Origin of the sequence: Amycolatopsis decaplanina DSM 44594 (genome assembly GCF_000342005.1) — a bacterium.
Lineage (GTDB): Bacteria > Actinomycetota > Actinomycetes > Mycobacteriales > Pseudonocardiaceae > Amycolatopsis > Amycolatopsis decaplanina.
In genome coordinates this window covers 284,463-338,458 of record NZ_AOHO01000048.1, presented here as the reverse complement: position 1 = coordinate 338,458, position 53,996 = coordinate 284,463, and the positions used below count along the sequence as shown (strand labels likewise).

The following is a 53,996-nucleotide window of genomic DNA, read 5'->3' as shown; positions in this document are numbered from 1 at the left end:
TCGCTGCGGTGGCTGCTGACACGTCACATCGCCGAGTACGCGCGCCACGACGGCCACGCCGACCTGCTGCGCGAGCGCATCGACGGGAGGACAGGCCACTGAAACCTCGGAGTGCGATGCTGGGCCGATGAACGCCGATCCCGATTCCGGCCTCCTGTCCCCGGTCCGCGCCGGCACGCCCGCCGAGGCGGCGACGGGTGATCTCGCCTGGTTGCGGGCCCTGTTGGACACGGAGGCGGCGCTCGCCAGGGCGCAGGCCCGCACCGGGCTGATCCCACGGGCCGCCGCGGAGGCGATCACCGATGCGGCCGCGTCGGCCGAGATCGACGTGGTCGCCTTGGCGCGGGCGGCTCGTGAGACGGCGAACCCGGTCGTGGGATTGATCAAGGAGCTGAGCGAGGCGGCCGGGACGGAGTACGTCCATCGCGGCTCCACCAGCCAGGACATCTTCGACACCGCGATGATGCTGGTCGCCGCGCGGACTCGGGCGCTGGTCACCGCGGACCTCGAGTCGACGGCGGACGCGCTGGCGGATCTCGCCCGCGCGCATCGCGACACGACCATGGCCGGGCGCACCCTCACCGCCCACGCGGTTCCGACCACGTTCGGACTCAAGGCGGCGGGCTGGCGACGGCTCACGCTCGACGCGCTCGACAGGCTGAACCGTGTCGTCCTGCCGGTCTCACTCGGAGGCGCCGCGGGCACGAGGGCCGCGTACGCCGAGCACGCGCGCCTCGCCGAGTTGCCCGACGGTTATCCGCAGCGGCTGCAGATGGCCTTCGCCGAGGAAACCGGTCTAGCCGAGACCACGCTCCCCTGGCACACTCTCCGCACCCCGACGGCCGACCTCGCGGCCGCCCTCTCGTTCACCGCCGCCGCGCTCGGGAAGATCGCGGTCGACGTCCAGTTCCTGACGCGCACCGAGGTCGGGGAGGTCACCGAACCCGCGGGTGAGGGCCGCGGCGGTTCCTCGGCGATGCCGCACAAACGCAATCCGGTGCTCGCGACGCTGATCCGTTCGGCCGCGCTGCAGGTCCCGGTGCTGGCCACCGGCGTCACCCAGGCCATGGTCTCCGAGGACGAACGGTCCGCGGGCGCGTGGCACGCCGAGTGGCAGCTGCTGCGCGAATGCCTGCGCCTGACCGGCGGCGCCGCGCACACGGCGGCCGAACTCGCCCGCGGCCTGGTCGTCAACGACGAACGCATGCGCGAGAACCTCGGCCTCACGCACGGCCAGATCGTCTCCGAGCGGCTTTCGACCGTGCTCGCCCCGCTGCTCGGCAAGGCGCGGGCCAAGGAGGTCCTCGGGCACGCGTCCAAGCTCGCCCTGGAGCAGGACAAGGCCCTCGGCGAGGTGCTTTCCGACATGCCGGAGATAACCGGAGTGCTCCCTGCGGAATCCCTCGCCGACCTGCTGGAGCCCGCGAACTACACCGGCTCGGCCGGAATGCTCACCGACGCCGCGCTGGAGGCCCGCGAAGAAAATCCGAAAACTCCTTGAACCGGTCCCGCACCGGCTCCGTGTAGGGGGTACAAGCTCACCGCGCCAAGCCGCGGAACCCCTACGAACAAGGAGAAATCCCATGCTTCGCAAGCGTTTCGTCGTCGCGGCGGCGTCCGCGGCCGCGGGCCTGGTGGTGCTGTCGGCCTGCTCCGGCGGCACCGAGGCGGTGGCCCCCGCCATCGCTCCCGCCGCCGCGGTGGCCGGGGCGGGCGGGAGCGCCCCCGCGGCCAAGGGCGAGACCAAGGTGGCCGTGGCCGAAGCCGGGAATCTCGGCCAGGTGCTCGTCGACAAGGACGGGTTCACCTTGTACCGCTTCGACAAGGACAGCGCGAAGCCGCCGAAGTCCAATTGCGACGGTGACTGCGCGAAGGCCTGGCCGCCGGTGCTGGCCGAGGGCGACGTCCAGGTCGAAGGCGTGGATCAGGCCCTGGTCGGCGAAGTGACCCGCGCCGACGGCCGCAAGCAGGTCACCGTCGGCGGCTGGGCGCTTTACCGCTACGCCAAGGACACCAAGGCGGGCGAGACGAAGGGGCAGGGCGTCGGCAGCACTTGGTACGCCGCGAACGCCAAGGGCGGCAAGGCGGGCCAGGCGGCGAAGGAGGCTCCGGCTGAGCAGAAGGACGGCGCCACCAAGCTGGTCGCGAGCAATGTCGACGGCATCGGACCGGCCATTGTGGATCAGGACGGTTTCACCCTGTACATGTTCACCAAGGACAAGAAGAACAAGCAGCCGACCTGCAACGGTGACTGCGCGAAAGCCTGGCCGCCGGTGCTCGCCGAGGGCGACGTCCAGCTCGAAGGCATCGACTCGAAGCTGCTCGGCAAGGTGAAGCGCGCGGACGGCACCACGCAGGTCACCGTCGGCGGGTGGGCCGTCTATCGCTACGCCAAGGACACAGCCGGTGAGGCCAACGGTCACGGCGTCGGCGGCACCTGGTTCGTCATCGAGCCCGCCGGCTGCAAGAGCAAAGCGCCGGTGAAGGACAAGGCCGCACAGAGCGGGAACGCCGCCCCCGAGAAGGAGGGCGCTCCCGCCCAGTCCGGTGGTTCGCAATACGGATACTGATCTAGTGGGCGAGGCCCGGCGGTCGCTCTTCCCGAGTGACGGCCGGGCCTTTCTCATGCTTCGGCCGTCGCGAAGCGTCAGGAAGAGGTTCGACGACCGTGGCGCTGTCGGCCCGGTCCGCCACCACGGTCTCCTCTTCGTCCTCCGGCAGCAGCACCTTGTGCCGCGCGGGCAGGAACGCGATCACCAGCCCGAGCGCGGCGAGGCCGAGGTGCAGCCAGTTGTCCGGCCCGTTGAGGTTGAACGGGTTTCCCGCCTGTGAGACCGGATTCGTCGAAACGGTCCCGGCGATCATCAGACCCCAGACGAACAGTGCCCCGAAGGCGACGAACGTCAGGAGACCGAAGACCCGGGACCGGCCCGACCCGAAGGTCAGCAGCAGACCGATCGCGCCCAGCAGGACGAACCCGAGGTTGTAGAGAGGGTTCACCGAGAATCCGAGCACGGTCGCGTCGCTGCGGCCGACGAAATCGGCGAACCCGGTCCTGGTGAAGCCCACGATCCCGAACACCAGGAAAGCCAGGCTCGACAGCCCGACCAGGACCTGCGCGGGCTGGAGACCCGCCGTCCGGATACGAGCGCGTTGTGCACGTGCCATTGCTCCGCCTCCCAGAGTTGGCGACCTGAATTCACGCTTGGGGACCGGATACCCCGGGGTCCTCCCGGGCAAACCGCCGCGTCCGAACGGCGTAACCGTGAACACGAACGGGTGGTCCGGTCAACAAGTCGTGTGGGCAAGGTGAGCGGAGTCGTCCTCCTGGTGGGGCTATGCCTGGGGGCCATCCTCGCGATGGCGCTGATTCCGCCGTCGCGTCCCGGTCCGGCGGCGGTCGCGGACGCGGCGTCGAGGGCCACGGTGATGACCGTCGAATCCCGACCGGAACCGGTCGAATCCCCGGCCCCGCCGTCCTCGAAGGCACCGCCGTCCTCGAAAGCACCGGAGGCACCGGGGCCGCCGAAGTCCGTCGATACCCAGGCCCTCGCGGACCTCGTGCCCGGCGGACAGGTGAGCGTGGTCGTCTACGACCGCACCGCCGAGAAGAACACGGTTTCCCTTAAAGCAGAACGTTCCTACACCTCGGCGTCACTTGTGAAGCTCCTCATCGCGCTCGAAGCGCTTCAGGCGGGCACATCGACGGGCACCGTGCAGCGGATGCTTTCGGTCAGCGATGACGACATCGCCGGCAGGCTGTGGTCGGCCCACGGCGGACCCGCCATCGTCACCCGCTGGGCGGCCAAGATCGGCCTCGGCGGCACGCGTCCGCCCGAGGATCCCGGCCGCTGGGGTGACACCCGGATCACCGCCGCGGACATCGCGAAGATCTACCGCTACCTGCTGGACCAGGCAGGCGCGGGGACACGGACGACGATCATGCGGGCGTTGAGCGGCGCGACGGAGAGCGGTTCCGACGGGATCCGGCAGTACTTCGGCATCCCGGACGCCGTCGGCTCCCTTCCATGGTCGATCAAGCAGGGCTGGGCGTGCTGCCGCGGCTCCCGCATCCTGCACAGCTCCGGCACCGTCGGCGAAGACGATCGCTACATCGTCGTCGTACTGACCTCTCAACCGACGTCGACCACCTACGCGGGCGCCGGCAGACGGATTACCGAGGTGGTGAAGGCACTGCTTCCTATTATTGACGGCCTGTAAACAAGGTGGGACAGTGGCGATACGCCGCTCTCCCGGGAGGTCGTCATGAGCACCGAAGCCCGCTTACCCGCCGTGACCCCGCTCGGCCCTGATTCCGTTGCCTGGCAAGTGGTCGGCGACCGGAGGCTGTTGCTCGGCGCGGGGACGGCGTTGCTGCTGCAGGTCGCGCATCCGGTGATCGGCGCCGGCGTGCACGACCATTCGAACTTCACCGAAGATCCATGGGGCCGCCTCGACCGGACCATCGATTCCTTGCTGTCACAGGTTTTCGGTGGCCGGGAGGCGATCGCGGAGGCCGAGCGGCTCCGCGAGATGCACAAGGCGTTCAAGGGTATCGACCATCACGGCGAGCGCTATCACGCACTGAACCCCGAGGCCTACTGGTGGGTGCACGGCTCGACGTTCTGGACAACCGTCCGCATGCGGGAGATCTTCGTACACCCCTTGTCCCGTGAGGAAAAACGAGCATTTTACGCGGAATGGCGACGTCTCGGCCTGCTACTCGGCCTCCGTGATCACCACATGCCGGAGGACCTCGAAGGGTTCGAGGCCTACTTCGACGACGTTGTCGCGAACAGGCTCGAGGACAACCACACGGTACGAGAACTACTCCGCTCGATCACCATGCGGGACATCCCACCGCCGCCGTGGTGGTTCTTGCCGGAGGTCTTGTGGCGTCCCGTCCGCCCGGCGGGCGGGAACGTACTGACACTGTGCGCGATCGGCCTGCTGCCCCGAGCGCTCCGCGACCACCTTGGTCTCAAGTGGACAAACGCGGACGAGCGGCGTCTCCGGCGGCTGGGAGCGGTCGCGAGAGCGGCCGGGAACCGAGTTCCCGACCGGCTTCGCTTGTACCCCAAGGCTTATCGCGCCAAGCGCGGTTATTGAGAGATAAGGCAAAGGGGCGCGCCCTGGTGGTGGGCCTCGTGAGCGGCCATGGGCGTGAGTCCCGAGCGCCACGTTCGAGACGGTGAGTGTCCCGGGCGAGGCGCTCGAGACCCGCTCATCGTCCGAGGCCGGGAAAGCTCACACCTCGCCCGGCACGACACGTTCGCCCTACCCCTCAGCAACGTCCTTACCACTCACGAGCCCCACCACGGTCCGCCACCTTTGCCTTACCCCTCAATAACTACTCGACGACGTCGACCAGCGCGCCCTTGGCGCCGGTGTTGGGCAAGGACCACGGGGTGACCCCACCGTTGGTGATGATCTTCTTGTCCTGCGGCGCGCACGGCGGCACGGTCCGCGCGCCGATCCACGCCAGCACGTCGGGCACCTGCGCCTTGAAGGTGTTCATGTTGTGCCCGGCATCGGGGATCCGCCACGACGAAAGCGTCGCGGGCGCGCGGACGGCCGCCTGGATCTGGTCGATCGAGAAGCTCTCGAAGTTTTCCTTGTCCCCCGCGATCGCGAGGATGTCGACCGGCGACGGGTGCTTCTGCAGGTTCACCGTGACCGTGTTCGCGTCGGCGATGTCCTGCCTGCCCTTGAACAGGTTCTCCGTCTCCGCGTCCACCGATGCCTTGTAGTAGCCGCTGACGCTCGCCGCCTGGCCGTACCACTGCGGATGCCTGGTCACCAGGTTCATCGCGCAGTAGCCGCCCGAGGACCAGCCCGCCATCGTCCACGCCTTGCGCTGCGGGTTGGCGCCGAGTCTCTCGATCGCCCAGTCGCGGATGTCCGCGCTCAGGTAGGTGTCGTTGGCGGTCCCGTTGACCTCGTCGATGCACTCGGTGTCATGGCCGACCTTCGGTTTCCCAGTCGGATCCGGGATGATCACCAGGGTCGGCGGGAGGACGTGCTTCGCGATGGCCGCGTCCAGTTTGGCGGGCATCTCGTAGGGACCGGTGACCACTTCCGGGCCGGACGGGTAGTTCGGGATCCATTCGATGACCGGGAACTTGAGCGACCGGTACGCGGGATCGTAGTACTGGGGCGGGAAGTACACCGAGACGTCACGCGTGAGCCCGGTGCGCTTGCCGGTCACCGTCATGTGCACGACGGAGCCCTTGCCCTCTTTGGCCCGCATCGCCCCGGCATCGCGCAGTTTGTCGAGGTCCGAGCCGTTCTGACCGGCGACGGCGTCGACGCTCTCCCCCGAGTACACGCCGGTGCCGAACAGGGCGCCGACCGTCGGGAAGAACCCGCCGATCATGTTCCCGCCCATCCCGGTGCTGACCACGACCAGCACCACCGCGACGAGGATCGTGGCGCTGCGGCCGAGGACCTTGCGGCGCCAGCGTTCCCAGAGGAACGGCACGGCGATGATCGCGAGCAGCGTCAGCACCACGACGATGACGAGGTTCAGTGTGGAATCGAGCCGGATGGCACTCAGTCCCAGTCCCATGGCGATCGTGTCCCTCTCCGGCCGCGGCACGCCCCCGCACCGCACTTCCCACATCTGGGTCAAGAGACGTGCGACCACCGGGAAGTGTTGTCCAGGGTGACGCGTGTCACCCTGGACAAACCGTGGCCCAGGCTACTCAGCCTTCGAGAGCGGTGCGCAGCACCCCGATCGCCTGCTTGATCGCGGCTTCCGCGGCGTGCGTCTCGCGCAGCGTGTTGAGCATGACGAAGTCATGGACGATGCCCTGGTACCGCACGGCCGTCACCGGTACTCCGGCCTGACGCAGCTTCGCGGCGTACGCCTCGCCTTCGTCGCGCAAGACGTCGGCCTCGGCGGTGATCACCAGCGCGGGCGGCAAGCCTGCCAGCTCGTCAAGGCTCGCGCGCAGTGGCGACGCGGTGATTTCCGCGCGCTGCGCCGGCTCGGTCGTGTACTGGTCCCAGAACCACTTCATGCCGTCGAGGGCGAGGAAGTAGCCCTCGGCGAACCGCCGGTAGGACTCGGTGTCGAAGTTCGCGTCGGTGACCGGATAGAAGAGCACCTGCTGACGGAAGGCGACGTCGCCGCGCTGCTTCGCGAGCAGCGTGAGCGCGGCGGTCATGTTCCCGCCGACGGAATCGCCGGCGATCGCGATCTTCGTGCTGTCGAGCCCGTTTTCGGCGCCGTGCTCGGCGACCCACTTCGCCACGGCGTAGTTCTGCTCGATGGCGACCGGGTAGCGCGCCTCCGGCGAGCGGTCGTATTCGGGGAAGACGACCGCCGCGCCCGCACCGACGGCGAGCTCGCGGACCAGGCGCTCGTGGGTGCGGAAGTTCCCGAAGACCCAGCCGGCGCCGTGGATGTAGACGATCACGGGCAGCGGACCGGTGACGCCCCGCGGGCGCACGATGCGGACCTCGACGCCGTCGACGTGCGTGGTCTCGACGTCCGCGGCGGGCAGTTCGACGTCGCCGCCTTGGACCTCGTCGACGGCCTTGCGTCCTTCTTCCGGCGGCAGCTGGAAGAGGAACGGCGGGTTGGCGGTGGCCTCGACGAAGGCCTGCGCGGCCGGCTCGAGGGCCAGGTTGTGCGGGTTGGCGGTCATTTCTGCCTCCTGGATCCGAAGTCGATGGACTGAATGTAGCTCGCAATTCAGTTGTGCACAACTAAACTGCACCCAAGGAGACCTTGCCCACTCAAGTGGCGGCCTGCGGCATGATCGACGCACCATGGGACGAGGAGGACCGATGCCGACGGACAACACCGGATCGCTGTGCCTGGACGATCAGCTGTGCTTCGGGCTCTACGCGGCATCGCGGGCCGTGACCGCGCTCTATCGCGTGGTGCTCGACGATCTGGGCCTGACCTATCCGCAGTATCTGGTGATGCTCGCGCTCTGGGAAGAGGACGAGCGGCTGGTCAAGGAACTCGGCACCGTGCTCAACCTCGACTCCGGCACGCTGTCGCCCCTGCTCAAGCGACTGGAGAGGTCCGGACTGGTCCAGCGCGTCCGGCAGGCCGACGACGAGCGGTCCGTTCGCATCAGCCTGACCGAGGACGGCGCCCGGCTCAGGGAGCGCGCGAGCGGGATCCCGAAGATCATCGGCGACGCGATGGGCCTCGACGCCGCCGGTCTCGCCCGCACCCGCGCGGAGCTCGATCGCTTGACAGAATCCGTGAACGCCTACCGCGAGGCCTACGTCCCGGCCGGTTAGCATGGGATTTCCGGCGCGGACAAAGGGATGACGATGATCGATCACGACGCGGCGCTCAGGGCCGTCGAGAACAGCTTGGACCGGCCGTCCGCGGCCCGGGTCTACGACTACTTCATCGGCGGCGACACGCACTACGCCATCGATCGCGATTTCGCCGAGAAGGTGCGCCAGCGCCTGCCGCTCATGGGCGACTACTGCAAGACCAGCAGGCAGTTCCTCGGCCGGGCCGTGCGGCATTGCGCGGAGCTGGGCGTCCGGCAGTTCGTCGACATCGGTTCCGGGCTGCCGACGGCGGGCAACGTGCACGAAGTCGCCGACGAGGCGCGGCCACAGGAGGACACGCACGTCCTCTACATCGACAACGAGCCGATCGCGCTCGCGCATTCGACGCTGCTGCTCGCCGACACCGCCGACCCGGACCGCCATCACGCGATCGCCGCGGACCTGTTCGACCCCGAGGACCTCTGGAACCGGGTGATGGACTCCGGCATCATCGACGTCCAGGAACCGATCGCGCTCGTGGTCAACGCGGTCATGCACTTCATCAAGGACGAGCAGGACCCCGACGGGCTGCTGGACTTCTACCGTGACCGGCTCGCACCGGGTTCACTGCTGGTGCTTTCGCAGATGACCAACGAGAACCCGGCCAACGACGAGGAACGACAGGCGCTGCTCGACATCCTCGAGTACTACGAGACCACGACGAACCCCGGTTTCCTGCGCACCATGGACGAGTTCCGGCGGTTCTTCGGCGGCTGGCCGCTGCTGGAGCCGGGCCTGGTCTACGCGCCGGCGTGGCACCCGGACGAGAAGACGATCTTCGCCGCGTCCCCCTCGGAGTCCCGCGTCATCGGCGGTATCGCCCGCAAGCCGTAACGTTGCCGCGCGCTGCCGAAAACCTTCCGCAGGGCGCCGGAACACAAACCGCGAGCGTGATCTGAAGGGCGCCCTACAAAAGATTTTCGGGGCCTTCGGCCAAAAGAGGCGCGCGGGTGAAGTCTCCGTCGGGCGCTGAGCGCCCTTGGGGAGACCTTTCGGTGCTGTGACCTGCCTCATGCCCTCTTGCAGTGCAACTAGGTGCATATGAAACTAGGTGCATGGCATTGGAGCACGCGATCCTGGTTTCGCTGTCCGAGCGGTCCGGCTCGGGCTACGAGCTGACGCGTCGCTTCGAGAAGTCCATCGGACTGTGGTGGACCGCCACCCACCAGCAGATCTACCGCGTCCTCAAGCGGATGGAGGACGCGGGCTGGATCGCCGTCGACCATGTCGCGCAGTCCGGGAAACCCGACAAGAAGGTCTACACCGTCGGCGACGCGGGGCGGGCCGAACTGGCCCGCTGGCTCTCCGAACCCGATCCGTCGGCCACCGCCAGGGAGCTCGCCGTGAAGATCCGCGGCGCGGCGCTCGGCGATCCGGCCGCCGTCGCCGCCGAGGTCACCCGGCATCGCGACGCGCACGCGGCACAGCTCGACGCGTACCTGCTGATCGAGAAGCGCGACTTTCCCGACCCCAGCGTCCTCAGTGGACAGTCGTTGCATCAGTTCCTCGTGCTGCGCGGAGGAATCCGAACCGAACAGGGCCACGTCGAGTGGCTCGAGGAAGTCCTCCAGGCATTCCACCACGATGCGTAAGGACCAGCGATGAGCCAGTACCCGAACCTGCTGTCCCCCCTCGATCTCGGTTTCACCACCCTGCGCAACAGGGTGATCATGGGTTCGATGCACACCGGTCTCGAGGACAAGGAAGCGCATTTCCCGCAACTGGCCGAGTACTACGCCGAACGCGCCCGCGGTGGCGTCGGGCTGATCGTCACCGGTGGGTTCGCGCCGAACCGGACCGGCTGGCTCCTGCCGCTGGCGTCGAAACTCTCCACGCGCGCGGAAGCCAAGGCGCACAAGCAACTCACCGATCCGGTGCACGAGGCCGGCGGCAAGATCGCGCTGCAGATCCTGCACGCGGGCCGCTATTCCTACCATCCGCTGAGCGTTTCCGCGTCGGCCGTCAAAGCGCCGATCAACCCCTTCAAACCGCGGGCCCTTTCCGGGTACGGCGTGCTGCGCCAGATCCGCGCGTTCGCCGATTGTGCCTTCCTGGCCAAGGAAGCGGGCTACGACGGCGTCGAGATCATGGGATCCGAGGGCTACTTCATCAACCAGTTCCTCGCCGAGCGGACCAACAAGCGCACCGACAAATGGGGCGGCAGCGCGGAGAACCGGCGCCGGATCGCCGTCGAGATCGTGCGCCGCACGCGGGAAGCGGTCGGCGAGGACTTCGTCATCATCTACCGGCTGTCCATGTTGGACCTCGTCGAAGGCGGGCAGCGCTGGGAAGACGTCGTCGCGCTGGCCAAGGAGGTCGAAGAGGCGGGCGCGACGATCATCAACACCGGCATCGGCTGGCACGAGGCGCGGGTGCCGACGATCGTGACGTCCGTGCCGCGCGCGGCCTTCACCTGGGTGACCGGGAAGCTCAAGCCGCACGTCGGGATCCCGGTGGTCACGTCGAACCGGATCAACATGCCCGAGGTCGCCGAGGAGGCGCTGGCCGGCGGCGACGCCGACCTGGTGTCGATGGCGCGGCCGTTCCTCGCCGACCCGGAGTGGATCCGGAAGGCCGAGACCGGTCGCGAGGACGAGATCAACACCTGCATCGCCTGCAACCAGGCCTGCCTCGACCACGCTTTCAAGCGGAAACTGGTGTCTTGCATGGTGAATCCGCGCGCGGGCCACGAAACGACGCTGACGCTGTCGCCCACGCGGAAGACCAAACGCGTCGCCGTCGTCGGCGCGGGCCCGGCCGGGCTCGCGGCCGCGACCGGCCTCGCCGAACGCGGCCACACGGTCGAACTCTTCGAAGCCGACGACGAAATCGGCGGCCAGTTCGGGATCGCTCGCAAGATCCCCGGCAAGGAGGAGTTCGCGGAGACCATCCGGTATTACACGCGGCGACTGGAGGTCACGGGCGTCAAGGTGCACCTCGGCACGCGCGTGACCGCCGCCGATCTCGTCGACGCCGGGTTCGACGAGATCGTGCTGGCCACCGGCGTGACACCGCGGGTGCCGTCGCTCCCCGGCATCGATCACCCCAAGGTTCTTTCCTATGTGGACGTCGTCCGGCACGGGAAACCGGTGGGCGGCAAGGTCGCCGTGATCGGCGCGGGCGGGATCGGCGTGGACGTCAGCGAGTTCCTGACGCACACCACCTCCCCCGCGCTCGATCTGGACGCGTGGATGGCCGAATGGGGCGTCACCGACCCCGAGCGGGCGGCCGGCGGGCTGACCGAGCGGAAGGTCGAGCCGTCACCGCGACAGGTCTTCCTGCTGCAGCGCAAGAAGTCCGGTATCGGCGCGGGACTGGGCAAGACCAGCGGCTGGGTGCACCGGGCCGCGCTGAAGGCCAAACGCGTCGAGCAGCTCACCGGGGTCACCTACGACCGGATCGACGACGACGGCCTGCACATCACCGTCGGTGACAAGCCGCGCGTGCTCGATGTGGACACCGTCGTCGTCTGCGCGGGCCAGGAGCCGGTGCGCGACCTCGTGGACGACCTGCGCTCGGCCGGGCTGCCGGTGCACCTGATCGGCGGCGCCGACGTCGCGGCGGAACTGGACGCCAAACGGGCCATCGATCAGGGAACCCGCCTCGCCGCCGTTCTCTGACGAGTGGCCTCGCAGATGGCAGGATGAACCCTTGTGCGGGACGTATGCGTGATCGGGCTCGGGTTGATCGGTGGTTCGCTGCTGCGCGCGGCGCATTCGATCGGCCGCACCACGTTCGGGGCGACGACCTCCGAAGCTGACGCGGACGCCGCCAGCAGAGCGGGTTTCGACGTGACCACACAGGTCGAAGCGGCGCTGGGCAAGGCGGCGGAGCGGGACGCGATGATCGTGCTCGCGGTGCCGCTGCCCGCGGTCGAAGAGGTGCTTCGGACCGTTTCGCGGGTCGCCGGGCACTGCGTGCTCACCGACGTGACCAGCGTGAAGGGCTCAGTGCTCGACTCCGTCCGGCGCCGCGCGCCGTACGCGAAGTTCGTCGGCGGGCATCCGATGGCCGGGACGGCGAACTCCGGCTGGAAGGCGAGCAACCCGGCGTTGTTCGGCGGCGCGGCGTGGGTGCTGGGCGTCGAGCACGACACCGATCTGACGGCGTGGGCGGAGGTCGCTCAGCTGGTGCTGGACGTCGGCGCGCACGTCGTGCCGCTGCCCGCGGACTCGCACGACGAGACGGTGGCGCGGATCTCGCATCTGCCGCATATCTTCGCGGCCATCCTGGCCACGATCGGCGCGCAGGGCGGCCCGCTGGCGATGTCGCTGGCCGCCGGCTCTTACACGGACGGCACCCGCGTGGCCGGGTCGAACCCGGCGCTGGTGCGGGCGATGACCGAGGGCAACCGGGACGCGCTGCTGCCGATCGTCGACGAGGCGCTCGGGCGGCTGGGTGCCGCGCGGGGTTCGCTGGCGTCCACGGGCGGTCTGGCGGTGACGGTCAACGCGGGCTACGAGGGTGCGCAAGCGTTTGCGGCCAGCAAGGACGCGGAACGCGCGGGGGTTCGGGTCAGCCTCACCGCCCCGGACGCGCGGGACGGCCTGATCGCCCTCGGCGAGCGCGGTGGCCGGATCACGGCGATCGACGGCGACACCGCGATCGGCGAGGTCTCCTGACGCGTTTCGGCACCTGCTTGCGATCCTTGCGCGCGCAACGATCGCAAGCAGGTGCCGAATTGCGAAGGACTACTGGCCCTGCGGGGGCTGCTGCTGGTTCTGCGGGGTGTCCGGGGTGTCGTCGAACTTGTTGATGAACCCCTTCGCCTTCTCGACACCCGAGTCGATCTGGGAGTCGTGACCGGAGAACTTCGACTTCGCGAAGTCGGCCGCCTTGTCCAGGCCGCCCTCGATCTTGTCGTTGTGCTCGCGGAGAGCGTCGGTGGCCTTGTTCTTCAATTCATCGAAGTTGATGCCCATGGCCTCATCGTCACACAGGTACCGGCGAACACGCCTCGCCGATCACCCGTCACGGGGACGCCCGGAACGGCCGGTCTCCCACGATGGCGACACGTTCGGCCACCCGCGCGTACGGGTGGTAGTCGTTGACGGCGTAATGCTGCGTGGCGCGGTTGTCCCAGAAGGCCACCGAACCCGGCCGCCAGCTGAAGCGCACCTGGAACTCCGGGATATGCGCCCGGCTGAACAGGTACCGCAGGAGCCTGTCGCTCTCGTCGCGGTCGATGCCGACGATGTGGGTCGTGAAGGCCTGGTTCACGAAGAGCGTTCGCCTGCCGGTTTCCGGATGTGTGCGGACGACCGGGTGCTCGACCGGCGGGAACTCGTCCTGGTGGCGCAGCAGCAGTTCCGAATCGGAGAAGCGGTCGAAGCCGGGGATGAAGTCGTGCACCGCGGTCAACCCGTCGACTCGATCACGGACGTCTTCCGGCAGGTTGTCGTAGGCGGCGGCCATGTCGGCCCACATGGTGTCGCCGCCGACCGGCGGGACCTCGATCAGCCGCAGGACCGAACCGAGCGCCGGCTCGGGCCGGAACGTGACGTCCACGTGCCAGATGTTCTCGAACGCGGGCATCGTCGCCGATCGGGTGAACCGAGTGGTGTCCTCGGTCTCCCCCTTCGGGATGAACGGGTTCGTCTCCAGTTCACCCCAGTTGGCGGCGAACGCGCGCTGGTGTGCCGAAGTGATGTCCTGGTCGCGGAAGAACAGCACCTTCCACTCCAGCAGCGCGCGATTCAGCTCGGCGTGGAGGGCGGGCGTCAGCGGCCGGGCGAGGTCGACGCCGCCGATCTCGGCACCGATCACCCGGCCCAGCGGGCGCAGCGCGAAAAGCTCGTAAGGGCGCTCTTCGACGCCTTCCGGCAGGCGCCGCAGCAGGCGCGGTCCTTCGAGGATTCCACCGTCGGGGACGGTCGCGGGGCGGAGTTCGATGGACATACGTGCTCCCTGGATCCACCGTCGGACGACTTGGCGAGATGAGGGGCTACGAGGGCGGGGAACCCAGGCGTCCACGGCGCAGGAACAGCGCTACGACACCTTCACCCACCGAGCGGATCGGTGAGGACTGCCGGATGTCGGACACGTCTTCATGGTGGCGGCGGCCGGGAGGAGGGTCAACCTCGTCCACGGGCCGGGACGATCACCGTCTCCGCTCGGAGGGAAAGCTTCCCGACCACGTGTTCCGCTCCTCGCGCGGCCGCAGCGCCTCGGCCAGCACCCACTGCGAGTGCGTCGTGCCGCCCCGGCCGACCGGACCGAGCTGGAAGGTGACCCAGCCGACCCAGTGCCCCGTCGTCGTCGCCCGCCACATCCCCAGCAGTCCGGGGACGGTGGCGGTCAGATCCAGCCCGTCGGGCAGCCGGGTCTTCGCCGCGCCGACCGGGTACACCAGCCTGAGGTCGACCCAAACGGGCTGGTTGGGCCGGACCATGTGCAGGTGACGCGGCCCCGGCGGCAGCGTGTCACCAGTGTCGAGCATGCGTCGATTATGCGTGAAAACTCGAACATTAGTTCGAGACGATGCTCACCCTCCCCCGTACGGGTGGTCACGACGTTAGGGTCGGCGACATGCTCGTCTGGATCAACGGCCCGTTCGGCGGTGGCAAGACGCAGACCGCGCACGAACTGCATCGGCGCCTGCCCGGCAGCTTCCTGTCCGATCCGGAGGTCGCGGGCTTCGGCCTGCATCGGATGATGCCGCCGCGGCTGCGCGGCGACTTCCAGGACCTCGCCGCGTGGCGCCAGGGTGTTTTCGAGGTGCTCGACCTGGTGCTCGGCAAGCAGGACGGTCCGGTGATCGTGCCGATGACGCTGGTGGAGCCCCGGTACTTCGAGGAGATCGTCGGCAAGCTGAGGGAGCGCGGGCACGACGTCCGGCACTTCGCGCTGCTGGCCGGACGCGAAACCGTGCTGCGACGGCTGAGCGAACGGGGCATCGTCCATTCCGTGCGGCGAAAGGGCGTGCCGCCGAAACGCGAAAGTTTCGCGGTGTCGAAGCTCGACCTCTGCCTGGACCGGCTGAGCGGCGCGGAATTCGGCGAACACATCCATACGGACACGCTCACCGTCGCGCGGGTCGCCGACCGGATCGCCGCGTCGGCCGGGCTGTCGCTCCAACCGAACACGGACAGCGCGCTGCGGGGCTTCGTCCGTCGCAAATGGACGAGCGTCAAGCACATCCGGTTCGACTGACGCTCAGGCGCGACGGTGGTACGGGAGGAACCGCCGGACCAGCCGCAGCGGCGCGCGTTCGACGAGGTCGGGGCCGCGCACGGCGTCGAAGGCGGCGCCGATCTGGTCGACGACGCCGGACAGCTGCGCACTGTCTGGCATCGGCATCTCCGCCGGGTCTCGTTCTTCGCGGACGGCGGCCGCGAGTTCGGCGAGGGCGGCCGTCAGCAGGGCGATGTCGGCCTCGCCGGGGGCGGGAGCGCCGCGGCCGAGGGTGACGCCGACCTCGGTGACGGCGTCGGCGACGCGTTCGAGTCCGGCGATCACCGGCCACCAGGCGACGGCCTGCCGTCCGGCGGCGGAGGGTTCGACGACGACCTGCTGGAACGCGGTCCGCAGGTCGGCCAGCGCGCGGTAGGCGCGGCGGCGCGCGCGTGAGCGTTCCAGCCGGGCTTCACCCGACGGCGCGAGCACGAGGCCCTTGTCGACGTATCGCACCAGGCTGTCGAGGCTGTCGGCGAGCCGTCCGCCGACCTGTGGCCGTCGGCTGCCCGGCCAGAGCAGGTAACCGAAGAGCAGGACGATCGCGCAGCCGAGCACGGTGTCGACGAGCCGCGCGAGCACGACGTCCCAGCTTCCGGTGCTGGCGAGGTCCATCTGCAGGATGATCAGCGGCGTCACGAAGGCGCTCAGGATCCCGTAGTTGCGGACCTTGCCGACCGCGACGCCGCCCGCGAACACGGCGATCAGCAGGACCAGCAGCCAGCCCTCGCCGCCCGCGGCGAGGACGGCCGCGCCGATGCCCACGCCGATCACCGTGCCGATGCCGCGCAGCACGGCGCGACCGAAGACCGAGCCGAAGTCCGGTTTGAGGACGATGCCGACGGTGAGCGTGATCCAGTAGGAGCGTTCGAACGGGACGAGCAGCGCGACGACTTCGGCGATCGCGACGCACAGCGTGAGGCGGAGCGCGGCGAACCAGGTGAGCGGGCCGGAGACGAGCGATCCCGCCCAGCCGCGAAGGCGTTTGTGCCACGGCTGGATCTCACGCCGTTTCCGGTTGTCGCCCTTGCCTATCCGGGCGAGTCCGGCGTAGAGCGCGGCGAGAACCGGGTCGGCGTCTTCGGGCGCTTCGGGAGGCTCCGGCAACTCCTGGTTCGCGAGTACGGCGGCCGAAGTCGCGATGAAGTGGTCGATCACGTCGTCCGGGGCACGGCGGCCGGCGTTGACCATCGCGACCGACGCCTCGACGGCGGGGGTGCTGGCCGAGAGCAGGTTGAGCAACTGGCGGTACGTGGCGTCGCGGCCCGACAGCCAGGACCGCGCGGTGAGCAGCCGGTCGTACGCGGTGTTCATCGCGGTGGTGAGCTGGTGCCGCGCGACGCGGGAGGTGGCTTCGTCGGTCGCGGAGAGCATCGCGGCGAGTTCGACGTAGACGTGCGCGACGGCGCCGCGTTCGGGGCTGGTGGCGCGGAAGGTCCAGGTGGCGAGCGCGATCAGCAGACTCCAGGCGGCGCCGGCGCAGAAGTAGCCGAGGAGGACTTCGACGCGCAGGCCGGTGACGTGCTGACCGGTGCCGAGCACGTAGAAGACGAACATCTGGAGTCCGGCGACCGACGCGTTGCTGCCTGCCGCGCTGATCAGCGCGGACACCGCCGCGACCCCGACGACGACCGGGATGGACGCGGCCGGGATCCCGCCGGTGATCAGCCCGGCGAAGTAGCCGAGGCCGGCCGCCGCGGTGGCGCCGCCCAGCCGCCGGGCGCGGTAGCGGTACGGGCCAGCGGATTCGGAGAGGACGGTGGGCAGGGCGCCGGTGGAGACGAGCGCGCCGACGCCGATGTCGCCGAGCGCGTAGCCGACGGCCAGCGGGACCGCGAGGGCGACGACGGCGCGGGCGACCATGTTCCACGGAATGGGAACCGGTGTGCTGCGGAGCAGCTGCACCAGCCAATGCGGTGCGGCGATCTCGCGGCGCGTCGTGCTCACGCCCCTATCTTGACTTATCCGTGGCGTTCGAAGCGGTTATCGTCGCCACATGGGCAAGACGTACTCCTTCGAGGTCAACCGGACGAGCAGCGCCTCGCCCGCTTCCCTGTTCGCGCTGGAGGCCGACGGTTCCCGCTGGTCGGAATGGGCGAAGCCGGTGGTGTTCCACTCGCGCTGGGCGCGGGAACCGGACGCGGACGGGGTGGGCGCCGTACGGGCCGTCGGCCTGTGGCCGGTGTATCTCCACGAAGAGACGCTGGAGTACGAACAGGACCGAAAGCACGTCTATGGCTTCGCGGGCCTCGCGCTGCTGAAGGACTACCGTGCCGAGGTCTCGTTCACGCCGAACGTTTCCGGTGGCACGGATCTGCGCTGGACCGGCCGGTTCACCGAGCCGCTGCCCGGCACCGGCGCCGCCGTCCGCACGGCTTTGCGCACCGTGATCTCGATCCTGGCCACTCGCCTCGTGAAACACGCCGAACGCGCCTCGTGAGTGGCGAGGACGGTTCTAACCGTCCGCACCACTCACGAGGTCAGCCGGCGCCGAGGCAAAGGAAGGGGCGCCGCAGCGGATCGGCGGCGGTCGCCTCGGCGAGCGCCAAGGCGGGCGCGGTCCCCGAGGCGAGCCGCCGGTGCAGGTCGGCCATCGCGTCGGCGGCGGCCTTGTCGCCGACCCGCGCGATCGCGCCGATGAGCGTCCGCGAGCCGCCGGCGAGCAGGGTCCCGGCGAATCCGAGCGCCTCCTCACCGGGCCGGATGTGGCTCATCGCGAGTTCGCACGCGGCCAGCACCACCCGTTCCGGCGGCTTCGCGAGCCGGGCGGTTTCGTGCGCGTACAACGGGCCGTCGACGAGCTCCAGCCGCGAGAACAGCGCGTTCGCCGGTTCGTGCGCGCCGTGCGCGACCAGGTGCGCCATTCCGGAACCGTCCAAAGCGGACAGTACGGTTTCGCTGGTCGCGTCCTTCCCGTCGACGAGCCGGGCCTGCGGATACACGGCCCGCAGGTTCCGCACCTCACCGACCGAACCCGGTACACCGGGTCCGCCGGCGAGCAGGACCGGACCGGAGTTCCGCCGTCCGGACGCGGTCACCCAGGCGGTCGCCGACGGCGCGATCGACACCGGATGTCCGTGCAGCGACGGCAAAGCGCCCCAGGGCAGCGCGTACAACGAGCCGATCGGCACGATGATCAGCTCGCGGTTCTCCAGCGTCTTCGCCAGCGACGCGGAGATCAGCCGGTCCAGCTTGTCCGCCCGGCGCCGCGCGGAACCGGTGACGACCTCGACCAGCGGCGCGGGCAGGTTGTCGGGGGCGAGCGCGTCGAGGTCCGCGTGCAACTGCCGCGCGGTCTCGACGATCTCCGCGAGCGGACCCAGCCTCAGCAGCCGGAACCGGCCGCGGTCGACGACCACCGCGTACAGGGTGTCGCGGTACCCCATCAGGCTGACCAGCACCCGATCGCCGAGCCGCTCGACCACCTCTTCGGGTGCCGAGACGGGCCGCGGACGACCCCATTGGCTGGTGTACCACCCGAGCCGCGTCGCCTCCCGCTGAAGGCGGGCGTAGCGTTCCTCGAGCTTCCCCACCGGTTCACCGGACAACCGCCGCGCCTGGATCGTCCCCTGCACGTGCCGCATTTCGTTGATGTGCCGGGCGAGCGCGGGGTCCTCGATGACCGGGAGCGGTTCGTAGCGGTACACCTGCGCGCGTGTGCGTTCCAGCCACGCGAACAGGCTCTTCGCCCCGGCGCCGCTGCGCCTCGCCTTCTTGAGCACCAGCGTCAGCGCGAGTTTGCCCAGCTCTTCGCCGTGCGCCGCGGTCCCGCAGACGAGGTCGAGCCCGCCCATGCGGTCGCGGATCTGCCCGAGTTCCGCCAGCCCGGCCCGTGCCTGCGCGAGCGCCGAACGCGGCCGGTGGGACGCCACGGCGAGTTCTGCCCGGCACAACCGCAGCTGCATCCGGTGGTCGATCGGCGTGGTCTGCCGCGGTTTCGGTACCTGCGCCAGGAGTTCCTGCGCGGCGACCGTCTCGCCGCGGCGGATCAGCAGCCGCACCGCGAACATCCTGGCCGCGCCGGCTTCGTCGCGCAGACCCAGCCCGGCCAATCGGATGGCGAGATCGGCCAGCCGCTCCGGCAGTTTCGCGGACGGCTTCTTCTCGCGGTCCGCCAGTACCTTCACCGCGTCCACGCGAAGCCTGGTCAACTCGGCGATCTCCGCCCAGCGGCCGTTGCCACGCCGCAGGAAGCTCCGCCGCGCGGACGTCGCGAGCTTCTTCGCGAGAACGTGGTCACCCTCCAGGATGGCGGCCCCGGCCCGCGCGACCTCCGCTTCCGCGACGAGATGGTGCGCGCCGTTGCCGCGGAGTTCGGGGATCGCATCGTCGAGATGTCGCGCCGCCTCCTCGGCGAGCCCGGCGGTGAGCAGGGCCTTCGCCTGGTCGAGCCGGACGAGCGGCAGCGAACCGGGCCCGTCGGTGACGAAGATCGAGGCCGCCTGCTCGTAGTGCCGGAGCGCTTCGGGGATGTCGCCGAGCAACTGGGCGTGATCACCCAGGTTGTGCCGGATCTTCCCTTCGAGGCGGCGATGGCCGTACTTGACCGCGATGTCCAGCGCGCCGCTCAGATCCTTGTAGGCACCGTCGGGATTGGTCATCTGGAGATGCAGCCACGCCCGGTTCATCATGTTCCGGGTCAGCAGCAGGCTGTGGTCCTCGACCTCGTCGACCAGGCTGGGAAGCACCGCGTCGTAGAGCGCGAGCGCCTCCTCCAGTCTCCCGATCCGCATCAGGACGACGGCGCGCTGCAGGACGACGGTGAACCGCAGCAACCGCCGGGTTTCGCTTTCCGGCAGCGAAAGCCGCACTCGCTCCGCCTCGTCCAGCCGAGCGAATCCGTCCTCTTGGGACAGGACCTCGGCCTCTGCCGCGGCGAGGCTGATCAGCACTCTGACCCGGATCTCCAGCCGTTCCGGCCCGGCGGCCTCCACTGGCCCGAGGCAGGACAAAGCGCGTTGCAACAGCCTGATCGCGGCGCCCGGGCCGTGGTCGGCGGCGGCGGCCATCGCCTGACGATGGAGGTCCGCGGCCTCGGCTACGGAATCAACGACAGGAAGCTGCGCGGGCACACGCACTATGGGAGCACACCCGCGCCGCATAACGGAACAGCCGTCCGGTTAGAGCACCACTGTCGGGGTCACGACGGTCCGTCGGCAGGTCACGTCACCGAGGTGGATCACGATCTGGGTGGTTCCTTGGGGAACGTTGTCCAGCACGAACCGGCCTCCCTCGTCGGCGGTGGTGGAACTCGTGCCGTGCTCGGCGACGCGAACCTCCACTCCGTACTCGCCGGCGGGCACGAGCCAGCCGTCGATCCGGTGTTTCTTGCCGATCTTGGTCAGGTTGATCATCACGGTCAGGTCGCTGACGGTGAAGGTGATCGTGCCGGTGTCGCTGCCGCGAACACCTGCCGTGGCGTCCATCCGTTCCCAGCGGGCGACCTCGACGTCGAGGTTTTCGAGTGCGAGCGCGAACTGAACCCGCTGCACCAGGTCTCCCGGTGGCGGGTCCAGTTCGTCCATGAAGCGCCCGATATCGGCGAGCAAGGCCTCATCGCCCGGGGAGGTCATCTCCCCCGGCGTCCCGAGGTCGTTCATCGGCTTCCCCCTTCGTGGGCCAGCAGGTCGCGCATCGATTCGAGGCAACGGCCCCTGGTCGGGCCGACACTTCCGCGCGGCATACGGAGTGCTTCGGCGACCAGTTGGTATTCGGCCCGCCCGGCCAGCACGGTCAGCCGAAGGAGCTGCTGACAGCGGTGCGGCAGGCGGAGAAAGGCGCGCCAGACCCGGCGATCCCGGTCGGCGCGGACGGCTTCCTCCTCGGGGGCCGGGTGCGTGCTCTCCATGCTTTCGGCCAGCTCGTCGGTCAGCGGGACAGGCTGGGCGCGGCGGCCGAAGGGATGCTGTGCTTCACGTCTGGTGGTGGTGATCAACCAGGCGGCGAGCGCCTTGGGGTCACGAAGCTTCTCGAGCTGGCTGAACAGGGCGAGCCACACCGTCTGGACCACGTCCTCGGCGGTCAGGCGATCAAGCCCGTTCGCGCGCGCGACGTGCCACACGAGCGGGGTCAGCTCGTGCACAAGTCTGTCCATCGCCTGGCGGTCACCGGCCCGCGCCGCGCGCATGCAGGCGGCATGCAGGTCGGCACCGGTCAGTCCTTCCCATGGCGGGTCTACCTCGGTCGTTTGCACGTCGGTCACCGTATCTGCCCCACTTCGGACGTGTCTTCGTGTCGGCGCTGGCAGTATCGCGGGCCCTTCGGGGAGAAGGAGCGTGCAAGAGGCTCTGGGATACATCAAGTCACTAACTTTTTTGTCGAGTTTCGGTCGTCCCCCTCGGTCTGGGGCGAAGGACAAAGGCACCGGCCGGCGCGAGTAGGTGTGGACTGCGCACCGGCCGGTCCTTTTTCCCTCCCCCCGGGCCCGCTCCCCAACGGGCCCGCGTCCGGGCGTCCCCCTCCCCCGAAGGAGCACCCGGAGGTGATGCCCGGAGGCCCCCTCGGCCTCCGGACATCACCTGTCTGTGTTAGTTCAGTTCACCGGCGGGTTGGTGCCGTTCGGCTCCCAGTTGCCGTCCGGGCTCGTGCCGGGACGGGGCGGGACCGGCGCCGTGATCGGCTTCGGCTTCGGGGTTGTTTCGAGGTCCTCGGTGGCCGTGGCCTCGTCGTCGACGGGCGCGGTATGGGTCTCGGTCGTCATCGGGTGTCCCTCATTTCCTCGACTGCTCCATAGGACGCAACGAGGCTGCCACCAGATACACGCAGAGCCAGCTTTTTCACAGAAATTTCTTAATCTGTGGCAGTCGGGTGACCTGATCAGCGTTTTTGCCACGAAATGGTGTCGCTGAGTAGCTGACGGCTCACGTCCGCGAGTTGCTCGGCCCAGCGCCGGTAGCCCTCGGGACCGGGGTGGAAGCGGTCCTCGGCGAAGGTGGCGGGGTCCAGCATCGCGGCGGGCATCGGGACGTGGACGACGCCGGACAGCGACGCCAGCCGCGCGGCCGCGGCGTCGAGGACGGCCGACCGCGCGCCGAGGACGTCCCGCAGCGGACGCGGCAGTGAGGGGAACCGGCCCATCGGCGGCACGCCCGCCAGCACCACCGGGACATGTCCCACGCGGCGTCGCAGGGAAACGATCAGGTCGAGCAGGTCACGCCGGTAGCGCGTGGCCGAATGCAGTTCGATCGTGTCGTTGACGCCCAGCGCGATCACCACGAGGTCGGCGGGTTCGAGCAGCGGCAGCAGTTCCTCGCGCACCACGCGCGCGTTGGCCCCGGTCTTGCCGAGTGCCTGCCAGGCGACCGCGCGGCCGTCCCGGGCGAGTTCGTCCGCGAGCCGTCCGGTCAGTGCCTCGGCGTGCGTCGCCGCGCCGACGCCGTCCACAGTGGACTCGCCGAGCACCGCGAGCCGCATCGGGCGGCCGTCGCCCGCCACGAGACCGGTCACCGGGCCAGCGGCACCCGGCAACCTGGGCGTCGTACGGCGTACCCGCACGGCTTGCGCGAGCAGGATCGGGGCGAGCACCACCGCACGGCTGATCACGCCGCGACTCTACTTCCGCGTTCGATCGCGCTGGCCTCGTGAGTGGTAAGGACGGTTAGAACCGTCCTAGCCACTCACGAGACCCTCTGACCTACCTGCCCTTTTCGGCCCGCATCTCGTGCCACTTCGCGTACATGTCGTTGAGCTCTTTGATCATGAAGCTCAGGAAGTCCCGCATCTCGGCGACCCGCTCACCCGCCGGCGTGTCCTCGCCCAGCGCCGAAACGCCCTCGTCGGCCGCGTCGCGCCACATGGTGATCATGCGGTCGCGCTTCATGAAGGTGGCGTACCAGAGGTCGTCGAAGAGCCGGTAGTGGTCGCGGCGTGAGCCGGGTTCGCGCTCCTTGGCGACCAGCCCGATCTGCTCCAGGTACCGCACGGCCCCCGAGATCGCGGCCGGGCTCACCGACAGCTGATCGGCCAGTTCGGCCGCGGTGAGGCGACCGGCGTCGGTGGTCATCAACGCGGCGAACACCCTGGCGGGCATCCGCTGCATCCCGATCTGGGAGAGCGTGAGGCCCAGGTGCTCCACGTAACGGCGGACGGCGTCCTCGTCTCTCTGGGTGCTCGAAGCACTCTCAGGCGTCGTCGTCATGAGCACATCCTCTCTTACCCACCCCAGAGTGATCACACCGTCCATACGTTTTCTTAACTTCACAACTTCGTGAAATCACTGTACCTTCAGCTCCATGGAAAACGCCATCTCCATCTCCGGCCTCCACAAATCTTTCGGCCGGACCAAGGCCTTGGACGGCCTTGACCTGCAGGTACCCGCTGGGGAGGTGCACGGCTTCCTAGGCCCGAACGGCGCGGGGAAGTCGACCACCGTCCGGGTCCTGCTCGGCCTGCTTCACGCGGACTCGGGCGACGTCCGCCTGCTCGGCGGCGACCCCTGGAAGGACGCGGCGAGCCTGCACCGGCGCCTCGCCTACGTCCCCGGCGACGTGAACCTCTGGCCCAACCTCTCCGGCGGCGAGGTGATCGATCTGCTGGGGCGGCTGCGGGGCGGGCTCGATCAGCGCCGACGCAAGGATCTCGTCGAACGCTTCGACCTCGACCCAAAGAAGAAGGGGCGCACCTACTCCAAGGGCAACCGGCAGAAGGTCGCGATCGTGGCCGCGCTGGCCTCGCACGTGGACCTGCTGATCCTCGACGAGCCGACCTCCGGTCTCGACCCGCTGATGGAGGCCACCTTCCAGTACGCGATCCAGGAGGAGCGCGAGCAGGGCCGCACGGTGCTGCTGTCGAGCCACATCCTCGCCGAGGTCGAGGCGCTCTGCGACAAGGTCAGCATCATCCGCAACGGGCACACCGTGGAGACCGGCACGCTGGCCGAGCTCCGGCACCTCACCAGGACGTCGATCTCGGCCGAACTCGCCGGCCCGCCGAACGGGCTGACCAGGCTGGAGAACATCCACGACCTCAAGGTCGAGGGCAACCGGGTCCGCTTCGACGTCGAAACCCGTTCCCTCGACGACGCGCTGCGTCAGCTCACCCAGGTCGGCGTCCGCAGCCTGACCAGCCAGCCGCCGACGCTGGAGGAACTGTTCCTCCGTCACTACACAGCCGAAGCGGGCGCGAAATGACCGCGACGCTGGACCGCCCCGCCCACGCCGCCGTTTCCGGACCGGCGCTCGGGTTCGCCGGCACCTGGCAGCTGACCCGGCTGGCGCTGCGGCGGGACCGGATCGTCCTGCCGATCTGGATCGTCCTGCTGGGGATCATGCCTTCGACGTCCTCGGGGACGTTCGAGACGTTGTATCCGACGGCCGCCGAACGGGCCGGGCTCACCGCGAGCATGGGCGCGAACCCGTCGCTTTCGCTGATCTACGGCCCGGCCTTCGACCTCTCGACCGCGGGCGGGTTCACCGCATGGCGGCTCGGCGGTTTCCTCGCGCTGGTCATCGGGCTGATGGCGGTCTTCACCGTCACCCGGCACACCCGCGCCGAGGAGGACTCGGGCCGCGCGGAACTGCTGGCCTCCGCGGTCGTCGGCCGGTACGCCCTCCTGACCGCGGGCGTGCTGGTGTCCGCCGGCGCGAGTGTCCTCATCGGACTCGTCGAGACCGGGCTGATGATCGGCGCGAAGCTGCCCGCCGGCGGAGCGCTCGCACTCGGCGCCGCCACCGCGGCGACCGGGCTGGTCTTCACCGCGGTCGCGGCGGTCGCCGTCCAGGTGGCCGAGTATTCGAGGACCGCCAACGGTATCGGCGCCACCGCCGTCGGGGTCGCGTTCCTGCTGCGCGCGGTCGGCGACTCGACCTCGGACGCGACCTGGGTCTCCTGGCTCTCCCCCATCGGGTGGGCACAGCAGATCCGGGCGTTCGCCGACGAGCGCTGGTGGGTGATCGTGGCGCCGCTTGCCGCGACCGTGGTCGTCGGCGCCGCCGGTTACGCGCTGCTCCCGCGGCGCGACGTCGGTACCGGCATCATCCCGCCGCGCCCCGGGCCCGCCGAAGCGGCGGCGTCGCTGCGCAGCCCGTTCGCGCTGGCGTGGCGGCTGCACCGGGGTCCGTTGATCGGCTGGCTGATCGGCACGGCGGTCTGCGCCGCGGTGTTCGGCTCGGTCGCGAGCGGGATCGGCGACGTCGTCGGACAGAGCGAGCAGGCGAAGGAGATCTTCCAGCGCCTCGGCGGCACGGACGGGCTGATCGACGCCTTCATGGCGGCGATGACCGGCCTGTTCGCCATGGTCATCGCGCTCTACGGGGTGCAGGCAGCGTTGCGGATCCGCGCCGAGGAGACCGCGATCCGGGTCGAGCCGCTGCTCGCGACGGGTGTGGGCAGGCTGCGGCTGCTGGGGAGCCATCTCGTGTTCGCGTTCGGCGGCACGGCGCTGATGATGATCGTCAGCGGTGTCCTCTTGGGACTGTCGAACGGCATGCGGGCAGGCGGTATCGGCGACTCCGCCGGGGACATGGTGGTCGCTTCGCTGGCGCAGCTTCCGGCGGTGTGGGTGATCACCGGCCTCGCCGTGACACTCTTCGGCCTGGCGCCGAAGTTCTCGACGGCGGCGTGGGCGATCGCCGGGCTTGCGTTGCTGCTCAGCCTGTTCGGCCCGGTGCTGAACCTGCCGCAAGCGGTGGTGGACGCCTCACCGTTCTCGCACGTTCCGAAACTGCCCGCCGTGGAGTTCACCGCGACACCGCTGGTCTGGCTGACCGGGGTCGCCGTGGTCGCGCTCGTGGCCGGGCTCATGGGCTGGCGGCGTCGCGACGTCGGCTAGCCACAGGGGAAACCGTGAAGGCCGCCCGACTCCGACGGCGGCCTTCACGGCTCTCAATCGCTCCGGATTCCCGTGGTCGTGCTGGGCGGCAGCACCGTCGAGGTGGTCGACGGCGTCACGGTCCGGGTCACCGTGCGCGGCGCGGGCGTGCTGGTGCGGGTGATGACGAGTGGTTCCGGGGTGCTCGCCGGCACGGTCACCGTGACCGGACCGACCGAACGGGAGGTCGAGGCCGGGGGCGGGGTCGTGCCGACTTCGTGGACGCGGCGCTGCGGCTCGCGGCCGGCCACCAGGAGGGCGGCGACGAGCAGCCCGGTCGCGAGACCCGCGATGGCCGCGACCGTGACGGAACCGGTGGTGGGACCCTGACCGAACATCCGGCACCCCCTCGCCATGCGAAGCGCAGGTACGAGGACTTCTCGCGTCGATCTTACGTTTTGTTACGCAGCGTGCAAGTTGAGTGGGATGTGCGCAACCCGTCGACCACGATCCGCACGAGATGGCGTTCCTCGAGCGAATACCGTTCGGCGGCGAGGCAACCGGCGATGAGGGCGCGCAGGTCGTCGCCGTCGATGTCCTCGCGTACCGCGCCCGCGGCCTGTGCCCGCGTCAGCAGCGCTTGCGACGCCGCCCGGAAATCGTTGCCCGCGCTCGCTTTGAAGCCCAGTCCGGTGGTCTCGGCGAGCGCGTCGCAGAGGGCCCGGTTGCGGGACGCCTGCCGGACGACGCGTTTGAAGAAGTCGAAGAACGCTTCACCCGGGTCTTCGGCTGTCAGCAGTTCGCGCGCTTCCCGCGCGAACTGCTCGAGACGATCCACGACGACCGCCTGGAACAGCGCTTCCTTGCTGGGGAAATGCCGGTAGACAGTGCCCGCGCCGACACCGGCGATGCGGGCGATCTCGTCGAGGGGGACGGCGAGGCCGTCGACGGCGAAGGCCTCTTCAGCGGCCGCGAGCACCTTCGCTCGGTTTCGTCGCGCGTCCGCGCGCAGCACGGGCTTGTCCACTGTTTCCCCTCCTCAACCGGGTCCGGCGTTCCGATTCAACGCCGCCGGCGACGAGGGCATTCCCCTTCAGTGCACCGCGGTCTGCGTCCCGTCCGGCGTGAGCAGCGCCTGGACCGTGGTGAAGAGGTACTCCCAGACGCCCGGGATCAGTACCACCGCGGCGACCGCGAACACCGGGAAGATCAGCCGGTTCTCCACCTTCTTGCCGGTGCGGAACCGCAGCGGCTTCGGCGGCCGGATCTCGTACCAGGTCTCGCCCGCGATCGGGATCGGGAACAGGAACGGGCAGCCGGACTCGGTCAGCGCGTCGCCGAGGCAGTGCACGAAACACCCGGCCGCGACGGCGATGCCGAGCCAGCCGGAGATCTCCGCGAGTTGCGCCGCCTTGTCCGGCGGGGCGGTCCACACCCACCACCCGACCGCCGCGCCGCTGACCGGGAGGAGCCAGTCACCGAGCGCGCCTTCCGCCAGCAGCAGGCCGAGGACGACGACACCGAACACGGCCCACGGTCCGCCTTCGGCGGTACCCCAGGAGGTCAGGAAGCCGAGGCCGACGGCGAACAGGACGGTGTGCGAGAGGTGCCGATGCTTACCGGTGACCTTCTCGTCCCGCGGTCCCTTGGTCAGCGCGTAGAGAGCCGCCGAAACCCGGCGAAGCAGCCAGGAGATCGCGCCGGTGAACCAGCCGAGCAGCCTTGACGCGCGAGCGCCCGGATGGTCGAGATCGGGCAAGAGAGCGAATCCGGCCGTGGTGGCCGCGAACACGACCGCTTGGTGCACCGTGCCCGCCCCGACCGCGGGTGCGAGCGCGAGGCCCGCGCACCAGCCGGTCAGGGCATGCGTCCGCCCCATCATCGTGCAGCCCCCAGGTGTCGCGGATCACGAGCCCACGACCGTAGCGGGGGATCAGGCGGGAGGCTCTTCCGACACGCTGAGGTGCTCGGCGACGCCGGTGAGCTCGATCACTCGGCTCACCTGCGGGCTGGGCACCAGTTCGAGCTCGACCGACTTTTCGGCGGCCTGGCGCTGTGCCTGGAGCACCACGTTCAGCGCCGAGGAGTCGAAGAACGTCACACCGGTCAGGTCGGCGACCACCCGACCCGACGGTTTGTCCGTGATCAGGGCCCCGAGGGTCTCCTGAAGCTGCGGGCTCGTCAGCAGGTCGAGCTCACCGGTGACCACCACACGCGGTTCAGAGGCTTCGGCGTCCAGCGTGATGCTGAAACCGGGCGGCGTGGTGTTCTGGTCCGCTGCGGGCATGCACATTCTCCTCATCAGGTGAGAACCGACGCTCAGCGCCGGAACGCGCCTGTGGTCTCAAGCGACGGCCGCGCCCAGTCCGGACACGGACGCACGCTCTTCTTCGGCGGGTAGGCGTGGCTGTCCCCGCAACGACAGTCCCAACCCTAACCCAGTACGGACGGGGCACCACGATCGCCGTCGCGCGCGTCGCCGACCGGTGCGCGGGACGCGCTCAATGCGCGGTCAGCGCCTTGCGCTCGGCGCGGCGTTCCCGGAGGAACAGCTCGCGGCGCTCGATCTCACCGAGGCCGCCCCAGATGCCGTACGGCTCCTGCACCGCGAGCGCGTGCTTGCGGCACTGCGCCAGCACGGGGCAGGTCTGGCAGATCGCCTTGGCCCGCGATTCGCGCCGTTCGCGAGCCGACCCGCGCTCGTTGTCCGTGTGGAAGAACAAGCTGCTGTCGGCGCCTCGGCACGACCCACGGAGCTGCCAGTCCCACTCTTCCGCCACCACGTTCGGCAGCCGGCTCACGTCAGCCATGTCGGTCCCAGCCTTCCCAGGAGATCGTTTGTCGCCGGTTACATGCCCGCCCCCTGCGCGAGTCAAACGTGGGTTTGGTTTGCTCACACCCAGGGCAACTGACGACCGGCAGCGCAGCTCGAGAGAGGAACACACGTGGTGGACAACACCCCGCCCAGCGGGGAGGGCGCTCAACTCATCGAGGTACGCACGGCCGCGGTACCGCACGTGGTACCGACTCTCCGGACGATCGTCGCGGATATCGCGATGCGCCAGGACTTCGATCTGGACGCCGTCGAGGATCTCCGGATGGCGGTGGACGAGGCCTGCTCGATGCTGCTCCCCTCGGCCGCCGACGGCCATCTGAACTGCGTTTTTTCGTGGAAGGACGGGCGGATCGAGGTGACCGTCTCGGTGCTTTCGGACTCTCCGGAACCCGACGACGAGACCGGTCTGTCCTGGCAACTGCTCACCGCGCTCGCGACGTCCGCGCGGCGGAGTGTCGTCCCGGCCGACGGCGGCTATCTGTCCAGGGTGGAGCTCATCCGGGAGAGCGAGGCGGCCCGGCCGTGACCGAACCCGTCGAGCAAGACGGCGCGGACGTTCCGGCCCTGTTCGAGCGCATGTGCGCGCTGCCCCAGGACTCCCCAGAACGCGAAGTGCTGCGGGACGAACTGGTGCGCGCGCACCTCGAACTCGCGCGCAATCTGGCGCGCAAGTTCCGCAACCGGGACGAGTCGATGGAGGACCTGGTCCAGATCGCGACGATCGGGCTGATCCACGCCGTCGACCGTTTCGACCCCGGCCAGGGCAGCGACTTCCTGGCCTTCGCGGTCCCGACCATCTCCGGTGAGTTGCGGCACCACTTCCGCGACAACAGCTGGTCGGTCCGGGTGCCGCGGCGGCTCAAGGAACTGAACGCGAACATCTCGGCCGTGCGCGAGGAGTTGACGGTCCGGCTCTCACGCGCGCCGAAACCCAGCGAGATCGCCGCCCACCTCGGCGTCCCGATCGACGAGGTCTACGAGGGTCTCCGCGCCGGCCAGGGCCGGTACGGGGCCTCACTGGACAACCTCCTGGAGAACTCGGCGCACACCCGCTTCGGCGAGGCGGACGCCAATCTGAGCCAGGCGGAGCTGCGCGAGGCGCTGCGACCGATGCTGGAACGGCTGCCCGACCGTGAGCGCAAGATCGTCGCGCTGCGGTTCGGGTCCGGGATGAGCCAGTCGGACATCGCGCGCCGTGTCGGTGTCTCCCAGATGCAGGTGTCACGACTGCTGGCCGCCACGCTCAAGAAACTGCGTGAAGGGCTGACCGAGACGGAACTCACGGACGGAGCCTGATTCGACCTCGGCCCTTGTGGGTATCTCGGAGGCGAACAGCGGATCGATCTGGGAGTCTCTCGTGAGGGGAGGTGCGGAACCATGACGATGTCCGAGACGCGATCGGAGGGCTCGTTGCCGGTGGTGTCCCTCCCCCTGCCGGTCGATGTGACGGCTCCCGCTGTCGCGCGACAGGCGGTGCGGGCGACTCTCGCGAGCCTCGGCCTCGACGGCCCGGCGGTCGACGACGTCCTGCTGGCGACCTCCGAACTGGTCACGAACGCCTTCGAACACGGCGAGAAGCCGGACAGGCTAGAGGTCGAGTACTCCGGTGGCAGGGTCACCCTGCGGGTCTTCGATTCCGGGACGGACAGGCCGAAGCTGAAGGAGCCGTCGCCGATGGCGGCGCGCAGCCGTGGTCTCCAGCTGGTCCACGCGTTGTCCGACGACTGGGGACACGAGCTCTGCTCCGGCGGGAAGTACGTGTGGGCCGTGTTCAGTCTTGACCGGACCGACGCCTCAGCTTGAGCGCGGCGTCCGTTTCGGCGATGCGTTCCCGGAGCGATTTCCGCTCCAAGGCCTCGACGGCGGCGACCAGCACCTCCCTGAGCGGGTACGGCAGTTCGGCTTCCAGCTGGGCGGCCGCGGCGCTGGTCGCCGCCCACTCGGCTTCGAGGGTCGGCATCAGCCGGTGCGTTTTCTCCGTCAGCGAAACGATCCTCTGCCGGGCGTCGGTCCCCGGACGGAGCGAGACGAGGTCCTGACGCGCCATCTGCGCGATGGTCTGGCTGGCCGCGGAATGGGTCACACCGACTTCGACGGCGAGGTCGCGGATGGGCAGCGGCCCGTGCGTGACGATCGCGCGGACGAACGGCGTGAACCGCGGACGGTAGTCCCCCAGCCCGATGTCTTCGAAGAACGCGGAGACGTCCGCCTCGGTCAATTCGAGGACGTGCCTGAGCAAAGTGCCCATCCCTCGTTCGCGCGGCGGCCTCCCCACCAGCGGATCATAACGACATGTCGGCGGAGCTGGGATGGCCCCGGAAAAGTGACCGAAGGGGTGAACCCGCCCGGCCGAAGGCCCCGCTATCGCGGTGGCAGGGCGCCCTGCCCACTCACCGTGGCGTGCTCGACCAGCAAGCGCCCTGCCGACGTCGATCGCGGCGCGGGTTCACGGACGGGCAAATAACGACATAATCGCCGGATGACGCCCGAAGAGCTGCTGACGACCACACGGACCGTCCGCAAACGACTGGACCTGACCCGGCCGGTGCCTCTCGAACTGGTCAAACACGCCCTGCAGGTCGCGCTGCAGGCGCCGAGCGGATCGAACACGCAGCGCTGGCACTGGCTCGTGATCACCGATCCCGGGCAGCGGGCCGAACTCGGGAAGCTGTATCGGCGGGCGTGCCGCGAGTACCTCGATTCCCCACGGGCGGCGGGGAAACTGTTCGCCGACGACCCCGAACGGTCGAAGGTGCAGAAGCGCGTCGGCTCCAGCGTCGAGTACCTGGCCGACAAGATGGGCGAGGTGCCCGTGCACGTCATCCCGTGCCTGGAGACGACCAGCTCGGAGCTGCCCGCCGGCAACCAGGCCGGTCTGTGGGGGAACCTGCTGCCGGCGGTGTGGAGCTACATGCTCGCGGCGCGGGCCGTCACGCTCGGCACGGCGTGGACGACGCTGCACCTCGCGTACGAGAAGGAGGCCGCGGAGATCCTCGGCCTGCCGGAGAACGTGCACCAGGCCGCGCTCATCCCGACGGCGTTCTACACCGGCGACACCTTCAAGCCCGCCGCGCGACAGCCGCTCGAAGACGTCATGCGCCTGGACCGCTGGTGAGATAGGAGTCCAGCCGGTCCGCCAGTTCCTTGGGGTGGCTCAAGGACACGGAGTGGGAGCCGTCGATCTCGTCGGGCGCGAACCCGAGCCTGTCCTGGACGACCCGGCGCTGGAACTCAGGCGTGAAGAAACGGTCTTCGCGCGCGATGAGCACCTTCGTCGGGACGTCCGGCCACTTCTGGAGCGGCCACGGCTGTCCCCATTCGGCACTGACCTGGTTCCGGCCGTGCGAGCCCGCCTCCGCGACGATGTCCGCGGGGACGCCGTTGTAGAACTTCTCCTCGTCGGTGAGGTCCTGGTCGTCCTCGAAACCCGTGTTGCCCCACCAGTCCCCCGGCGTCTCGCCCGGTTTCGGGATCATCGGGGTCAGCATCACGAGGAGCCGCGGCGAAAGCTTCTCGGCGACGATCGGCGCGGTGAAGCCGCCATAGGAATGGCCCAGCACCACCAGATCCCCGCGGTCGCCGATCGCTTTCACGACGGCGTCGACGTGCTCCGGGAAGCCCGCCTTCTCGTCCTCGATCGGCAGGTTCACCGCGACGACGTCGTGCCCGCGCCCGGTCAGCTCCGCCTCGAGGAGGTGGAAGTCCCAGGCGCTGCCGCCACCGCCGTGGATCAGTACGAAGGTCGCCATGACCCCAGCCAACCCGAAGCCGGGGAGATCAGCAACGTCCGAGCATGTCGCCGAGCGCGCTCTTCTCCGCGGTGGTGATCGTGAGGCCGTAGTAGTGCTTCACGGTGATCCAGTCGGTGGCATAGGTGCACCAGAACGAGACGAGCGGCGGCTTCCACTGGTCCGGAGCCTTGTCGCTCTTCTCCTGGTTGACGTTGTCGGTGACGGCGAACAGCTGCGGCCGGGTCAGGTCGTTCGCGAACTGGCGCCGCTTCTCGTCGGTCCACGACTTCGCGCCGGAGACCCAGCTCTGCGCGAGCGGGACCATGTGGTCGATGTCGACGTCGGTCGGCTTGGTCCAGGTCTCGCCGTCGTAGACGCTCGTCCAGCTGCCCGAGATCGGGGCGCAGTCGGAACCGGCCTTGACGTCCTTGCCGTCGCGTTTGAGCACGAACTCGCGGGTGTTGCAGTTGTTCCCCTGGTTGTCCCAGTGCGGGTACTTCTTGCGGTCGTAGCCGTCCATCGAACCGCGCGGCGCGACGGTGAGTTCGTCCAGCTGCTTGCGTGCGTCGGCGGCACTCGCGGTGCCGGCGGGCTTCGGCTGCAACGCGTCGCCCTTGCCGCTCACGAACCAGAACACCGCGAGTACGACGGCGGCGAGGGTGATCAGCAGGAGCAGCCGCTGGGCCGTGGTCATCTGGCTGGTACGCGTGGCCACCGCGCGGTTCCTCTCGACGGGGGATGGGGAGAGCCAAGTATCACCGCGGCGCGCGCGGAAACCGGGTGCGACACGGCGATGACACCCGGTAGTTGTTGTCACATCGGGGCCCTGAGCAGCGACTACCCCAGGGACGCTGCCGGAAGGAGCGGGCTTGTGGGCGACGGAAAACGTAAGTGGAACACCCGGGTCGACGACTATCTGAACCGGAAGGCCGCGGAACGCGGACACGTGATCGCCATGGCACGTATGGGATCCACCGCGCTGGAGCGCGGCGATCTCGACGAGGCCGAGGCGTGGTTCCGGAAGGCCGCCGAGGGCGGGGACAGGGTCGCGATGGGCAACCTGGCGCATCTCCTGAACGAGCGCGGCGTGCCGGAGCAGGCCGAACGCTGGTATCGCGAAGCGGCGACGGCCGGTGATTCGCATGCCATGTCGCATCTGGGGAATCTCTGCGCGCGGCGAGGGGATTCGGACGCCGCCGAGGATTGGTGGCGGCGGGCCGCCGGCGAGGGCCGGGTCGAGGCGATGGTGGAACTGGCGCGGTCACTGCACCGGCGTGGCGAACTCCAGGAAGCCGAGTACTGGGCGGGCGACGCCGCGGACGCCGGCAACGTCGAAGGGATGATCACGCTCGGCGCCGTGCTCTGCGACACCGGCCGGACGTCCGAAGCGGAACCGTGGTGGCGCAAGGCGAGCGAAGAGGCCGACGCGGCATCGCTGATCAAACTCGGCCACCAGGCCCAGCAAGGGGGCGACCTCGCGCGCGCCGAAAGCTGCTATCAGGCGGCCGCGGCCGCCGGTGCCCCCGATGCCGCCGTCCGCCTCGGCCTGGTGCTGCATCGCCGCGGGGATCTCGACGCCGCGGAACACTGGTACCTCAAGGCGGCCAAACGGGGTGACGCCGCCGCGATGACGAACCTGGGTGTGCTGGCCAACGACCGGAACGACCCCGGCGAGGCCACCGCCTGGTACCGGAAGGCCGCGGAACTCGGCAGTGTCCCCGCCTACACCAACCTCGGCAGGCTCGCCGCCGACCACGGGAACTTCCAGGAGGCCGAGCACTGGTTCCGCGCGGCCGCCGACACCGGTGACCAGGCGGGGCAACGGGATCTGGAGGAGCTGTACCGCAACCGGCAGCGGTTCTAGGCCTGCCAGTTCCGCATCGCCGCGAACCCCTCGCGCAGCCGCTGGAGTTTGCGGCTGCGGTACGGGTCCTCGCCGTCGTCGAGCCGCCACCGCTCCTCGACGCCGGCGCGGAACACCGCGAGCCCCTCGAAACCGAGGCCCGCGGTGAAGTCCGCGATGTTCACGTCGAGGCGACCGGATCCATCAAGATCCAGCCGTAGCAACCACTCCGCGAGCTCCTTGGGCTCCGGCGGCGAATCGGCGCAGGCCTCCGCGTACAACGCGAGCGCGCCCCGCACCTCGGAGCCGAGTGCGCCGAAGGAGTCCTCGACGAAGTCCAGCGCCTCCACCACCAGCTCGATGACGCGGCACAGCAGCGGTCCGTCCATGAGTTCCCTGGCGGTGGCGAGCACCTCGCGCACCTTCTCGGTGTACGCGACCGTGCCCTGGAAGCCGACGAAACCGCGCAACCGCAACGTTCTCTCGACGTGACGCCGCAGCGCGTCGAGGTCCCCGCGGCCGGCCTTGAGCGAGAGTTTGCGGAACAGGACCGGGTCCTCGTTCGCGTGCCCGACGAGCAACTCGACCAGCTCGTCGCGGTCCAGCGACTCGACGTAGCCGCGGATGTCGGTCGCGCCGCCGTCTGCCACACCCTCGAGTACCAGCAGTCCGACGGCCACGCAATGCTTGCAGAAGAAGCCGTCCGCCGCGTGCGGGCAGGAGCACTCGCCGACCAGCTCGCCGTCGACGTTGCGCAACCGGACCGTGTACCGGTCGGTGCCGCTGACCACCGCCGCGACCCCGCCCGCGACGTCGTCCAGCGTCTCGACCGACTCCAGGTACTTGGCCCCGCGCGCGAACGAGACGTCGCCGGCCTGCCTGCGGAGTTCGTCCTCGCTGAACCACGTCACCGCCCTATTGAACCCCTTGCGCCGGAGGGCCGAGGAACAACCCACCGCTCGCGTCGAGAACCTGCCCGGTCACCCACCGGGCGTCGTCGGAGGCGAGGAACGCCACCACGTCCGCTATGTCGTCCGCGGTGCCGAGCCTTCGGTGCGCGGTTAGGGTTTTGATGGCGGCCTCCAGCTCCGGTGTGAAGAGGGTTTTGTTCGTCTCGGTCTTCGTGGCGCCCGGCGCGACGACGTTGACCGTGATCCCGCGGGGTCCGAGCTGGTGGGCGAGGGTGCGGCTCATCGTCTCGAGCGCGCCCTTGGTCATCGCGAAGGAAGTTTGTGTCGGGTTGGCCATCCTGGTGGCGGCCGACGAGACGTTGATGATGCGGCCGCCGTCGTTCAGCGGCGCCCGTTGGATGAGGAAGTACGGCGCTTTCACGTTCACCGCCATCAGATGATCGAAGCTTTCGGGCGTGTCCGTCTCGATCGGGCCTCGCGGTGCGGCTGCCGCGTTGTTGACCAAGATGTCCAGGCTGTCGATGCCCTCCAGGGCCTTGTCGACTCCCTCCATGGTCGACAAGTCGGCCTGCTCGCTCGACAGTTTGATCGTTCGTATGCCGTCCTTCTCGAGCCTCCGCGCGATCGCCGCCCCGATCCCCCGCGACGCCCCGGTCACCAATGCCGTCTTCATGCTCACCCCAGATGTTAGTGACTAACACTTTGATAGTGTCTACCACGTGAGCCTCCGAGACCGCCAGCGCGCCGAAACCCGGCTCGCTATCCAGACGCACGCCATCCGCCTCTTCACCGACGTCGGCTACGACGCGACCACCGTCGCCGACGTCGCCGCGGCCGCCGGCGTCTCGGCGATGACGGTCTACCGGCACTTCCCGACGAAGGAGGACCTGGTCCTCTACGACGAATACGACCCTGTGACCGCTTCGGCCGTCGTCGCCGAGCCTGCTTCTTTCTCCCTGCCCGCGAGGATCGGGCGCGCGCTGGAGACGACCGCCGCTTTGGGGTCGTCGCAGGAGAAGGCGTTTCTGTTGGCGCGGCTACGGCTGATGATCTCGGTGCCGGCGCTGCGGGCGCGGCATTTGGACAGCCAGTACGCGACGGCCGATGCGATCGTCTCGGCTCTTTGCGGACCTTCCCCGGCGCCCGAGGAGGAGTTTCGGGTGCGGGCTACGGCCATGGCGTGCCTGGGCGCGGCGCATGTGGCGCTGATCCGATGGGCGGAGACGGACGGGGAGGCGGATCTGGCGGGTTTGATCCGGGAGGCTCTGACCGGCGTCTTTGGGTGCTAGCCACCACGCCGTCACCGCCCGGTTCGGCTTCCGTCACGGCGCTCGCGTGTGTGGCAAGGTGGGCGGATGGCGAGAGTGACCCAGTTCTTCCAGGTTCGAGGCGACGCGAAGCCGCACCCCACCGAGGTTGAATGTGGCTATAGGACTGTCGACACCCCCTTGGGGCCCTTGCTTCAGTTGAGCACGTACGGGTCCGACGAGAGGCAGTCGGAGAAGAAGGTGAGCCAGACGTTGCAACTCGACCGCGAAGGGGCTCGGCGTCTCCTCGCGATTATCCGGGACACCTTTCCCGACCTGTGAGCGCGCCCGGAGAGGCGCCGCATCCTGCGGCGCGTCCAACACTTTGACCTGAAACCTCCGCGGTATGCTTCCGCGGTGCCTGAACTTGAAGAGTCTCACCGAACCTCCGTCGAGCTGTTCGCAGGTGGCGGTGGCCTCGCGATGGGCGTCGAGCGGGCTGGCTTCCGCCCCTTGTTGTTCAACGAGTTCGCGAAGTACGCGTGCGAGACGCTCGACGTGAACGTTTCGAGACGGCACAAGGCGGACAGGGTCCGCGTCCCGGCTTCGGACGACGGCTTCGTGGCCGTGGGCCCCTATGAGGTACCGCCTCCTGGGGCGGTTGTTCCGATCGTCGAGGGCGACGTGCAGGGCATCGGCATGGGCAACCTGAACGGCCGGGTCGATGTCCTGGCGGGCGGCCCGCCCTGTCAGCCGTTCAGCCTTGGGGGCGTCGCCAAGGGCGACGAGGATAAGCGGAACATGTTCCCGCAGATGTTCAGGGCGGTTCGGGAGATCCAGCCGAAGGCCGTGATCTGCGAGAACGTTCGCGGGCTTTTGAGGCCGTCTTTCAAGCCGTACTTCGACTACATCCTGCGAGAGCTCGAGTTTCCGTTCGTCGAGCGGAAGGCGGGTTCGACGTGGCAGGAACACGACGATGTTTTGAGGGCGATGGAGGAACGCCGCGATGTCCGGGCCGACGAGCGCTATGACGTGATTATGACACCTGTCAATGCCGCCGATTATGGTGTCCCTCAGATCCGGAATCGGATAATAATCGTCGCCTTCCGATCGGACTTGAATGTCGACTTGGACACTTTTCGCAAACTTATAACACCGCAGTACTCGGAAGGCGCCCTATATCGCTCGATTCTGAGCGGCGACTATTGGAGGCGCCACAACGACGTTCCGGGTCACGTGATGGACCGCGTGAACGCGGGCGTGCCCAAGAACCTCCCACTTGACGACGGCACTAAACCTTGGCGTACGCTGCGCGACGCTATTGAAGGAATTGAAGACGGTGAGGGTAATAAACTTCCTTCCCTGCCTCGGATTTCCTGGGAAAAGCTTGATCGGGTGGAGTACGAGGTCGGGGGGTTCAAGTATCACGTCGGATGGCCGGGAGCGCGTATCTACGATGGTCATACCCCCAACGAGTACGACCGTCCCGCGAAAACGGTGAAGGCTGGCGTACACGGCGTCCCCGGTGGGGAGTCGGTCATGCTCACGGACGAACGTGAGCGAGACTCCGAGTCTCCCACCGGCTTCCGATACAAGCACCGCTACATGACCGTTCGGGAAACCGCGCGCGTGATGACGTTCCCCGACGAGTGGGAACTCGCGGGCCCTCGCGGCGAACAGATGCGGCAACTCGGAAACGCCGTTCCCGTGCTACTAGGGGAGGTTTTCGCGAAAGCGGTTGGGGCGGCGCTGGACGAGGCCGAGTCTCACGCATGACCTCGACCCGCCGCGCGCAAAGCTCCTGGAAGGACAAGGCTCCGCCAGACAGGGCGTGGAAGGGACGCGCGGGGCGGAGCCGAGACGCCTTGGCGACAGAACAGGATCGCGCGGCCAAAGGGCGTCACCGACGGTTTGTCGATCTGGGCGACGGGCGCTACGCACGCGCCTCGGTCGAGCTTAAAGTTCTCCCGAACACTCGCCGGATTCGCGCTTACCTTCGCTGGTCGGACAAGGGGAAGTCGCCGACCAAGTACCTTGGACAAGTCGATCATGACACTCGGTCCAAGAATTTGGTCGAAGCGTGGGAAATCGCCTGGGAGAAGGGGTACGCGTGCGAACAGGCCCTACCCGACGGATCATGGGCTACGTCACCGAATGTCCGAGCTTCGATGCGAGGAAACCGCGGCAAAGATACGAAGCCGGAAGTGCGCCTGCGTAAACTGCTACACGCGCGTGGGCTTCGCTACCGGGTTTCCACCAACCCCGTCCCAGGACTAAGGAGAACGGCGGACGTGGTCTTTCCGGGTGCCTTAGTCGCGGTCTTCGTCGACGGCTGTTACTGGCATGGTTGCCCGGCGCATTACCGGCCGTCTACAGCTAACTCGGAATTCTGGGAAAATAAGATTCGACGCAATCGTGAGCGGGACGCTGAAACCACGAAGCTCCTCGAAGAAGCCGGCTGGCGAGTCGTACGCGCCTGGGAACACGAGGACCCCAGCCAGGTGGCCACCAAGGTGATCGAATTAGTGAGAGGCTAGCGGACTCAATCTCAGCTATCGCCCGCTTCTTGCCTCAACCTCTAGTCCTCGTCACTATCAGGCTCTTCTTCGACCTCGCCATCGTCAAGCAGGCCTTGCCCCTGCACCTCAATCACATTGTTATTCCGCTTCCTCCAAATCACCTTGGCGCTTTCATATGTCGCCTCTTCGCGATAGATAATGACATATCCCGGTAGCGCTGTCGCCTGCCAACCCTCTGGAAGCGCGTCGATCACGAGATGGACCACGTCGCGCAACGTCATATTACCGACGGGAAGAGCGACCTTTGATTGCGTGAGCTCTTTCGCGTTAGAGCTCTTCGTCTCGAAGCGCAGATTGAAAGGCAGTTCTCGCTTAACCTTACTCAGCAAACTGCTCACAGAACCTGTACCGTGCACTACCGGACCGATTTCGAAGTCGAGGTTCACAGGGAAGACAGCATCGAAATGCCTGCGTTTAACCAACGAGTCATCACGCTTTCGACCCGGATCATTGTTTCCAAAGCCATTTTTATTCCATGGCGCGCCGTCTTCGCCGTACTTTTTTATGAGCATCTTTTCGGGACCCGCGGCGTCCAGGTCTTCTTCGACGTACAAGCAGGCGAACTTTACTTCACCCATGTCGATACCTGATCGACCTGACAACTTTCGGAGGTGCTTTGCCAACCTATTCGGAAGACTGCGACTCGCCTTGCCGACATAGACTCGCCGACCTTGGTAGGAAAGCTCGTATACTCCGGGCTCGTTCTTGAGGTCCGCGAGAGCGGCCGCCGTGAGCGGGGCCGGCTTCAGATCATTGAGGGCTACCGCCAGCTGATCGGCCAGCGCGCGCGTGATGCTTAGTTTGAACTCCGCGCTCGACGCCTCGACCGCAGCGCTTCCCTGCGGGAACAGTTCGTTCTGCATCGCTGGAACATATCGCAATCTGGGTGTTGGTCAACCCACTATGGATAACCGTGTCTATCGCGACTAGGACAGTACTGGACTACATGTCGTCCTGGAATTTTCCAACCACTCCCGAACCGTCCGCCGAGTTACGTATTGCGCGGTTCACCGCGTCCAGACTGATGGATTCGTTGCACGCTAGCGCGTCGGCGCACCGACCCAGGCGTGACGAAAGCCGCGCGTCATGACAATCCGGTTCTCGAACCCGGGGTTCGTGATGGGCGGCAGCCTCGGCGCGGGCCGCCCCGATACCGACTCGACCGGACTTTCCGGCTGACGTCCTACTCGCTCGAACTAGTCGCGTGTAGGAAACCGGGTTGTGCCGCGGCCGTCGCTGGGGCATAGTTCACGTATCAAACTCAGCCATTGGAGCAGCCATGATGAACATGCGTGAGCGAAAGGCGCAGCGTCGGCATTCGGCCGTCGCGCCCATCGCCGTATGTCCGTCGCCCTGTTCCTGGCGACGTTCATACCGGGCTGACCAGCGGGTTCTGGCCATCGAGGACTCCCCATCATGACGCCATAGCGCGTGTGATGCCAGGGAGCCGCCCATCAGGAAACTGATCCGGGCGGCTTCTCTTTTTGCTGCGCAAAGCAATTCTCTATCGGCGAGCTTGGGAAGCGGAACGGCCTCCAAAACCGTGTCCAGGGGGTTCGACTCCTCCCGCCGGTGCTCGACGCTGTCTATTCAGCGCGAACCTTGACAACAGAAGACTTTTCCCAAAGCTCATCCCCGTCGCCGAAAGAGGCAGCCAGGACGAGCGCCGGTGGAGGCGTGCACTCGTCTCCACCTCACCCCTGTAGCTCAGGAGGACAGAGCGCCGCACTACGAATGCGGAGGTCCCAGGTTCGAGTCCTGGTAGGGGTACAGGTCGGCGTATCGGAGGGGGATACGCCGGTCGACGGATGCGAGGGGCACTGGCGACCCCGCCTGATTTGGGATCAGGAGTCACCGCGTTCGACTCGCGGGCGTCCGACCAAGTGGTACGACAAGGAGGATTGGCCGAGTCCGGTAAGGCAACCGTCCCGAAAACGGTGGTCGGCGTGAGAGCGTCGCGCAGGTTCGAATCCTGCATCCTCCGCAAGCCCTCGTGGTCCAACGGATACGACGCCGGCGTCCGAAACCGGGAACGCGGGTTCGACTCCTGCCGAGGGCACGGCGACCTGTACTTGGCCCACTTCACGACGGTCGTGCAGCGGCCCGCAAAGCCGTTGGACTCCGGGTTCGGCTCCCGGGTGGGCCTCTTGTTCTCTACCTAGCCCCTAGGTAGAGTTCTCCTATGAGTGGTCCACGGATGACGCTGCCGACGCAGCTCGTCCTGCACGAGCTGATGTCGGATCCGGCCCGGGAGATGTACGGACTGGAGATCTGCGCCGCGGCTGGGCTGCCGAGCGGCACGATCCATCCCATCCTGGCTCGGCTGGAGAAGGTGGGTTGGCTGCGTTCTCGGTGGGAGGAGGTCGAGCCTTCCGAGGAGGGACGCCCGCGACGCCGTTACTACAGCCTGGATCCGAACAGCATCGCGGCGGTGCGGGCGGCGTTACTCCGCGCCAAGGCATCGACACAAGCCCTATCACGCCTTCGCCCTGGCTTCGCAGGAGAGCGCTGATGCTCTTTTTCGGCGCTGCCGCCAATGAACTCGCAAGAGGGCTTCGCATCGCGAAGGAGCTCGAGCACGACATTCATCATTGGACGCGTCTCAGCGACACTCGCAGCGAGGTGGAGGGCGTGCGCAACGCAGCGACACACGTCGTCCGGCTCTTCGAAAGCGCCCTGACCGCGGCTCGTTCTCGGCAACTCGCCGAAGAAGACACCTCCGATGACGACGTTTTTGCCCTGTTGGAACTACTTCGCACACTTCAGGGTGCGGTCATCGACCTGGACTTGGAACTGGACGTCGGCTGGCACCGCGGCGAACAGGACTCGGACCGGATGCGGGTTCGCAGGCTCGCGGACGCTATCATCTATGCGACAGGTAAGGCCACCAGCGTCGAGGAGCGCCGGCCTCCTGCTCCTGTTCACGCGGTCGAAGCGGAACCCGAGAAGGCCGTACGGTCGGCTACTTCGCGTCGGCTGACCGACTGGGCGGCAAGGATCCTCCCCGCCGCCGACAGACTTGAATACACCGAACTGTTCCACGCGGAGCTGCACGACCTCGCGGAGTCCGGCTGCGGCGGCCGAGCGCAGATCACTTACGCGCTAAGGGTTCTGGTGCGAGCGCCATGGCTGCGGCGTGAACTGAGCGCGCCGGTGCAGGAGCGCTCGTGGTGACCAGGCAACGGAGCGACTGGTTCACGCAGATGATCTCCGACGAGACGCGCACAACCAACGCGCTCAGGCTGGCTCGTTGGGCTTTGCCCGCGCTGGTCCTCATCGTGGGGATCGTCGCCGCGGCCGTGGTGTTGCTCGCGATCACCTCGCCCTTGGCGGCGGCCGGACTGCTCGGTGGCGGATCGGTCGGCGGCGCCATGGCCGCCCGGCGACGACGCTAGAAGTCCACACCGGACAGACAAAAAGGCCCTCCCGCGAACGGGAGGGCCTTAGTGCTGTCTCAACCAGACGTGCGCCCGAAGGGATTCGAACCCCTGACCTTCTGATCCGTAGTCAGATGCTCTATCCAGCTGAGCTACGGGCGCTTGTTCAGTTATCAATCTAGCACCTGCCGGAACAGGTACCAGCGGAGGCTCCGGGATTTGAACCCGGGAGGGGGGGTCACCCCCAACCGCATTAGCAGTGCGGCGCCATAGACCAGACTAGGCGAAGCCTCCCAGGCCCAACGACCACTGCTCAAATAGGTTACACACCCCATGGCCCCCCTCTGAAGGCACCCCCCTTAGACGCGTTGCAGGGCTCTGAGCAGGCCTGATGGGCGCCCGCCGAGGCCTTCGGCTTCGAAGACGGCGATGCCGACCCGGGGGAGGTCACGGGCCGCGGGGTAGACCAGGTAGCGCGGGACCCAGCGGGGCTGGAACTTCGCGTTGAAGCGGTAGAGGGTCTCGATCTGGATCCAACGTGAGAAGAATCGCAGCGTCCGGGCGGACAGGCGGGCGACGGGGCCGGCGCCGATGCGCTGGCCTTGTTCCAGGACGGCGCGGAAGGCGGCGAAGTTCAGGGAGACGTGCTGGGCGGAGGTCGTCAGGAGGAGTTCGGAGATCATCAGCTCGTTGACGCCGTTGTCGGCGGTCCGGTCGCGGCGCATGACGTCCAGGGACAGGCCCTTCTCGCCCCAGGGGACGAACTGGAGGACTCCGCGGACGTGTCCGTCGTGTTCGGCGGTCACCAGGACCGAGCCTGGATCGCCCATGCGGCCGAGGGCCATCGAGAAGCCGCGCTCGGTGTCGGTGCCGCGCCAGGTGGCGGCGAGGGTGCGGAGTTCGTCGAGTTCACCTTCAAGCAGGTCTTCGGCCTTGCGGATGCGCGCGGTGTAGCCGGCTCGCTTCGCGCGCGAGACGGCTTGGCGGACTCCGCGCATGACGCGGCCTTCGAGGGTGAAGGTGTCGGTGTCGACGACGGCCTCGTCACCGATCTCCAGGACCTCCAGCCCGAAGCGTGCCCAGACGGTCGCGCCCAGTTCCGAGCAGCCCATGGCCGCCGGGGTCCAGGCGTACCGCCGGCAGACGTCCAGGTACTCCTCGATCGCCCCGGGCCACGCTTCCGGGTCACCGAGGGGGTCCGCCGAGCACAGCGCGACCCCGGCGATCACCCGATAGGTCACCGCGGCCTTCCCCGACTTCGAGAAGACCACGAACTTGTCCCGGCGCAGAGCGAAGTACCCCAGCGAGTCCCGCTCCCCCAGCAGCCCCCTCAGCCGCTCGACCTCGTCGTCGGTCAGCTCCGGCGCGGGTTCGGCCGAGCGGAGGAGGAAGTACGCCGCCAGCAGCACCGCGCCGATCCCGAACAGCAGGCCGACGGCGGCCGACAGGTCTTCCAGCCACAACGCGGGGAACACCACCGGACCGCTCACGCCGATCAGGGCCAGCGTCGACTGCGCCAGGCGGTCGCCGACGCTCAAGGGGGCGACCGCGACCGACAGCAGCGCGAAGTTGATCGCCACCCCGGCCACCGTCAGCTGCACGAAGACCCGGACCGCGCGCCACCGGCCGGTCACCGGATCGGGGAGCGCGATGAAGTGGCGCCGCGTCGCGATCAGGGCGATCAGCAGCGCGAGCGACACGAGCCCGGCGCCGAGGGCGTGCCGCAGCCCGAGATGCGACACCGTCAGCAGCGCGGCGGCGGCGACCGCCAGTTGCCAGGCCCGTCGTTTCCGCCGTTTGAGGCCGGTGGCGAGCAGCATCAGCAGCGCACCGGTCACCAGCGCGACCGTCGCCGCGCCGACCGTGGCCTCGTTCGGCAGTTCCAGCCATTCGGCGACGCGTCCACGCAGGGTGCGCCGCCCGGCCGGGACCAGCACCGAGACCAGGGCCAGCAGTCCGGCCAGCCGCGTCACCCAGGTGATCACCGCCACCGAGGTGGCACCCGCCACCCGCCAAGCGCCCGCCAAGTTCCGCCCCCGTCAGGTCGTGTCCTGTGAGTCTGTTCGATGGGCTTCGTGATCCAGGTGGTTCCTGACGGTGCGGCGGTTCGGCCTCGTACCGGGTCGTACTCGGCTGGACCGCCCGTGCCGTCAGGGGCCGCCTGGGCGCGGAGACCGCGAACGTGACTCGCAGGACGCGGCCTAGCTCCTTGCCAGCTTCACGAACGGTACAAGGGCGTCGGGGTTCAGCAGGGCATCCCGGCTGACGGCGCGGTCAGGTGAGACCCCCGAAAGGATCTTCTTGACCGGAACCTCGCACTTCTTGCCGTTGAGCGTCCGGGGCACCTCGCTCACCTGGACGAACCGGTCGGGCACGTGCCGCGGCGAAAGGGCCCCGCGCAATTCCTTGCGCAAGGCGGGCTCGATCTCGTCGAGCGACGCACCCTCGGTCAGCACGAGGAAACACAGCAGCTGCCCGTCCTCGTTGCCCGCCGCCGACGTGTCGATCACCAACGAGTCCGCGACCTGGTCGAACGACTCGACGACCCGGTAGAACTCGGCCGTGCCCATCCGGACGCCACCGCGGTTGAGTGTCGAATCGCTGCGTCCGTAGATGACGGCGGAGCCGCGGCCGGTGATCCGGATCCAGTCGCCGTGCCGCCAGATTCCCGGGTACATCTCGAAGTACGCCTCGCGCAACCGCGAGCCGTCCGGGTCGTTCCAGAAGAACACCGGCATCGACGGCATCGGTTCGGTGATCACCAGTTCGCCGACCGTCTCCACCACCGGCTTCCCGTCCTCGTCGAACGCGGCGACGGCGGCGCCGAGAGCGCGGACCGACAGCTCACCCAGCCAGACCGGGACATCCGGGGCCGACGCGACGAACGCCGCGCACAGATCCGTGCCACCGGACACCGAGCAGATCTGGACGCGTTTGCCGACCTCGTCGACGATCCACCGGAAGCCCTCGACGCTCAGCGGCGCGCCGGTCGATCCCAAGGCGCGCAACGCGGTGAGGTCGTAACGCTCCGCTGGTTTGATCCCGGCCTTCAGACAGCTCTGGATGTACGGCGCCGACGTGCCGAAGTAGGTGACACGATGCTGTTCGGCCAAGTGCCACAACACGTTCAGGTCCGGATGCCCCGGGCTACCGTCGAAGAGCACGATCGTGGTGCCGGTCAGCAGGCCGGAGATGAGGAAGTTCCACATCATCCAGCCGGTGGTGGTGAACCAGAAGAACCGATCACCAGGACCGAGATCGCTTTGCAGGGCAAGGGCTTTGAGGTGTTCGAGGGTGATCCCGCCGTGTCCGTGGACGATGCCCTTCGGCAGACCGGTGGTCCCCGAGGAGTACAGGACCCACAGCGGGTGACCGAATTCGACGGGTTCGAAGGCCAGTTCCGCGCCCGCGTTGTCCGCGAGCAGCGTGTCCCAGTCGAGTGTGCCGTCGAGGCGGCCGCCCGCGTAGTCGATGAGCACGGTCGCTTCGAGTGTGGAGATCTCGTCCCGCAACGAGTTCACCGTCGACCGGCTGTCGAACCACCGTCCATTGTAGACGTATCCGTTGACCGCGATCAGCACCTTCGGCTCGATCTGCGCGAAGCGGTCGGTGATCGCGCGGACGCCGAAGTCCGGCGAGCAAGACGACCAGACTGCGCCGAGGCTCGCGGTGGCGAGGAAGGCGATCAGCGTCTGCGGGCAGTTCGGCGCCAGCGCGACGACCCTGTCCCCTTTGGACACTCCCAGCTTGCGCAGTCCTTCCCGCGCGGAGGCGACGGCGGACCGCAGGGCGCCGTACGTCAGCTGCGACGAGAGGCCGTCTTCGCGGTGGAAGATCACGGCGACCTCGTCGTCGGCCTTCGCGGCGCCCGCGACGCCGGACATGAGCGAATGCTCGGCATAGTTCAGCGTTCCGCCCGCGAACCACCGGGCGTCCGGCATTTCGCCGGTGAGCACCTCACCGGGCTGGTCGTGCCAGCGCACGCCGAGGAAGTCGGCGACGGCGGACCAGAACTCCGGCCCCTGCCGCACGGAGAACTCCCACAACGCGTTGTAGTCGTCGACTTCCACGCCGCGTTCGGTGCGCAGCCATTGGCGGAACGCGTCGATCTTGGTGTCGGACAGGCGGCTCGGCTCAGGGCGCCAGAGCACTTCTGGGGCGTCGGCGGTGTGCGTCACCCCGCGATGTTAACCCTCGTTAACCTGCTTGGCGAGCCCCGGTGAACAGCTCGTACGCCATCGTCTTGAGCCGCGACGCGTCGAGCGGGGTGACTGTCAGCCACCCTCGATCGCGACGGAGCCCGTAGCGGCCGTCGGGGGTGTCCACCCAGGTCAACGTACCCTCTCCGCGCACCCAGCGGCCTTCCCACGACTTCCTGGCCGCCCCGAGCCGTCCGCTGCCGATCCGCTGCGTCGCGATCCGGACCAGCACGATGACCTCGGGTTCCCGCAGCCCTGCGTCACGCAGGACATCGGAGAACGCCGGCTGCCCGCCGTGCTCCCCCGCCTCGCACGCGGCCGTGTAGTCGTCGACGCGCAGGTTGACCGATAGTCCCCGCCCCTGCTCGCACGGCGGCAAAGCCTGCAGCAGGGTCGCGGCGACGAGCGGTTCCCGCAGCGCCGTCAGCTCGACGTCGGTGCCCGAAACGCCGATCGCGACCGCGCCGCGATCGGACACGCAGCCGACGGCCCGGTACGCCGGATCGCCGTCGAGCCGCAGGTCGAGCGTGAGTTCGCTGTTCGCGACGGTGTGCAGCAGCCGCACCAGTTCGGGCGCGGGCGCGTCCACGGTGCCGAGGCCGCGTTCCGACAGCGTCGCGCTCGCCGTGGCCACCAGTTCCGCCCGGAATTCCGGCGTCCGCCCGACGTGCGGGACCTCCAGCACCGCGGGCAGTTCGTCGCGTCCGTGCGCCGACCAGAGCAGGAACAGCTCGCCGACGTGCAGCCGGATCCAGTCCATCAGCGACCGCTCCTCGGGTCCTCGCCGATGACGGGCGGGGTCACGTGCCCGGTGAGACCCCAGACGTCGGAATCCTCGACGAGGTAGTCCGGCGCCTTGTGCGCCTCCTCGCCCTGCCGCCCTTGCGGGGGCGCCATCCCCATCGGCATCCCACCGAAGCCGCCCATACCCGCGGCCGCAGCCCGTGTCCCGGCCGGTTGACCGGGCTGCCCCGATGGCCCGAAGCCACCGACGCCGGACCGGCCGCCCTGCCCGAGTTGCTCTTGGGTTCCGCCGGCGGTGCCGGGCGGCGGCGGTACGACGGCGCCGCTGCTCGCGCCCGGCGCGCGCGGCGCCTCGACCGGTTCCCGCACCTGGATCGGGGCGGCGTCGTCGGCGCCACTGCTGCGTGTCGAGTCGTCCGGCGGCGGGACTGGTTCCGGCTTCGGTTCGGGTTTCGGCTTCGGCTCCGGCTCTTCGGGTGTCTTGAGTAGCTTCGGCTCCTTGCCGTACGAAGAGAAGCTGGGGACGTTCTCGTAGACCTCTCCGGAGCTGTGCTGCATCCGCGTCATCACGTCGGCGGCCTGACGGTGCAGATCCTGCGAGCTCTCGTCGGTGGGCTCGGCGACGATCCGGCCGGCCTCGGCGAAGGCGGAGCCCGACGGCGGCGAAGCCGACATGGCCTGCGTCGAATCGGAGACCGGGATCGGACGGCGTTTCGGCGGCTCCGGCAGCTTGGGCCGCGGCGCGTATCCCGGCGGCTCGGGCATCGTGCGCCGCGCGGTGTCGGCGATGTCCGCCTGGCGGCGGACGCAGTTCGCGACGTTCTCCGCGCGCCAGCCCGTCTCGCCCGCCCAGTCGACGAGCTTGATCGCGGCGTCACGGGCCCTGTCCGCGCCCTCACCCGTCCAGCCGTCGGCGGTGGCGGCGAGCGCCGCCCTGAGTTCGGAACCGACCCTGTCCAGGAACGCGCTGATCTTCGTCCACTGCGCGGCGACGGCCTCCGCGCTCGCGAGGTCCAGCTCGTTGTGGACCATCTCGTAGAGCTCTCGATGCGAGTAGCTCATCCAGTCGATGTCGGCCTTGAGGTGCTCGGGGCCCGGGCGGGGTTCGGGCTCCCGCGGCGGCCACGGCATGGGCAGGATGCGCATCAGCGCTCGTCCTTCCGCTCGTGCTCGACGATGTCCTCCATGTCGAACCGGCGGGCCACCCGTTCGAGCTGCTCCTGGCCCTCCTCGTCCGCGGCGACGTACATCTTCCGCGCCGCCATCACGGTGAGCTGGAAGTCCTTGAGCACCTTGGCGAAGTCGTCGAGGACGGGTACGGCGGCTTCGGTCCCTTTGTTCGCGGCGCCCTGGAAGCGTTCGCTCATGGTGTGACCGACGAAGTTGTCGCCCAGCTTCAAGGGCGCGTTGAACTCCGTCGAGTCCTTGATTAGCGCGTTGAGCTCCTGGCGTGCCTTCCGCAGGGCGTCGACGAGCTTCTTGGCGGCGTCCTCGGAGACCTTGACGGCCCCCTTCTTGGCATCGGTCTTGGAATCCCGGATCTGGCCCGCCACCGGCGCCAAGGCCGGAGCCGACGCTCCGAACGCGGCTTGTGGTGTCGCAGGTACCTTGGGTGACTGTGCCATTCGGCCCTCCCCTGTCACATCTCAGGGGAATGCTAGCGCGAACGGAGTCAGCGCAGGTGGGCGTCGAACCAATTCAGCGTGCGCTGCCAGGCCTCCGCGGCCGCGTCCGGGTCGGCGTCGAAACGGTGATTGGCGCCCGGGTAGTGGACGACGTTCGTCGCGACATTCGCCGTCGCCGCCGCGTCCCGTAGCTGCTCGACCTCGGCGCCTCCGGCCTCGTCGCCCGCGTCGCCGTACATGCCGAGCCAGGGGCTGGTGAGCCGTCCCGCGATCTCGGCGAGGACCGGCAGCCCGGTGACGCCCTGCCCGCCGACGCTGACCGCCGCGCCCAGCCTGCGGTTCGACGCCACGACCAGCGCGGCCGTCCCGCCGAGGTCGAAACCGACGACACCGACGAGATCCGCCTGGACTCCACGCTCGCCGAGCCAGGAGAGCGTCGCGTCGGTGGCTTCGAGAAGGTCCTGTTGCGTGAGGTCGTCCCGGTCGAGATGCGGGGTGACGGTGAGCCAGCCTTCGCCCGCGAGACCGGCCAGGAGCAGGCCCAAACCCTCTTCGACCTCTTCGGCCTCCTCGTGCAGCACCACGAGTCCGCCGCGGACGACACCATCCGGTTCGGCGAAGGTCAGGCGCAGCGTGTGGCCGTCGGCGTGCTGGTGTTCCACGGTGGTCGTCAGGGTCATTCCTCCATCAGACCACTCTTAGGTAAATATTCGGAGCTTGCGCTCGCACGGGAGGATACGGTGTCGGAGCCGTCCCCCAGACGTAGGAGCGCCGAAGATGTCACCTGTTTCGCCGCGTGCGGATCTCGAATCGTTGCCGAAGTACGTCCCTGGCCGGACAATCCAGGGCGCGATCAAGCTGGCGAGCAACGAGGTTCCCGGTGGACCGCTGCCGAGTGTGGCGCAGGCCATAGCCGAGACGGCACAGGGCATCAACCGGTACCCGGACATCACGGCTTCCGCGCTCGTCGAGCGGCTGGCCCGCGAGCTGAACGAGCCGGTCGAGCGGATCGCCATCGGCTGCGGCTCGGTTTCCCTTTGCCAGCAAATGATCCAGGCCCTGTGCGGCCCTGGTGACGAGGTCGTCTTCCCGTGGCGTTCGTTCGAGGCGTACCCGATCGTCACGCAGGTGGCGAACGCCGTCAGCGTGAAAGTGCCATTGACAGTTGAGCATGGGTTGGATTTGAAGGCCATGCTGGCCGCGATCACGCCGAAGACGCGGCTGGTCTTCGTGTGCAACCCCAACAACCCGACCGGGACGGTCGTGCGGCGCGCGGAGCTGGAGCGCTTCCTCGACGCCGTGCCCTCGGGCGTGCTCGTCGTGCTCGACGAGGCGTACAAGGAGTTCGTGACCGACGCCGAGGTGCCGGACGGCGTCGAACTCGCGCGCGGCAGGGACAACGTCGCGGTGCTTCGGACGTTCTCGAAGGCGTACGGCCTCGCCGGTCTTCGCGTGGGTTACGCGGTGGCGCCGGAAGCCATCACCGTCGCGCTGAAGCAGGTCTACGTCGCGTTCTCGGTGAACATGATCGCCCAGGCGGCGGCCATCGCCTCCCTCGACGCGGCCGACGAACTGCTGGAACGCTGCAAGGAGATCGTCTCGGAACGCACTCGCGTCCGGGATGCCTTGGTGGCCAAGGGTTACGAGGTGCCGGAGACGCAGGCGAACTTCGTCTGGCTGCCGCTGGGCGAGCGGACGACCGAGTTCGCGGAGCACGCTTTGGAGCGGAAGCTGATCGTGCGTCCCTTCGCGGGCGAAGGCGCGCGAGTGACCATCGGGACGCCTGAGGAGAACGACCTCTTCCTCGAAGCGGCCGGAGACTTCCCGCGCTGACAAGGTCTCGAACCGGCCCGCACTTCGTGGACGGAGTGCGGGCCGTTCCTATTTGAGGAGCAGCTGCACCATCGCGGCGAGGCCGATCACGACGATCACGCCGCGCAGCACCTTCGGCGAGAGTTTGCGGCCGATCTTCGCGCCGATCTGGCCACCGATCGTCGACCCGACCGCGAGCAGCGCGACCACGGGCCAGCTGACCGGCGCGATGAAGGCGTAGATCGCGCCCGCGACGATGTTCACGACGGCTGACAGGGCGTTCTTGACGCCGTTGAGCCGTTGCAGCGACTCCGACATCAGCATCCCCATCACGGCCACCATCATCACGCCCTGCGCGGCCGTGAAGTATCCGCCGTAGATGCCGATCAGGAAGATCAGGAACAGCAAGAGCGGCCCGATCTTGTGGACCTTGCCGTTCTCCTCGCGGCGCTTCGCGACCCAGGCGGCCACTCGCGGCTGGACGATCACGAGCACCACCGCGAGCCCGACCAGCGCGGGCACGACGGCCTCGAAAGCGTCCTTCGGCAGCGAGAGCAGCAGGATCGTCCCGCAGATCGCGCCGAAGAACGACGCGACGGCGAGTTTGGCGACCTCGGGCCAGTAGCCCTTGAGCTCCTGCCGGTAGCCGATCGCCCCGCTGACCGTGCCGGGGGCGAGGCCGATCGCGTTGGACGTCGTCGCGGTCAGCGGCGAGTAGCCGAGCGCGACCAGAACCGGGAAAGTAACCAGCGTGCCCGAGCCGACGACCGTGTTGATGGTGCCCGCCCAGAGCCCCGCGATGAAGATCACTACCGCGTGCCACCACGTCATAAAGCGCTCACGTCCGCACCCTAAGCACCGTTACCTCCTTTCGCGCTCTGGATGTGTCTAGTGTCGCGTGATCTTGCCTGCCTTACGCGTGACTGGACGGACGACACGTCATTCAGTTCTCCTCCGGCAGATGAGCCGCGGTGATCTCCGTGGCGACCGTCCAGCCGAGCGTCAGGTACAGCGCCCGGCCCTCTTCCGTCGCGACCAGGACCGCCCGGTCCGCCCCGGCGGCGACCGCCACTTCGTCGAGCCTGCGCATGACGAACCGGCCCAGCCCTCGCCGCTGGTGCTCGGGCTCCGTCACGACCTGGTCGATCACCGCCGTGCCGCCGGCGATCGCGACCCGGCCGGTGGCCGCGCACGAGCCGTCGGGCGCGCGCACCACCACGTCGGTGACGACGCCGTCGCCGACGAGTTCCGCCCGATACGGCTCGGGTGCGGCCATGACGGGCCGCAGCGCGATCGGAGCGCTCATCAGGTACTCCGGCGGGCCGACCTCCCACTCCGGCGGCACCGTCTTCGCCACCTCGTCCCGCGAACCGCTCACCTTCAGCCATGTTCCGGGCTCTTTCAGCGAACGCGCCCGGCTCTCGACCGCGCGGGCGTCCGCCAGCACATATCTCACGCGATGCCCCGGGCGCCCGACGTCGAGCCGGTAGCCGTCCGGTTCGGCCACCGGGATCCCGACGCCGCGGGAAAGCGCCCAGCCGTGCACCCATGCCTTGATCAGTCCTGCCACCCCAGTCATCGTCAGATGATGACACCCCTCACCGACATTTCCGGGCGTTCCGCCGGACCTGCGAGGATGGAACCGTGGCCGACGACGAGCGCGAGCAGGTGTGGAGTGCGACCGTCGATCATCTGCGCACGATGATCGACTCGGGCAGGCTCCCCGCCGGGTCGAGGCTGCCCGCCGAACGGGCGCTCTGCGAACAGCTCGGGATCAGCCGCGGTTCACTGCGACAGGCGTTGCGGGTGCTGGACTCCATCGGCTACGTGCAGGTGCGGCCGGGTTCTGGCACGTACGTCCGCGAGAACCTCGACGAACAGCCCCTCCGCGGCTGGTTCTCCGAGCACGAGCAACTGGTCGAGAAGCTGTTCGACCTGCGGACCATCGTCGAGCCGACGCTGGCCGAGCGGCTCGCGCTCGATCACACGCCCCGGGTGCTCGCCCGGCTGGAGGGCACCGTCGAGGAGATGGATCAGGCCGCGGCCGACGGTGACATGCTGCGCGTGATCGCGGCCGACGCCGAATTCCACCGGGTGATCGCGGGCAACGCGGGCAACGACGACGTCACCGATCTGTTGCGGTCGGTGCTCTCGCTGGTCGGCGAGGAGCGGCGGGCGGCGCTGCGGCTTCCGGGGCAGATCAGGAAGGCCGTCGACGAGCATCGCGCGATCCTCGAAGCGATCCGCCGTTCGGACGCGGCGGCCGCGCGGGAGATCACCCTGCGGCATCTGCTCGACGCCAAGACCTACGTCCACGACTACACGAGCCGGGATTGACGCTTCCTTGATGGCGTGACCGCCTCCGCGCGAGTATTGTTTTCAGAAGTTTGTGAAACTTCTGACGGGGGCGTGCGGTGGAGAAGGTCCGGTTCACCGAAGAGAAGGCGACGATGCTGGCCACCCTGTACGGCCGGGCGCTCGACGCCCGCAGCGACCGGCCGATCCTCGGCGACAAGGCCGCCGACGAGGCCGTCAAGCAGATCGACTACGACTTCGGCTCGCTCGGCGTGGACGACCAGCTCGGGCTGACCGTCGCGCTGCGGGCCAAGCCGATGGACGACTGGACCACGTCGTTCCTCCGGGAACACCCGGACGCGACCGTCGTCCAGCTCGGCTGCGGGATGGACAGCCGCGTGTACCGCGTCGACCCGCCGCCTTCGGTGCGGTGGTTCGACGTCGACTATCCCGAGGTCGTCGACCTGCGCGCCCGGATCTATCCCGCGCGGGACGGCTACCGGACCATCGGCTCGTCCGTGACGGACTTCGGCTGGATCGACGAGATCCCTTCGGACAAACCCGGTCTGGTGA

General features: G+C 68.4%; 61 protein-coding genes and 6 tRNA genes (2 of these 67 cut by a window edge). 33 read left to right on the top strand and 34 right to left on the bottom strand.

Annotated features, from left to right (window positions below; translation table 11 throughout):
- The 3 genes from H074_RS14220 to H074_RS14210 form a co-directional block, all read left to right on the top strand.
- Positions 1–102, top strand: the 3' end of a protein-coding gene (locus H074_RS14220) for a DinB family protein (RefSeq protein WP_007030745.1). Its footprint begins 438 nt before the window's first position; 102 of the gene's 540 nt are visible here — the last part of the coding sequence; its start codon lies off the left edge, out of view; its stop codon occupies positions 100–102.
- Between the two features lie 25 nt (positions 103–127).
- Positions 128–1,501 carry a nitrosuccinate lyase gene (locus H074_RS14215; RefSeq protein WP_007030744.1) on the top strand — a complete coding sequence of 458 codons (1,374 nt, stop codon included), beginning with the start codon at positions 128–130 and terminating at the stop codon, positions 1,499–1,501.
- 82 nt (positions 1,502–1,583) lie between these two features.
- Positions 1,584–2,570 carry a lipoprotein gene (locus tag H074_RS14210; RefSeq protein WP_007030743.1) on the top strand — a complete coding sequence of 329 codons (987 nt, stop codon included), beginning with the start codon at positions 1,584–1,586 and terminating at the stop codon, positions 2,568–2,570.
- A gap of 1 nt (position 2,571) precedes the next feature.
- Here the strand turns inward: H074_RS14210 and H074_RS14205 are convergent, their stop codons facing one another.
- Entirely contained in the window at positions 2,572–3,168 is a 597-nt protein-coding gene (locus tag H074_RS14205; protein WP_007030742.1) for a DUF4383 domain-containing protein, read from the bottom strand.
- Positions 3,169–3,300: 132 nt separating this feature from the next.
- Here H074_RS14205 and H074_RS14200 point away from each other — a divergent pair, with 132 nt between their 5' ends.
- The gene (locus H074_RS14200; RefSeq protein ID WP_007030741.1) at positions 3,301–4,221 is read left to right on the top strand and encodes a serine hydrolase; all 921 of its coding nucleotides are present in this window, start codon (positions 3,301–3,303) and stop codon (positions 4,219–4,221) included.
- 45 nt (positions 4,222–4,266) lie between these two features.
- Positions 4,267–5,109 (top strand): oxygenase MpaB family protein, encoded by an 843-nt coding sequence (locus tag H074_RS14195; RefSeq protein WP_007030740.1) that lies wholly within the window; start codon positions 4,267–4,269, stop codon positions 5,107–5,109.
- A 241-nt stretch (positions 5,110–5,350) separates the two neighbouring features.
- Here the strand turns inward: H074_RS14195 and H074_RS14190 are convergent, their stop codons facing one another.
- A complete protein-coding gene (locus H074_RS14190; protein ID WP_007030739.1) occupies positions 5,351–6,568 on the bottom strand; it encodes an alpha/beta hydrolase in 1,218 nt (405 codons plus the stop codon).
- A gap of 136 nt (positions 6,569–6,704) precedes the next feature.
- Entirely contained in the window at positions 6,705–7,652 is a 948-nt protein-coding gene (locus tag H074_RS14185) for an alpha/beta hydrolase (protein WP_007030738.1), read from the bottom strand.
- 142 nt (positions 7,653–7,794) lie between these two features.
- On the opposite strand from H074_RS14185, the gene H074_RS14180 reads away from it, so the two are divergent.
- The 5 genes from H074_RS14180 to H074_RS14160 all read left to right on the top strand — a co-directional run bounded on the left by H074_RS14180 (position 7,795) and on the right by H074_RS14160 (position 12,926).
- Positions 7,795–8,262, top strand: coding sequence for a MarR family winged helix-turn-helix transcriptional regulator (locus H074_RS14180; RefSeq protein WP_007030737.1), 468 nt, complete (start codon positions 7,795–7,797; stop codon positions 8,260–8,262).
- Between the two features lie 27 nt (positions 8,263–8,289).
- A complete protein-coding gene (locus H074_RS14175; RefSeq protein WP_007030736.1) occupies positions 8,290–9,138 on the top strand; it encodes an SAM-dependent methyltransferase in 849 nt (282 codons plus the stop codon).
- Between the two features lie 221 nt (positions 9,139–9,359).
- Complete coding sequence (locus tag H074_RS14170; protein ID WP_007030735.1) at positions 9,360–9,896, top strand: PadR family transcriptional regulator; 537 nt, start codon at positions 9,360–9,362, stop codon at positions 9,894–9,896.
- Between the two features lie 9 nt (positions 9,897–9,905).
- A complete protein-coding gene (locus tag H074_RS14165; protein ID WP_007030734.1) occupies positions 9,906–11,924 on the top strand; it encodes an NADPH-dependent 2,4-dienoyl-CoA reductase in 2,019 nt (672 codons plus the stop codon).
- A 48-nt stretch (positions 11,925–11,972) separates the two neighbouring features.
- Positions 11,973–12,926 (top strand): prephenate dehydrogenase, encoded by a 954-nt coding sequence (locus H074_RS14160; RefSeq protein ID WP_039922378.1) that lies wholly within the window; start codon positions 11,973–11,975, stop codon positions 12,924–12,926.
- Between the two features lie 69 nt (positions 12,927–12,995).
- Here H074_RS14160 and H074_RS14155 read toward each other — a convergent pair whose 3' ends face one another.
- From H074_RS14155 to H074_RS14145, 3 genes are all read right to left on the bottom strand, one after another.
- A complete protein-coding gene (locus H074_RS14155; RefSeq protein WP_007030732.1) occupies positions 12,996–13,226 on the bottom strand; it encodes an antitoxin in 231 nt (76 codons plus the stop codon).
- A gap of 49 nt (positions 13,227–13,275) precedes the next feature.
- Positions 13,276–14,202, bottom strand: a complete 927-nt coding sequence (locus tag H074_RS14150; RefSeq protein ID WP_007030731.1) for a TauD/TfdA dioxygenase family protein — start codon at positions 14,200–14,202, stop codon at positions 13,276–13,278.
- A 202-nt stretch (positions 14,203–14,404) separates the two neighbouring features.
- A complete protein-coding gene (locus tag H074_RS14145; RefSeq protein ID WP_007030730.1) occupies positions 14,405–14,743 on the bottom strand; it encodes a hypothetical protein in 339 nt (112 codons plus the stop codon).
- Between the two features lie 89 nt (positions 14,744–14,832).
- Between H074_RS14145 and H074_RS14140 the strand changes: the two genes are divergently transcribed.
- Positions 14,833–15,456, top strand: coding sequence for an AAA family ATPase (locus H074_RS14140; RefSeq protein WP_007030729.1), 624 nt, complete (start codon positions 14,833–14,835; stop codon positions 15,454–15,456).
- Positions 15,457–15,459: 3 nt separating this feature from the next.
- Here the strand turns inward: H074_RS14140 and H074_RS14135 are convergent, their stop codons facing one another.
- Positions 15,460–17,424: an FUSC family protein gene (locus H074_RS14135; RefSeq protein ID WP_007030728.1), complete on the bottom strand. Its 1,965-nt coding sequence runs from the start codon at positions 17,422–17,424 to the stop codon at positions 15,460–15,462.
- Between the two features lie 49 nt (positions 17,425–17,473).
- Between H074_RS14135 and H074_RS14130 the strand changes: the two genes are divergently transcribed.
- A complete protein-coding gene (locus H074_RS14130; RefSeq protein WP_007030727.1) occupies positions 17,474–17,917 on the top strand; it encodes an SRPBCC family protein in 444 nt (147 codons plus the stop codon).
- Positions 17,918–17,957: 40 nt separating this feature from the next.
- On the opposite strand, the gene H074_RS14125 is transcribed toward H074_RS14130, so the two are convergent.
- The 6 genes from H074_RS14125 to H074_RS14105 all read right to left on the bottom strand — a co-directional run bounded on the left by H074_RS14125 (position 17,958) and on the right by H074_RS14105 (position 23,614).
- Positions 17,958–20,486, bottom strand: a complete 2,529-nt coding sequence (locus tag H074_RS14125; RefSeq protein WP_007030726.1) for a CHAT domain-containing protein — start codon at positions 20,484–20,486, stop codon at positions 17,958–17,960.
- 111 nt (positions 20,487–20,597) lie between these two features.
- Positions 20,598–21,077, bottom strand: a complete 480-nt coding sequence (locus H074_RS14120) for a hypothetical protein (RefSeq protein WP_007030725.1) — start codon at positions 21,075–21,077, stop codon at positions 20,598–20,600.
- Positions 21,074–21,679 (bottom strand): RNA polymerase sigma factor, encoded by a 606-nt coding sequence (locus H074_RS14115; protein ID WP_007030724.1) that lies wholly within the window; start codon positions 21,677–21,679, stop codon positions 21,074–21,076. Before H074_RS14115 ends, H074_RS14120 begins: the two co-directional genes overlap by 4 nt.
- Positions 21,680–22,009: 330 nt before the next feature.
- A complete protein-coding gene (locus H074_RS40990; RefSeq protein ID WP_167333168.1) occupies positions 22,010–22,177 on the bottom strand; it encodes a hypothetical protein in 168 nt (55 codons plus the stop codon).
- 116 nt (positions 22,178–22,293) lie between these two features.
- The gene (locus H074_RS14110) at positions 22,294–23,019 is read right to left on the bottom strand and encodes an SGNH/GDSL hydrolase family protein (protein ID WP_007030723.1); all 726 of its coding nucleotides are present in this window, start codon (positions 23,017–23,019) and stop codon (positions 22,294–22,296) included.
- 91 nt (positions 23,020–23,110) lie between these two features.
- Positions 23,111–23,614, bottom strand: a complete 504-nt coding sequence (locus tag H074_RS14105; protein WP_007030722.1) for a GbsR/MarR family transcriptional regulator — start codon at positions 23,612–23,614, stop codon at positions 23,111–23,113.
- A gap of 94 nt (positions 23,615–23,708) precedes the next feature.
- Here H074_RS14105 and H074_RS14100 point away from each other — a divergent pair, with 94 nt between their 5' ends.
- Together H074_RS14100 and H074_RS14095 are read left to right on the top strand one after the other, a co-directional pair.
- Positions 23,709–24,605: an ABC transporter ATP-binding protein gene (locus H074_RS14100; protein ID WP_007030721.1), complete on the top strand. Its 897-nt coding sequence runs from the start codon at positions 23,709–23,711 to the stop codon at positions 24,603–24,605.
- Positions 24,602–26,245: an ABC transporter permease gene (locus H074_RS14095; protein WP_007030720.1), complete on the top strand. Its 1,644-nt coding sequence runs from the start codon at positions 24,602–24,604 to the stop codon at positions 26,243–26,245. Before H074_RS14100 ends, H074_RS14095 begins: the two co-directional genes overlap by 4 nt.
- Positions 26,246–26,298: 53 nt before the next feature.
- On the opposite strand, the gene H074_RS14090 is transcribed toward H074_RS14095, so the two are convergent.
- From H074_RS14090 to H074_RS14070, 5 genes are all read right to left on the bottom strand, one after another.
- Positions 26,299–26,622, bottom strand: coding sequence for a hypothetical protein (locus H074_RS14090; protein WP_039922376.1), 324 nt, complete (start codon positions 26,620–26,622; stop codon positions 26,299–26,301).
- Positions 26,623–26,675: 53 nt separating this feature from the next.
- On the bottom strand, positions 26,676–27,251 hold the full coding sequence (locus H074_RS14085) for a TetR/AcrR family transcriptional regulator (RefSeq protein WP_007030718.1): 576 nt from the start codon (positions 27,249–27,251) through the stop codon (positions 26,676–26,678).
- Positions 27,252–27,317: 66 nt separating this feature from the next.
- The gene (locus tag H074_RS14080; RefSeq protein ID WP_039922548.1) at positions 27,318–28,103 is read right to left on the bottom strand and encodes a metal-dependent hydrolase; all 786 of its coding nucleotides are present in this window, start codon (positions 28,101–28,103) and stop codon (positions 27,318–27,320) included.
- A 54-nt stretch (positions 28,104–28,157) separates the two neighbouring features.
- On the bottom strand, positions 28,158–28,511 hold the full coding sequence (locus H074_RS14075; protein WP_007030716.1) for an STAS domain-containing protein: 354 nt from the start codon (positions 28,509–28,511) through the stop codon (positions 28,158–28,160).
- 214 nt (positions 28,512–28,725) lie between these two features.
- The gene (locus H074_RS14070) at positions 28,726–29,034 is read right to left on the bottom strand and encodes a WhiB family transcriptional regulator (RefSeq protein ID WP_007030715.1); all 309 of its coding nucleotides are present in this window, start codon (positions 29,032–29,034) and stop codon (positions 28,726–28,728) included.
- 135 nt (positions 29,035–29,169) lie between these two features.
- Here H074_RS14070 and H074_RS14065 point away from each other — a divergent pair, with 135 nt between their 5' ends.
- The 3 genes from H074_RS14065 (at position 29,170) to H074_RS14055 (ending at position 30,863) form a co-directional block, all read left to right on the top strand.
- Complete coding sequence (locus H074_RS14065; RefSeq protein WP_039922374.1) at positions 29,170–29,586, top strand: ATP-binding protein; 417 nt, start codon at positions 29,170–29,172, stop codon at positions 29,584–29,586.
- The gene (locus H074_RS14060; RefSeq protein WP_007030713.1) at positions 29,583–30,356 is read left to right on the top strand and encodes a SigB/SigF/SigG family RNA polymerase sigma factor; all 774 of its coding nucleotides are present in this window, start codon (positions 29,583–29,585) and stop codon (positions 30,354–30,356) included. Before H074_RS14065 ends, H074_RS14060 begins: the two co-directional genes overlap by 4 nt.
- An 81-nt stretch (positions 30,357–30,437) precedes the next feature.
- Complete coding sequence (locus H074_RS14055) at positions 30,438–30,863, top strand: ATP-binding protein (protein ID WP_007030712.1); 426 nt, start codon at positions 30,438–30,440, stop codon at positions 30,861–30,863.
- Here H074_RS14055 and H074_RS14050 read toward each other — a convergent pair.
- Positions 30,832–31,308 carry a MarR family transcriptional regulator gene (locus H074_RS14050; RefSeq protein WP_007030711.1) on the bottom strand — a complete coding sequence of 159 codons (477 nt, stop codon included), beginning with the start codon at positions 31,306–31,308 and terminating at the stop codon, positions 30,832–30,834. The two genes, H074_RS14055 and H074_RS14050, sit on opposite strands and share 32 nt — an antisense overlap.
- Before the next feature lie 231 nt (positions 31,309–31,539).
- Here H074_RS14050 and H074_RS14045 point away from each other — a divergent pair, with 231 nt between their 5' ends.
- Positions 31,540–32,175, top strand: a complete 636-nt coding sequence (locus H074_RS14045) for a nitroreductase family protein (RefSeq protein WP_007030710.1) — start codon at positions 31,540–31,542, stop codon at positions 32,173–32,175.
- On the opposite strand, the gene H074_RS14040 is transcribed toward H074_RS14045, so the two are convergent.
- The gene (locus tag H074_RS14040) at positions 32,153–32,809 is read right to left on the bottom strand and encodes an alpha/beta hydrolase (protein ID WP_007030709.1); all 657 of its coding nucleotides are present in this window, start codon (positions 32,807–32,809) and stop codon (positions 32,153–32,155) included. The two genes, H074_RS14045 and H074_RS14040, sit on opposite strands and share 23 nt — an antisense overlap.
- A gap of 28 nt (positions 32,810–32,837) precedes the next feature.
- Positions 32,838–33,506 (bottom strand): HNH endonuclease family protein, encoded by a 669-nt coding sequence (locus tag H074_RS14035; protein ID WP_007030708.1) that lies wholly within the window; start codon positions 33,504–33,506, stop codon positions 32,838–32,840.
- Between the two features lie 156 nt (positions 33,507–33,662).
- On the opposite strand from H074_RS14035, the gene H074_RS14030 reads away from it, so the two are divergent.
- A complete protein-coding gene (locus tag H074_RS14030) occupies positions 33,663–34,655 on the top strand; it encodes a tetratricopeptide repeat protein (RefSeq protein WP_007030707.1) in 993 nt (330 codons plus the stop codon).
- Here the strand turns inward: H074_RS14030 and H074_RS14025 are convergent.
- Both H074_RS14025 and H074_RS14020 read right to left on the bottom strand, forming a co-directional pair.
- A complete protein-coding gene (locus H074_RS14025; protein WP_007030706.1) occupies positions 34,652–35,545 on the bottom strand; it encodes an SWIM zinc finger family protein in 894 nt (297 codons plus the stop codon). The genes H074_RS14030 and H074_RS14025 overlap by 4 nt on opposite strands.
- A 4-nt stretch (positions 35,546–35,549) precedes the next feature.
- On the bottom strand, positions 35,550–36,218 hold the full coding sequence (locus H074_RS14020; RefSeq protein WP_152521417.1) for an SDR family oxidoreductase: 669 nt from the start codon (positions 36,216–36,218) through the stop codon (positions 35,550–35,552).
- Positions 36,219–36,264: 46 nt separating this feature from the next.
- Between H074_RS14020 and H074_RS14015 the strand changes: the two genes are divergently transcribed.
- From H074_RS14015 to H074_RS42255, 4 genes are all read left to right on the top strand, one after another.
- Entirely contained in the window at positions 36,265–36,834 is a 570-nt protein-coding gene (locus H074_RS14015) for a TetR/AcrR family transcriptional regulator (protein ID WP_007030704.1), read from the top strand.
- Positions 36,835–36,900: 66 nt separating this feature from the next.
- Entirely contained in the window at positions 36,901–37,134 is a 234-nt protein-coding gene (locus H074_RS14010) for a hypothetical protein (RefSeq protein ID WP_039922370.1), read from the top strand.
- A gap of 75 nt (positions 37,135–37,209) precedes the next feature.
- Positions 37,210–38,568: a DNA cytosine methyltransferase gene (locus H074_RS14005; RefSeq protein WP_152521416.1), complete on the top strand. Its 1,359-nt coding sequence runs from the start codon at positions 37,210–37,212 to the stop codon at positions 38,566–38,568.
- 89 nt (positions 38,569–38,657) lie between these two features.
- Positions 38,658–39,329 carry a very short patch repair endonuclease gene (locus H074_RS42255; RefSeq protein ID WP_338022456.1) on the top strand — a complete coding sequence of 224 codons (672 nt, stop codon included), beginning with the start codon at positions 38,658–38,660 and terminating at the stop codon, positions 39,327–39,329.
- A gap of 41 nt (positions 39,330–39,370) precedes the next feature.
- Here H074_RS42255 and H074_RS40245 read toward each other — a convergent pair whose 3' ends face one another.
- Positions 39,371–40,234: a GIY-YIG nuclease family protein gene (locus tag H074_RS40245; protein WP_152521415.1), complete on the bottom strand. Its 864-nt coding sequence runs from the start codon at positions 40,232–40,234 to the stop codon at positions 39,371–39,373.
- Positions 40,235–41,067: 833 nt separating this feature from the next.
- Between H074_RS40245 and H074_RS13995 the strand changes: the two genes are divergently transcribed.
- The 7 genes from H074_RS13995 (at position 41,068) to H074_RS13970 (ending at position 42,766) form a co-directional block, all read left to right on the top strand.
- Positions 41,068–41,141, top strand: a tRNA-Arg gene (locus H074_RS13995).
- 35 nt (positions 41,142–41,176) lie between these two features.
- Positions 41,177–41,253 (top strand) — tRNA-Pro (locus H074_RS40240).
- Positions 41,254–41,266: 13 nt separating this feature from the next.
- Positions 41,267–41,355: transfer RNA gene (locus tag H074_RS13990), tRNA-Ser, on the top strand.
- A gap of 3 nt (positions 41,356–41,358) precedes the next feature.
- A tRNA-Arg gene (locus H074_RS13985) sits at positions 41,359–41,430 on the top strand.
- Positions 41,431–41,553: 123 nt separating this feature from the next.
- The gene (locus H074_RS13980) at positions 41,554–41,883 is read left to right on the top strand and encodes a PadR family transcriptional regulator (protein ID WP_235096757.1); all 330 of its coding nucleotides are present in this window, start codon (positions 41,554–41,556) and stop codon (positions 41,881–41,883) included.
- A complete protein-coding gene (locus H074_RS13975) occupies positions 41,883–42,545 on the top strand; it encodes a hypothetical protein (protein ID WP_007030697.1) in 663 nt (220 codons plus the stop codon). Before H074_RS13980 ends, H074_RS13975 begins: the two co-directional genes overlap by 1 nt.
- Positions 42,542–42,766, top strand: coding sequence for a hypothetical protein (locus tag H074_RS13970; protein WP_007030696.1), 225 nt, complete (start codon positions 42,542–42,544; stop codon positions 42,764–42,766). The genes H074_RS13975 and H074_RS13970 overlap by 4 nt, the downstream gene beginning before the upstream one ends.
- 70 nt (positions 42,767–42,836) lie before the next feature.
- Here the strand turns inward: H074_RS13970 and H074_RS13965 are convergent.
- The 8 genes from H074_RS13965 to H074_RS13930 all read right to left on the bottom strand — a co-directional run bounded on the left by H074_RS13965 (position 42,837) and on the right by H074_RS13930 (position 49,996).
- Positions 42,837–42,910: transfer RNA gene (locus H074_RS13965), tRNA-Arg, on the bottom strand.
- Positions 42,911–42,952: 42 nt separating this feature from the next.
- Positions 42,953–43,042, bottom strand: a tRNA-Ser gene (locus H074_RS13960).
- 65 nt (positions 43,043–43,107) lie between these two features.
- Complete coding sequence (locus H074_RS13955) at positions 43,108–44,757, bottom strand: phosphatidylglycerol lysyltransferase domain-containing protein (RefSeq protein ID WP_007030695.1); 1,650 nt, start codon at positions 44,755–44,757, stop codon at positions 43,108–43,110.
- Positions 44,758–44,949: 192 nt separating this feature from the next.
- Positions 44,950–46,926, bottom strand: a complete 1,977-nt coding sequence (locus H074_RS13950) for an acetoacetate--CoA ligase (RefSeq protein ID WP_007030694.1) — start codon at positions 46,924–46,926, stop codon at positions 44,950–44,952.
- Between the two features lie 19 nt (positions 46,927–46,945).
- Positions 46,946–47,707 (bottom strand): ESX secretion-associated protein EspG, encoded by a 762-nt coding sequence (locus H074_RS13945; RefSeq protein ID WP_007030693.1) that lies wholly within the window; start codon positions 47,705–47,707, stop codon positions 46,946–46,948.
- Positions 47,707–48,837, bottom strand: a complete 1,131-nt coding sequence (locus H074_RS13940) for a PPE domain-containing protein (protein WP_007030692.1) — start codon at positions 48,835–48,837, stop codon at positions 47,707–47,709. Before H074_RS13940 ends, H074_RS13945 begins: the two co-directional genes overlap by 1 nt.
- Positions 48,837–49,316: a hypothetical protein gene (locus tag H074_RS13935; RefSeq protein ID WP_235096756.1), complete on the bottom strand. Its 480-nt coding sequence runs from the start codon at positions 49,314–49,316 to the stop codon at positions 48,837–48,839. Before H074_RS13935 ends, H074_RS13940 begins: the two co-directional genes overlap by 1 nt.
- Before the next feature lie 47 nt (positions 49,317–49,363).
- The gene (locus H074_RS13930; RefSeq protein ID WP_007030690.1) at positions 49,364–49,996 is read right to left on the bottom strand and encodes a dienelactone hydrolase family protein; all 633 of its coding nucleotides are present in this window, start codon (positions 49,994–49,996) and stop codon (positions 49,364–49,366) included.
- Positions 49,997–50,093: 97 nt separating this feature from the next.
- On the opposite strand from H074_RS13930, the gene hisC reads away from it, so the two are divergent.
- Positions 50,094–51,149: a histidinol-phosphate transaminase gene (gene hisC / locus H074_RS13925; RefSeq protein WP_007030689.1), complete on the top strand. Its 1,056-nt coding sequence runs from the start codon at positions 50,094–50,096 to the stop codon at positions 51,147–51,149.
- Positions 51,150–51,197: 48 nt separating this feature from the next.
- Here hisC and H074_RS13920 read toward each other — a convergent pair whose 3' ends face one another.
- A complete protein-coding gene (locus tag H074_RS13920; RefSeq protein ID WP_039922358.1) occupies positions 51,198–51,959 on the bottom strand; it encodes a sulfite exporter TauE/SafE family protein in 762 nt (253 codons plus the stop codon).
- Positions 51,960–52,071: 112 nt separating this feature from the next.
- On the bottom strand, positions 52,072–52,698 hold the full coding sequence (locus tag H074_RS13915; RefSeq protein WP_007030687.1) for a GNAT family N-acetyltransferase: 627 nt from the start codon (positions 52,696–52,698) through the stop codon (positions 52,072–52,074).
- A gap of 74 nt (positions 52,699–52,772) precedes the next feature.
- Between H074_RS13915 and H074_RS13910 the strand changes: the two genes are divergently transcribed.
- Complete coding sequence (locus tag H074_RS13910) at positions 52,773–53,465, top strand: FadR/GntR family transcriptional regulator (RefSeq protein ID WP_007030686.1); 693 nt, start codon at positions 52,773–52,775, stop codon at positions 53,463–53,465.
- Positions 53,466–53,542: 77 nt separating this feature from the next.
- A protein-coding gene (locus tag H074_RS13905; RefSeq protein ID WP_007030685.1) for a class I SAM-dependent methyltransferase crosses the window boundary here: on the top strand, positions 53,543–53,996 show its 5' portion. The gene runs 362 nt beyond the window's last position; 454 of the gene's 816 nt are visible here — the first part of the coding sequence; it begins with the start codon at positions 53,543–53,545; the stop codon falls past the right edge of the window.

Excerpts from the sequence above, each read along its gene's own strand:
- H074_RS14215 (WP_007030744.1), top strand. The coding sequence starts at position 128 with ATGAACGCCGATCCCGATTCCGGCCTCCTGTCCCCGGTCCGCGCCGGC.
- H074_RS14210 (WP_007030743.1), top strand. The coding sequence starts at position 1,584 with ATGCTTCGCAAGCGTTTCGTCGTCGCGGCGGCGTCCGCGGCCGCGGGC.
- H074_RS14205 (WP_007030742.1), bottom strand. The coding sequence starts at position 3,168 with ATGGCACGTGCACAACGCGCTCGTATCCGGACGGCGGGTCTCCAGCCC.
- H074_RS14195 (WP_007030740.1), top strand. The coding sequence starts at position 4,267 with ATGAGCACCGAAGCCCGCTTACCCGCCGTGACCCCGCTCGGCCCTGAT.
- H074_RS14190 (WP_007030739.1), bottom strand. The coding sequence starts at position 6,568 with ATGGGACTGGGACTGAGTGCCATCCGGCTCGATTCCACACTGAACCTC.
- H074_RS14185 (WP_007030738.1), bottom strand. The coding sequence starts at position 7,652 with ATGACCGCCAACCCGCACAACCTGGCCCTCGAGCCGGCCGCGCAGGCC.
- H074_RS14180 (WP_007030737.1), top strand. The coding sequence starts at position 7,795 with ATGCCGACGGACAACACCGGATCGCTGTGCCTGGACGATCAGCTGTGC.
- H074_RS14175 (WP_007030736.1), top strand. The coding sequence starts at position 8,290 with ATGACGATGATCGATCACGACGCGGCGCTCAGGGCCGTCGAGAACAGC.
- H074_RS14170 (WP_007030735.1), top strand. The coding sequence starts at position 9,360 with ATGGCATTGGAGCACGCGATCCTGGTTTCGCTGTCCGAGCGGTCCGGC.
- H074_RS14165 (WP_007030734.1), top strand. The coding sequence starts at position 9,906 with ATGAGCCAGTACCCGAACCTGCTGTCCCCCCTCGATCTCGGTTTCACC.
- H074_RS14155 (WP_007030732.1), bottom strand. The coding sequence starts at position 13,226 with ATGGGCATCAACTTCGATGAATTGAAGAACAAGGCCACCGACGCTCTC.
- H074_RS14150 (WP_007030731.1), bottom strand. The coding sequence starts at position 14,202 with ATGTCCATCGAACTCCGCCCCGCGACCGTCCCCGACGGTGGAATCCTC.
- H074_RS14145 (WP_007030730.1), bottom strand. The coding sequence starts at position 14,743 with ATGCTCGACACTGGTGACACGCTGCCGCCGGGGCCGCGTCACCTGCAC.
- H074_RS14140 (WP_007030729.1), top strand. The coding sequence starts at position 14,833 with ATGCTCGTCTGGATCAACGGCCCGTTCGGCGGTGGCAAGACGCAGACC.
- H074_RS14130 (WP_007030727.1), top strand. The coding sequence starts at position 17,474 with ATGGGCAAGACGTACTCCTTCGAGGTCAACCGGACGAGCAGCGCCTCG.
- H074_RS14125 (WP_007030726.1), bottom strand. The coding sequence starts at position 20,486 with ATGGCCGCCGCCGCCGACCACGGCCCGGGCGCCGCGATCAGGCTGTTG.
- H074_RS14120 (WP_007030725.1), bottom strand. The coding sequence starts at position 21,077 with ATGAACGACCTCGGGACGCCGGGGGAGATGACCTCCCCGGGCGATGAG.
- H074_RS40990 (WP_167333168.1), bottom strand. The coding sequence starts at position 22,177 with ATGACGACCGAGACCCATACCGCGCCCGTCGACGACGAGGCCACGGCC.
- H074_RS14105 (WP_007030722.1), bottom strand. The coding sequence starts at position 23,614 with ATGACGACGACGCCTGAGAGTGCTTCGAGCACCCAGAGAGACGAGGAC.
- H074_RS14100 (WP_007030721.1), top strand. The coding sequence starts at position 23,709 with ATGGAAAACGCCATCTCCATCTCCGGCCTCCACAAATCTTTCGGCCGG.
- H074_RS14095 (WP_007030720.1), top strand. The coding sequence starts at position 24,602 with ATGACCGCGACGCTGGACCGCCCCGCCCACGCCGCCGTTTCCGGACCG.
- H074_RS14090 (WP_039922376.1), bottom strand. The coding sequence starts at position 26,622 with ATGTTCGGTCAGGGTCCCACCACCGGTTCCGTCACGGTCGCGGCCATC.
- H074_RS14080 (WP_039922548.1), bottom strand. The coding sequence starts at position 28,103 with ATGGGGCGGACGCATGCCCTGACCGGCTGGTGCGCGGGCCTCGCGCTC.
- H074_RS14075 (WP_007030716.1), bottom strand. The coding sequence starts at position 28,511 with ATGCCCGCAGCGGACCAGAACACCACGCCGCCCGGTTTCAGCATCACG.
- H074_RS14070 (WP_007030715.1), bottom strand. The coding sequence starts at position 29,034 with ATGGCTGACGTGAGCCGGCTGCCGAACGTGGTGGCGGAAGAGTGGGAC.
- H074_RS14055 (WP_007030712.1), top strand. The coding sequence starts at position 30,438 with ATGACGATGTCCGAGACGCGATCGGAGGGCTCGTTGCCGGTGGTGTCC.
- H074_RS14050 (WP_007030711.1), bottom strand. The coding sequence starts at position 31,308 with ATGGGCACTTTGCTCAGGCACGTCCTCGAATTGACCGAGGCGGACGTC.
- H074_RS14045 (WP_007030710.1), top strand. The coding sequence starts at position 31,540 with ATGACGCCCGAAGAGCTGCTGACGACCACACGGACCGTCCGCAAACGA.
- H074_RS14040 (WP_007030709.1), bottom strand. The coding sequence starts at position 32,809 with ATGGCGACCTTCGTACTGATCCACGGCGGTGGCGGCAGCGCCTGGGAC.
- H074_RS14020 (WP_152521417.1), bottom strand. The coding sequence starts at position 36,218 with ATGAAGACGGCATTGGTGACCGGGGCGTCGCGGGGGATCGGGGCGGCG.
- H074_RS14010 (WP_039922370.1), top strand. The coding sequence starts at position 36,901 with ATGGCGAGAGTGACCCAGTTCTTCCAGGTTCGAGGCGACGCGAAGCCG.
- H074_RS40245 (WP_152521415.1), bottom strand. The coding sequence starts at position 40,234 with ATGCAGAACGAACTGTTCCCGCAGGGAAGCGCTGCGGTCGAGGCGTCG.
- H074_RS13980 (WP_235096757.1), top strand. The coding sequence starts at position 41,554 with ATGAGTGGTCCACGGATGACGCTGCCGACGCAGCTCGTCCTGCACGAG.
- H074_RS13975 (WP_007030697.1), top strand. The coding sequence starts at position 41,883 with ATGCTCTTTTTCGGCGCTGCCGCCAATGAACTCGCAAGAGGGCTTCGC.
- H074_RS13945 (WP_007030693.1), bottom strand. The coding sequence starts at position 47,707 with ATGGACTGGATCCGGCTGCACGTCGGCGAGCTGTTCCTGCTCTGGTCG.
- H074_RS13940 (WP_007030692.1), bottom strand. The coding sequence starts at position 48,837 with ATGCGCATCCTGCCCATGCCGTGGCCGCCGCGGGAGCCCGAACCCCGC.
- H074_RS13935 (WP_235096756.1), bottom strand. The coding sequence starts at position 49,316 with ATGGCACAGTCACCCAAGGTACCTGCGACACCACAAGCCGCGTTCGGA.
- H074_RS13930 (WP_007030690.1), bottom strand. The coding sequence starts at position 49,996 with ATGACCCTGACGACCACCGTGGAACACCAGCACGCCGACGGCCACACG.
- hisC (WP_007030689.1), top strand. The coding sequence starts at position 50,094 with ATGTCACCTGTTTCGCCGCGTGCGGATCTCGAATCGTTGCCGAAGTAC.
- H074_RS13920 (WP_039922358.1), bottom strand. The coding sequence starts at position 51,959 with ATGACGTGGTGGCACGCGGTAGTGATCTTCATCGCGGGGCTCTGGGCG.